At 42.9% G+C, this 51,405-nt stretch carries 51 protein-coding genes; 29 read left to right on the forward strand and 22 right to left on the reverse strand.

Translation table 11 applies throughout. From position 1 onward, the window contains the following. Positions 1-237 precede the first annotated feature (237 nt). On the forward strand, positions 238-1,209 hold the full coding sequence (locus tag FTV31_RS03410) for an aliphatic sulfonate ABC transporter substrate-binding protein (protein ID WP_180013013.1): 972 nt from the start codon (positions 238-240) through the stop codon (positions 1,207-1,209). Then, on the forward strand, positions 1,209-2,036 hold the full coding sequence (locus FTV31_RS03415; protein ID WP_180013015.1) for an ABC transporter permease: 828 nt from the start codon (positions 1,209-1,211) through the stop codon (positions 2,034-2,036). Before FTV31_RS03410 ends, FTV31_RS03415 begins: the two co-directional genes overlap by 1 nt. A 70-nt stretch (positions 2,037-2,106) precedes the next feature. Here the strand turns inward: FTV31_RS03415 and prmC are convergent, their stop codons facing one another. Together prmC and prfA are read right to left on the reverse strand one after the other, a co-directional pair. Beyond that, positions 2,107-2,925 carry a peptide chain release factor N(5)-glutamine methyltransferase gene (prmC, locus tag FTV31_RS03420; protein WP_159123180.1) on the reverse strand — a complete coding sequence of 273 codons (819 nt, stop codon included), beginning with the start codon at positions 2,923-2,925 and terminating at the stop codon, positions 2,107-2,109. Next, on the reverse strand, positions 2,925-4,013 hold the full coding sequence (gene prfA, locus FTV31_RS03425) for a peptide chain release factor 1 (protein WP_180002235.1): 1,089 nt from the start codon (positions 4,011-4,013) through the stop codon (positions 2,925-2,927). Before prfA ends, prmC begins: the two co-directional genes overlap by 1 nt. A gap of 354 nt (positions 4,014-4,367) precedes the next feature. Between prfA and FTV31_RS03430 the strand changes: the two genes are divergently transcribed. From FTV31_RS03430 to FTV31_RS03445, 4 genes are all read left to right on the forward strand, one after another. After that, the gene (locus FTV31_RS03430; protein WP_034171622.1) at positions 4,368-4,796 is read left to right on the forward strand and encodes a glycine zipper domain-containing protein; all 429 of its coding nucleotides are present in this window, start codon (positions 4,368-4,370) and stop codon (positions 4,794-4,796) included. Positions 4,797-5,045: 249 nt separating this feature from the next. Next, entirely contained in the window at positions 5,046-5,495 is a 450-nt protein-coding gene (locus FTV31_RS03435) for a hypothetical protein (protein WP_004783858.1), read from the forward strand. 156 nt (positions 5,496-5,651) lie between these two features. Beyond that, a complete protein-coding gene (locus tag FTV31_RS03440) occupies positions 5,652-6,656 on the forward strand; it encodes an LLM class flavin-dependent oxidoreductase (protein ID WP_180013017.1) in 1,005 nt (334 codons plus the stop codon). Positions 6,657-6,936: 280 nt separating this feature from the next. Further along, positions 6,937-7,500 (forward strand): flavoprotein, encoded by a 564-nt coding sequence (locus FTV31_RS03445; protein ID WP_180013019.1) that lies wholly within the window; start codon positions 6,937-6,939, stop codon positions 7,498-7,500. A gap of 243 nt (positions 7,501-7,743) precedes the next feature. On the opposite strand, the gene FTV31_RS03450 is transcribed toward FTV31_RS03445, so the two are convergent. Next, the gene (locus FTV31_RS03450; protein WP_004783863.1) at positions 7,744-8,580 is read right to left on the reverse strand and encodes a pyruvate, water dikinase regulatory protein; all 837 of its coding nucleotides are present in this window, start codon (positions 8,578-8,580) and stop codon (positions 7,744-7,746) included. A 154-nt stretch (positions 8,581-8,734) separates the two neighbouring features. Between FTV31_RS03450 and ppsA the strand changes: the two genes are divergently transcribed. The 12 genes from ppsA to alr all read left to right on the forward strand — a co-directional run bounded on the left by ppsA (position 8,735) and on the right by alr (position 21,871). After that, complete coding sequence (gene ppsA / locus FTV31_RS03455) at positions 8,735-11,113, forward strand: phosphoenolpyruvate synthase (RefSeq protein WP_004783865.1); 2,379 nt, start codon at positions 8,735-8,737, stop codon at positions 11,111-11,113. Positions 11,114-11,529: 416 nt separating this feature from the next. After that, positions 11,530-12,336: an RDD family protein gene (locus tag FTV31_RS03460; protein ID WP_004783867.1), complete on the forward strand. Its 807-nt coding sequence runs from the start codon at positions 11,530-11,532 to the stop codon at positions 12,334-12,336. A gap of 301 nt (positions 12,337-12,637) precedes the next feature. Next, a complete protein-coding gene (cyoA, locus tag FTV31_RS03465; protein WP_005236020.1) occupies positions 12,638-13,714 on the forward strand; it encodes a ubiquinol oxidase subunit II in 1,077 nt (358 codons plus the stop codon). Between the two features lie 3 nt (positions 13,715-13,717). Beyond that, entirely contained in the window at positions 13,718-15,706 is a 1,989-nt protein-coding gene (gene cyoB, locus FTV31_RS03470) for a cytochrome o ubiquinol oxidase subunit I (RefSeq protein ID WP_180013021.1), read from the forward strand. Between the two features lie 4 nt (positions 15,707-15,710). After that, entirely contained in the window at positions 15,711-16,331 is a 621-nt protein-coding gene (gene cyoC / locus FTV31_RS03475) for a cytochrome o ubiquinol oxidase subunit III (protein WP_004783873.1), read from the forward strand. Beyond that, on the forward strand, positions 16,328-16,657 hold the full coding sequence (locus tag FTV31_RS03480) for a cytochrome o ubiquinol oxidase subunit IV (RefSeq protein WP_171064814.1): 330 nt from the start codon (positions 16,328-16,330) through the stop codon (positions 16,655-16,657). The genes cyoC and FTV31_RS03480 overlap by 4 nt, the downstream gene beginning before the upstream one ends. 10 nt (positions 16,658-16,667) lie before the next feature. Next, positions 16,668-17,546 carry a heme o synthase gene (cyoE, locus tag FTV31_RS03485; protein ID WP_180013023.1) on the forward strand — a complete coding sequence of 293 codons (879 nt, stop codon included), beginning with the start codon at positions 16,668-16,670 and terminating at the stop codon, positions 17,544-17,546. A gap of 284 nt (positions 17,547-17,830) precedes the next feature. Beyond that, entirely contained in the window at positions 17,831-18,217 is a 387-nt protein-coding gene (gene rpsF, locus FTV31_RS03490) for a 30S ribosomal protein S6 (protein ID WP_004696436.1), read from the forward strand. A gap of 12 nt (positions 18,218-18,229) precedes the next feature. After that, positions 18,230-18,457, forward strand: a complete 228-nt coding sequence (gene rpsR, locus FTV31_RS03495; RefSeq protein ID WP_004278792.1) for a 30S ribosomal protein S18 — start codon at positions 18,230-18,232, stop codon at positions 18,455-18,457. A 9-nt stretch (positions 18,458-18,466) separates the two neighbouring features. Then, a complete protein-coding gene (gene rplI, locus FTV31_RS03500) occupies positions 18,467-18,913 on the forward strand; it encodes a 50S ribosomal protein L9 (protein WP_004783880.1) in 447 nt (148 codons plus the stop codon). 216 nt (positions 18,914-19,129) lie between these two features. Continuing rightward, entirely contained in the window at positions 19,130-20,569 is a 1,440-nt protein-coding gene (dnaB, locus tag FTV31_RS03505; RefSeq protein WP_004783882.1) for a replicative DNA helicase, read from the forward strand. Between the two features lie 231 nt (positions 20,570-20,800). After that, positions 20,801-21,871 carry an alanine racemase gene (gene alr, locus FTV31_RS03510; RefSeq protein ID WP_180013025.1) on the forward strand — a complete coding sequence of 357 codons (1,071 nt, stop codon included), beginning with the start codon at positions 20,801-20,803 and terminating at the stop codon, positions 21,869-21,871. Positions 21,872-21,933: 62 nt separating this feature from the next. Here the strand turns inward: alr and FTV31_RS03515 are convergent, their stop codons facing one another. The 5 genes from FTV31_RS03515 to FTV31_RS03535 form a co-directional block, all read right to left on the reverse strand. Continuing rightward, on the reverse strand, positions 21,934-22,365 hold the full coding sequence (locus FTV31_RS03515; RefSeq protein WP_180002231.1) for a BLUF domain-containing protein: 432 nt from the start codon (positions 22,363-22,365) through the stop codon (positions 21,934-21,936). A 114-nt stretch (positions 22,366-22,479) separates the two neighbouring features. Next, complete coding sequence (locus FTV31_RS03520; RefSeq protein WP_004783888.1) at positions 22,480-23,214, reverse strand: proteasome-type protease; 735 nt, start codon at positions 23,212-23,214, stop codon at positions 22,480-22,482. 20 nt (positions 23,215-23,234) lie between these two features. Next, the gene (locus FTV31_RS03525; RefSeq protein ID WP_180013027.1) at positions 23,235-24,014 is read right to left on the reverse strand and encodes a transglutaminase family protein; all 780 of its coding nucleotides are present in this window, start codon (positions 24,012-24,014) and stop codon (positions 23,235-23,237) included. Next, positions 24,011-24,613: an alpha-E domain-containing protein gene (locus FTV31_RS03530; protein WP_180013029.1), complete on the reverse strand. Its 603-nt coding sequence runs from the start codon at positions 24,611-24,613 to the stop codon at positions 24,011-24,013. The genes FTV31_RS03525 and FTV31_RS03530 overlap by 4 nt, the downstream gene beginning before the upstream one ends. 22 nt (positions 24,614-24,635) lie before the next feature. Further along, positions 24,636-26,195, reverse strand: coding sequence for a circularly permuted type 2 ATP-grasp protein (locus tag FTV31_RS03535; protein WP_180013031.1), 1,560 nt, complete (start codon positions 26,193-26,195; stop codon positions 24,636-24,638). A gap of 241 nt (positions 26,196-26,436) precedes the next feature. On the opposite strand from FTV31_RS03535, the gene FTV31_RS03540 reads away from it, so the two are divergent. Both FTV31_RS03540 and FTV31_RS03545 read left to right on the forward strand, forming a co-directional pair. Further along, on the forward strand, positions 26,437-27,459 hold the full coding sequence (locus FTV31_RS03540) for a YafY family protein (protein WP_180013033.1): 1,023 nt from the start codon (positions 26,437-26,439) through the stop codon (positions 27,457-27,459). A gap of 460 nt (positions 27,460-27,919) precedes the next feature. Beyond that, the gene (locus FTV31_RS03545) at positions 27,920-29,590 is read left to right on the forward strand and encodes an FMN-binding glutamate synthase family protein (RefSeq protein WP_180013035.1); all 1,671 of its coding nucleotides are present in this window, start codon (positions 27,920-27,922) and stop codon (positions 29,588-29,590) included. An 83-nt stretch (positions 29,591-29,673) separates the two neighbouring features. On the opposite strand, the gene FTV31_RS03550 is transcribed toward FTV31_RS03545, so the two are convergent. From FTV31_RS03550 to FTV31_RS03565, 4 genes are read right to left on the reverse strand one after another with little or no spacing between them, the layout of a single operon-like run. Further along, positions 29,674-30,717: an alpha/beta hydrolase gene (locus tag FTV31_RS03550; RefSeq protein WP_180013037.1), complete on the reverse strand. Its 1,044-nt coding sequence runs from the start codon at positions 30,715-30,717 to the stop codon at positions 29,674-29,676. After that, positions 30,717-31,856 (reverse strand): YdcF family protein, encoded by a 1,140-nt coding sequence (locus tag FTV31_RS03555; protein WP_180013039.1) that lies wholly within the window; start codon positions 31,854-31,856, stop codon positions 30,717-30,719. The genes FTV31_RS03550 and FTV31_RS03555 overlap by 1 nt, the downstream gene beginning before the upstream one ends. 5 nt (positions 31,857-31,861) lie before the next feature. Then, positions 31,862-32,899, reverse strand: coding sequence for a UDP-N-acetylmuramate dehydrogenase (murB, locus tag FTV31_RS03560; RefSeq protein WP_180013041.1), 1,038 nt, complete (start codon positions 32,897-32,899; stop codon positions 31,862-31,864). A gap of 3 nt (positions 32,900-32,902) precedes the next feature. Continuing rightward, complete coding sequence (locus FTV31_RS03565; RefSeq protein ID WP_004783908.1) at positions 32,903-33,412, reverse strand: low molecular weight protein-tyrosine-phosphatase; 510 nt, start codon at positions 33,410-33,412, stop codon at positions 32,903-32,905. 118 nt (positions 33,413-33,530) lie between these two features. On the opposite strand from FTV31_RS03565, the gene FTV31_RS03570 reads away from it, so the two are divergent. Both FTV31_RS03570 and FTV31_RS03575 read left to right on the forward strand, forming a co-directional pair. Further along, a complete protein-coding gene (locus tag FTV31_RS03570; RefSeq protein WP_180013043.1) occupies positions 33,531-34,688 on the forward strand; it encodes an iron-containing alcohol dehydrogenase in 1,158 nt (385 codons plus the stop codon). Positions 34,689-34,742: 54 nt separating this feature from the next. Beyond that, entirely contained in the window at positions 34,743-35,177 is a 435-nt protein-coding gene (locus FTV31_RS03575; RefSeq protein WP_180013044.1) for a thioesterase family protein, read from the forward strand. A gap of 7 nt (positions 35,178-35,184) precedes the next feature. Here FTV31_RS03575 and dnaX read toward each other — a convergent pair whose 3' ends face one another. The 5 genes from dnaX to FTV31_RS03600 all read right to left on the reverse strand — a co-directional run bounded on the left by dnaX (position 35,185) and on the right by FTV31_RS03600 (position 41,831). Next, entirely contained in the window at positions 35,185-37,275 is a 2,091-nt protein-coding gene (dnaX, locus tag FTV31_RS03580) for a DNA polymerase III subunit gamma/tau (RefSeq protein WP_180013046.1), read from the reverse strand. A 275-nt stretch (positions 37,276-37,550) separates the two neighbouring features. Continuing rightward, entirely contained in the window at positions 37,551-37,994 is a 444-nt protein-coding gene (locus tag FTV31_RS03585) for a copper resistance protein NlpE N-terminal domain-containing protein (RefSeq protein WP_004783916.1), read from the reverse strand. A gap of 83 nt (positions 37,995-38,077) precedes the next feature. After that, on the reverse strand, positions 38,078-39,340 hold the full coding sequence (locus tag FTV31_RS03590; protein WP_180013048.1) for a serine hydrolase: 1,263 nt from the start codon (positions 39,338-39,340) through the stop codon (positions 38,078-38,080). A 59-nt stretch (positions 39,341-39,399) separates the two neighbouring features. After that, positions 39,400-40,254: a MaoC/PaaZ C-terminal domain-containing protein gene (locus FTV31_RS03595; RefSeq protein ID WP_159123195.1), complete on the reverse strand. Its 855-nt coding sequence runs from the start codon at positions 40,252-40,254 to the stop codon at positions 39,400-39,402. Between the two features lie 185 nt (positions 40,255-40,439). Continuing rightward, positions 40,440-41,831 carry a 3-oxoacyl-ACP reductase gene (locus FTV31_RS03600; protein ID WP_180013050.1) on the reverse strand — a complete coding sequence of 464 codons (1,392 nt, stop codon included), beginning with the start codon at positions 41,829-41,831 and terminating at the stop codon, positions 40,440-40,442. 240 nt (positions 41,832-42,071) lie between these two features. Here FTV31_RS03600 and FTV31_RS03605 point away from each other — a divergent pair, with 240 nt between their 5' ends. Beyond that, complete coding sequence (locus tag FTV31_RS03605) at positions 42,072-43,589, forward strand: acetyl-CoA C-acetyltransferase (protein ID WP_180013052.1); 1,518 nt, start codon at positions 42,072-42,074, stop codon at positions 43,587-43,589. A gap of 95 nt (positions 43,590-43,684) precedes the next feature. Here the strand turns inward: FTV31_RS03605 and aceI are convergent, their stop codons facing one another. Continuing rightward, positions 43,685-44,116, reverse strand: coding sequence for a chlorhexidine efflux PACE transporter AceI (gene aceI / locus FTV31_RS03610; protein ID WP_004783926.1), 432 nt, complete (start codon positions 44,114-44,116; stop codon positions 43,685-43,687). 94 nt (positions 44,117-44,210) lie between these two features. Between aceI and FTV31_RS03615 the strand changes: the two genes are divergently transcribed. The 4 genes from FTV31_RS03615 to FTV31_RS03630 all read left to right on the forward strand — a co-directional run bounded on the left by FTV31_RS03615 (position 44,211) and on the right by FTV31_RS03630 (position 48,190). Beyond that, on the forward strand, positions 44,211-45,101 hold the full coding sequence (locus FTV31_RS03615) for a LysR family transcriptional regulator (RefSeq protein WP_180013054.1): 891 nt from the start codon (positions 44,211-44,213) through the stop codon (positions 45,099-45,101). Positions 45,102-45,190: 89 nt separating this feature from the next. Further along, positions 45,191-46,162, forward strand: a complete 972-nt coding sequence (gene tal, locus FTV31_RS03620) for a transaldolase (protein WP_180013056.1) — start codon at positions 45,191-45,193, stop codon at positions 46,160-46,162. Between the two features lie 82 nt (positions 46,163-46,244). Further along, complete coding sequence (leuE, locus tag FTV31_RS03625) at positions 46,245-46,904, forward strand: leucine efflux protein LeuE (protein ID WP_180013058.1); 660 nt, start codon at positions 46,245-46,247, stop codon at positions 46,902-46,904. 110 nt (positions 46,905-47,014) lie between these two features. Next, positions 47,015-48,190 carry a benzoate/H(+) symporter BenE family transporter gene (locus FTV31_RS03630; protein ID WP_180013074.1) on the forward strand — a complete coding sequence of 392 codons (1,176 nt, stop codon included), beginning with the start codon at positions 47,015-47,017 and terminating at the stop codon, positions 48,188-48,190. A 17-nt stretch (positions 48,191-48,207) separates the two neighbouring features. Here FTV31_RS03630 and FTV31_RS03635 read toward each other — a convergent pair whose 3' ends face one another. The 3 genes from FTV31_RS03635 to FTV31_RS17265 all read right to left on the reverse strand — a co-directional run bounded on the left by FTV31_RS03635 (position 48,208) and on the right by FTV31_RS17265 (position 49,827). Then, positions 48,208-48,552, reverse strand: coding sequence for an SMR family transporter (locus tag FTV31_RS03635; RefSeq protein ID WP_180013076.1), 345 nt, complete (start codon positions 48,550-48,552; stop codon positions 48,208-48,210). A 66-nt stretch (positions 48,553-48,618) separates the two neighbouring features. Beyond that, entirely contained in the window at positions 48,619-49,623 is a 1,005-nt protein-coding gene (locus tag FTV31_RS03640; protein WP_180013060.1) for an alpha/beta hydrolase, read from the reverse strand. A 78-nt stretch (positions 49,624-49,701) separates the two neighbouring features. After that, a complete protein-coding gene (locus FTV31_RS17265) occupies positions 49,702-49,827 on the reverse strand; it encodes a hypothetical protein (RefSeq protein WP_257227141.1) in 126 nt (41 codons plus the stop codon). A 71-nt stretch (positions 49,828-49,898) separates the two neighbouring features. Here FTV31_RS17265 and FTV31_RS03645 point away from each other — a divergent pair, with 71 nt between their 5' ends. After that, positions 49,899-50,342 carry a universal stress protein gene (locus FTV31_RS03645; protein ID WP_125279008.1) on the forward strand — a complete coding sequence of 148 codons (444 nt, stop codon included), beginning with the start codon at positions 49,899-49,901 and terminating at the stop codon, positions 50,340-50,342. A 125-nt stretch (positions 50,343-50,467) separates the two neighbouring features. After that, a complete protein-coding gene (locus FTV31_RS03650) occupies positions 50,468-50,914 on the forward strand; it encodes a universal stress protein (protein ID WP_104425970.1) in 447 nt (148 codons plus the stop codon). Positions 50,915-50,970: 56 nt separating this feature from the next. Here FTV31_RS03650 and FTV31_RS03655 read toward each other — a convergent pair. Then, positions 50,971-51,405, reverse strand: a 435-nt coding sequence (locus FTV31_RS03655; protein ID WP_180013062.1) for a transposase, incomplete at its 5' end; no start/stop codon positions are given.

Raw genomic sequence — 51,405 nt, forward strand, 5'->3', positions numbered from 1 at the left:
ACTGCAAAGACGAATGATTAAAAAAACAGCTTATCAATTTACGCCATACCATTTTTAAAATTTTATCTAAGCAAAACCTTTCTATTCTTTATTTAATAAATTCAAATAAAAACAAATACCTATATTTAAAGCTGTTAATTATTTCATTTTTTGATTTGATTATCTTTTTTTCTTTTTTGTGTGCTTATCAATTTACCGCTATGAATGTCAAAAATTTAATTCAAGATTGAGATATTCATGAAAAAAACATTAAGAACTTCGGGTCTGACTTTACTCGGCCTATCTATTTCTCTCTTTACCGGCTTGGCTAACGCAGCAATTCCATCTGAATTAAAATTGGACTATGCCTATTATGCACCAACCAGTCTGGTGGTCAAAGAACAGAAACTGCTAGAAAAAGCTTTACCAAAAACCAAGATTAAATGGGTATTTAGCCAAGGCAGTAACCGTTCACTCGAATATCTAAATAGCGGTAGCACAGATTTTGCTTCTACTGCAGGTTTAGCAGCAGTGCTTAGCCGCGCCAATGGTAGCCCGATTAAAACAGTTTATATCCAGAGCCAGCCTGAATGGACAGCACTGGTCGTCAATAAAGATTCGAATATCAAATCACTGAAAGATTTGAAAGGTAAAAAGATTGCTGCCACTAAAGGTACAGATCCTTTTTTATTTACCTTACAAGCCTTAGATACGATTGGTTTGGGCAAACGCGATGTAGAGCTCGTTCATTTACAGCATCCGGATGGTAAGACTGCGTTGGAGCGTAAACAGGTCGATGCCTGGGCAGGCCTTGATCCTTTAATGGCATCTGCGCAGGCGCAGTCAGGTGCCAAATTGCTATATCGCAATGTCAGCTTTAACTCTTATAGCGTACTGAGCGTAAAAGACCAGTTTGCCAAATCCAGTCCGGAAGCGATTGAAGCGGTGATTAAAGCTTATGAACAGGCACGTAAATGGGCGAAAGCCAATCCCGACAAATTGGCTGAATTGCTAGCACGTGAAGCCAAGCTCCCGATTGAAGTCGCTAAGCTTCAACTCAGCCGTACCAATCTGGATCAGAATATTCCAACCACCAAACATACCGGGGCATTACAAAAAGCCGGTCGTATCCTGACTGAAGAAGAACTGGTTCGTAAAGGAACCAATGTTAATCAGGTCGTGACTCAATTATTTGATGCCCGTTATGCAATAAAGGTTGTAACTAAGTAATGGCTATACCGAAAAGCATCTCGGAACAGTTAAGCGTGGAAGAACAGCCAAAATCCGCTGTGCTACCACGCAGCATTTCGCTGATCAAAGCCCTCACCCTGCCTGTTATTTTTATCGTACTGGTTGAAATACTGGTCCGTAATGGCGTGATCGAACCTTATCTGTTGCCTGCACCGAGTAGCCTGTTTCAGTCCTTTACTGAACTGGCTGAGGGCGATTTATGGCAACACATTTGGACCAGTAGCTGGCGGGTGTTTCTTGGCTTTGGAATTGGTAGTGGATTAGGACTGATCTTTGCAATCCTGGTTGGGTTAAACAGACATGCAGAAGATTTTCTGGAACCAACGTTTTCTGCAATTAAATCTATTCCAAGTCTAGCCTGGATTCCTCTACTCCTGCTTTGGTTAGGGATTGATGAATCTTCTAAAATCACCTTGATTGCGATTGGTGCCTTCTTCCCGACATATACCAATACTGTGGCTGCGATTCAGGGTGTAGATCGTAAACTGCTTGAAGTCGCGAAAGTCTATCGCCTGAAATACTGGCAACAGGTTCAGCAGATTGTATTGCCTGCTGCCTCACCGGGAATATTGACTGGCTTAAGGAATAGCCTGAGTCTATCCTGGATGTTTATGATTGCAGCTGAATTGATTGCTGCCACTCAAGGGATTGGTTATCTGCTCAGTGATGGTCGTGAAACTTCACGTCCGGATATTGTGATTATTGCGATTATCCTGTTAGCAGTCCTAGGCAAAATCACCGATAGCATTATGAAATTGTTTGAAACCCGCTTACTGCGCTGGCGAGATGTGATTAAAAAGTCATAATTTATTGAATAAAAGAATTAAAAAAAGCGACCTATCCAGGTCGCTTTTTTATTAAATCAAGCTTTAAAAATTAATGTGGCCACTGACCTAAAGTTACCCGGTCATTTCCGCCATAATCTTTCACTGTACGGACCTGTTTATAGCCAGCTTGAGTAAACAGATGGCGGACCGCATCGCCCTGATCATAGCCGTGCTCAAGCACAACCCAGCCATTTACGGTCAGATGTTTTTTGGCTTGCTGAATAATCATCTCAATATCAGCCAAGCCATTTTTGTCTGAAACCAGCGCACGTTCCGGCTCAGTCGCCAGATCAGGCATATGCTCATCGTCTGCATCAATATACGGTGGATTAGATACAATCGCATCAAAGAACTGCCGACCAAATGGTTTTAGCCAGGAACCAAGCACAAACTGCACCTGATCTAAATCATGCTGTTCCGCATTATATTTCGCAACTTCCAGTGTGGGTTCATAAATATCCGAAGCGGTAACAGACCAGTTAGGGCGCTCAGACGCCAGTGACAAGGCAATGGCACCGGTACCAGTTCCCAAGTCAACAATTCGTGCATCTTCCGGCAGGTCTAATTTCAGGACTGTTTCGACCAGCACTTCGGTATCCGGGCGTGGTACTAGCGTATCTTTAGTGACTTTTAGATCCAAAGTCCAGAACGGTTGTGAACCTGTGACATAGGCCAATGGCTCACCTGCAGCAATCCTCGCCAGGCTTTCGACATAGGCCTGTTCCTGTTCAGGCGTTAACTGCTGGTCTTTTTTCATTACCAGATCAAAAGCATCAATCTTGGTAATGTGTTCCAACAGCCAGGCATTTTCCTGACGTTCATAACTTTCAGGTTCACCACGTAAAGCCAGTGCTTCTTGAATGTTCATTAGCCACCATTCTGCTGTGCAAGCATGGCCAACTGATCGGCCTGATATTCACGATGCAGACTGTCTAATAGCTCAGTCAGATCACCTTCCATCACGGCATCCAGCTTATATAAAGTCAGGTTAATACGGTGATCGGTCATACGACCTTGTGGATAGTTATAGGTGCGAATACGTTCTGAACGGTCACCCGAACCGACCAGGTCACGGCGCATTTCAGAAGTCGCTGCATCTGCTGCGGCACGTTTGGCATTTTCCAGACGTGAAACCAATAAAGCCATCGCTTTGGCTTTGTTTTTATGCTGTGAACGTTCATCCTGACATTCCACCACAGTACCGGTTGGAATGTGCGTAATACGCACCGCAGAGTCAGTTTTGTTAATGTGCTGACCACCGGCACCTGATGCACGGTAAGTATCGATACGCAAGTCAGCCGGGTTAATGTCGACTGAAGTATCTACATCCACTTCTGGCAGAATGGCAACTGTACATGCAGAAGTATGCACACGACCTTGGGATTCGGTTGCCGGCACACGTTGTACACGGTGCGCACCACTTTCAAATTTCAGGCGACCATATACGCCTTCGCCATTAATCAGGCAGATGACCTCTTTATAGCCGCCATGTTCGCCTTCATTTTCAGACAGAATTTCCAGACGCCAACCTCGGCTTTCTGCATATTTACTATACATACGGAATAAATCGCCCGAGAAAATCGCAGCTTCGTCACCACCTGTTCCGGCACGAATTTCCAAATAAGCAGAGTTGGCATCATTCGGGTCTTTTGGAATCATCAGGATATTCAAATCAGCCTCAAGCTGTTCGATCAGGGCTTTATTTTCCTTAATCTCTTCCTGCGCCATTTCCTTAAAGTCAGGATCAGACAGCATGGCTTGCGCAGTTTCAATATCTTCTTCAGCCTGTTTGTACTTGGTCCAAACGTTGGTAATCTCGGTTAAATCATTATGCTCACGTGATAACTGGCGAAAACGCTTGTTGTCCGAAATCACTTCAACATCTGCCAATAACGCAGTCAGTTCTTCATGACGGTCAGAGAGTTGGTCTAATCGTAAACGTAACGATTCTTTCATTTTCTAAAAAATCTCAAACATAAGGCTGTGCCTAAACAGTGATTTAGCACAGCGAAATCAAAAAATTGCGCCTAGTTTAACGATTCTCTGGGTCAATGAACATAATTATTCAGTAAGTCAGTGTTTAGATGCAGCGATGTCACCGCCATTTGTTAACAAATATAAATAAAATCTTCAGTTTTGGATTTTTTCTGCTCAATTCGATCCTTATTTATTTCTCATTTTACAAATTGGCAAATAAACACATTAAATATGGAGGTAGATCTTCACATTCTTTTGGGCATGATTTGTTACATTTTCTGCGTCGAAACACACTAACATATGAAAGTCCTATCAGGGACACGGAGTTACAACATGAAACTCAATGCAATTTTACTGAGTGCTGCAATGGCTGCAGGCTCAATGATGACAGTGAGTGCGCATGCAGACAGTACTGCACGTGTGGCAGCAGCAAGTGCTTTAGGTAGCGTTGCTGGTACTGCACTGGGCAAAAACATGGGGGGCAACACTGGCGCAACAATTGGTGCTGCGTTAGGTGGTGCAGGTGGTGCTGCTGTTGCAAGTAACAAGAAAAACCGTACCTCATCTGCAATTGGTGGTGCTTTAGGTGGTGGTGCTGGTTATACCGTAGGTAAAAACATGGGCGGTTCTAATGGCGGCTATATCGGTTCAGCACTCGGTGCTGCGGGTGGTGCAGCATTAGGTAATAAAATTTCTAAAGATAAGGCAGCCGATCGTGCCAAAGCGAATCGTGCTAAACACTGGAAAAAACGTCACCGTTAATTTCTTGCCCTTAGGCTCTTTAAATTCGACGCTACATTTAACATTAAAAGCACCTGTTTGGGTGCTTTTTTTATTGTATGTTCAACCCATCCAAATTCATGTAATACATCAAATTATCAGAACTAGATCATGAATAAATTAAGGAGATAAAAATCACAATTCGCCAACACTGCCTCCATGCTATTTGACGGTTGCTAGATTAAATTTATCTCATCAACAAATACAGCTAGATATATAAAAGGTGTACTCATGAATTACAAATCTCTAATGATCGCTGTCGTAGCAACCTCAGCCATGGGTATGACAGCCGCCAATGCCGGAAATACAACGAATACGGCTTTAGCTTCTGCTTTGGGTGGTGTCGTTGGTGCCGCAGTGGGCAATAAAATGGGTGGTACAACTGGTGCAACAATCGGTTCTGCGATTGGCGGTGGTGCTGGTGCCGCAGTAGCAGCGAATAAACGTGACCGTAATGGTGCGATTATCGGCGGTGCTTTAGGTGGTGGTGCTGGTTATGCCGTAGGTAAAAACATGGCGGGTTCTAATGGCGGCTTAATTGGTGCTGCATTAGGTTCTGCTGGTGGTTCTGCCCTTGGTAAAAAAGTCAGCGAAGACCGTCGTTATGATGACCGTTATGACCGTCGCTATAGTTCAAAAAACTATCGTACTAGCAACTACCGTTATAACCACCGTCGCTAAGATTTCCTCTATTTACTTTTCCTCCTTGAATAAGCATCTTCGGATGCTTATTTTTTTTGTCTGTTATTTTGGTTTACATATATATCGATTTTTTTCGATATACAAATACAATGCAAAGTCGTATGCTCTTAGTCATGTTTATTCAAGAGTAATATTATGCGTACGCTTACCGATACCCAGTTCTCTATTCTCGAACTGGTTCCAGTTCGTGACGATAAGACCATTCAATTCTCCCTGCAACATGCGCTAGAATTAGCTCAGACCGCAGAACGTCTAGGTTATAGCCGGATGTGGCTGGCCGAGCATCATAATATGGATGGTATTGCCAGCTCAGCGACTGCCGTTCTCTTAGGCTATTTACTGGCAAATACCAATAGCATCAAACTTGGTTCTGGCGGCATTATGTTGCCAAACCACGCTCCACTTGTAGTAGCAGAGCAATTCGGTACGTTAGCGACTTTATATCCAGATCGTATTGAACTGGGACTGGGTCGTGCTCCGGGTACCGATCAAATGACCATGCGTGCTTTGCGTCGTGGCCGCCAGGAAACTGAAGATCAGTTCCCGCAGGATGTTTTAGAAATTCTGCAATACTTTAAAGATCCGATTCCAGGCCAACGCATTGTGGCGACTCCAGGCCAAAGCACACACGTACCTGTGTGGTTATTAGGTTCCAGCCTATTTAGTGCACAACTGGCAGCAAAACTCGGTCTACCCTATTCTTTTGCATCTCACTTTGCTCCGCGGATGCTTGGACAAGCGATTCAACTGTATCGGGATAATTTCGAACCGTCTGAATATCTGGATCGTCCTTATGTTTCTATGGGCGTACCAACTTGTGTCGCAGATACAGATGAAGAAGCTGAATATCTGGCAACAAGTGCTTACCAGCGTGTCCTTGCCCTGATTCGCGGTCAAAGCCTGAAATTGAAAGCGCCGATTGATTCTATGGAAGGACTCTGGTCACCACCTGAAAAGATGTCTGTCGATAATTTCTTTGCCATGGCACAAATGGGTTCTAAAGAAACTGTTAAAGCCGGTCTGGAAGCACTCCTAGCAAAATATGATGTAGATGAGTTTATCTTCACCTGTGATATCTATGACACAGAGAAACGTCTGCATAATTTTGAATTGCTGATGCAAATCAAAAACGGGCAATAATGCTGTCTTGCCTTGCCTAATTTATTCTTATCTATATACCCATTCTTAGAAATGGGTATATTTTTTTAAACTTTGTTGAAAAATTTCAAATTTCCAAATGGATAAATTCATTTCTAAGATGGAGCTCCTGTTCTTTAATACCTCTATCTCTCATTAAAAATACAATAGAAAAAAGAATGACTGTCTAAGTTAAATTTTGAACTTTACCGCTCTAGGGCTTTTGTTAATATCTATAACAAAGCAAATAAGATCAATTATTAAATAATTTCAAGGAAAAACAATGTCCACCAAGCAGGATGCACACGCGGGTATATTTGAGAATCGTCCCGAAAATTTTCAGCATTTTACTGGCATTAAAGTACCCTCTTCTCAGCTCACTGAACTTGACTGTGCCGGAAAAGATATTGCGATTATCGGTACGGATCAATTTACCGTAAGCCAGCTCAACAAGATTAGCCAGCAAGCTCGCTCAGTAAAAGTTTTCCAGATTAATCCGCAATTTGTATTGCCAGGTACTGAACGTGGTTTACAGCGGTTATTAAATCATCCATTGATCATTAAAAATCGACGCCTATTTAATAACCGGATTAAAAGTATTTTGTCATTACGTTATCTGGAAAATCAGGTACAGAATTTATGGCTCAGACGCCAGCTTATGCCAAATCTTGCGGCCGCATCCAAAGTTTATCTTAAATCAGACCACTATTATGCTGCTCTGCAACGTGAAAATTGCCAGCTGATTACCTGGCCTATTGCAAAAATTTCCGAAAATAGTATTCATTGTATTAATGGAGATGAACATCAGGTTGAGCTAATTGTGCATACTTTTCAATCAGCAAGTTAATCTGTTTTTAGCACATAAGATTAAAAATTCGGAGTGTATTTGGAAAAATTTAGCTCTGCAAAATTGAATTTTTGATTTCATTGAATAGCAAAAAAGTTTAAAAAACAATCACTACATTTTTTATTAAAATATTGAATATTTCAACAACTTATAATATTCATATTTTATTTCTATGAAAGCAGTATTTTTATTAATTTTTATCTATAAATCAGAGCCAAACCTCCGTCTGGCTCTGAATTCTTTTTAGCCAATTCGACGTTTTAGTCCTGTCATCTGTAAGACACGCGTTGAGATTTCTTCAATCGACATTTCCGAAACATTCAGGTACTTGATCCCTTCCGAAATATAGATGCCTTCAATTGCACGCAGTTCCATCTGACACTGGCTAAAGCTGGCATAACGGCTGTTGGCCTTACGTTCTGTACGAATTGCAACCAGACGTTCTGCATCAATCATCAAGCCAAAAAGCTTGTTTTTATGCGGTCTTAGCACTGCTGGCAGGCGGTTATCGTCCAGATCTTCTTCAGTTAGCGGATAGTTCGCTACACGAATTCCAAATTGCAGAGACAAATAAATTGAGGTTGGAGTCTTACCGGAACGCGATACGCCAATCAGGATCAGATCAGCCTTATCATAGTGACGCGTACGCGCACCATCATCATTGTCGAGCGCAAAATGTACGGCATCAATACGCGCCTTATAAGACTCGGAATCGGTCACCGCATGGGTCTGACCGACTAAAGTCGTAGGTTCGGTACCAAGCTCTTCTGACAACTTACTAATAAGCCCTTCAAAAACATCAAGATTTACTGCATTTGCGGTATTAATGATGTCTCGCACATAGGGATCCACCAACGTATCGAAAACCAAAGGTTTTTGGCCATCTTTTTGGGCACGTTCATTGATCTCTGTGACCACATTCATGGCCGCTTCTTCAGAGCTAATATAAGGGATAATATGAATGTCAAAATCCACATGCGGAAACTGCGCTAACAGCGAGTGGCCAAGGGTTTCAGCAGTAATGGCAGTACCATCGGAAATAAAAAACACACTCCGCTGAATTTGTTTACCTTCTGACATTAAAATTCTCCTCAAACATTTGTCTTAGTACTATATAATCTTTATAGTAAACCGATCTTACATGACTGTCGCTTAGTAAAATCAAAAACCTAGAAGATTTGCTATACTCTCATGCCAAGATAGTGATTAATACTGCAAAAGTGGAGTAACAACTTTGGAAGCGCGCGTAATTGGTCTAGAAAAATTAGGGAAGCACGATGTTGAGCTTGTAGGTGGGAAAAACTCATCTCTGGGCGAAATGATCAGCCACTTATCTAATGCTGGTGTATCAGTACCAGGTGGCTTCGCAACAACAGCTGCTGCTTATCGTGAATTTCTCGAGCAAAGTGGCCTAAACGCTAAAATCAATGCAGAGCTTGCTGCACTTAACGTTGATGACGTCAATGCACTTGCTGAAACTGGTGCAAAGATTCGTCAATGGATTGTGGAAACTCCACTTACTGCTGAACTGGAAAAGGAAATTCGTGCAGCTTTTGCAGAACTTTCAAACGGCAACCCTGACATCGCGGTTGCCGTTCGTTCATCTGCGACTGCAGAAGACTTACCTGATGCTTCTTTCGCAGGTCAGCAAGAAACCTTCCTGAACATTCGTGGTATCGATAACGTTCTGATCGCGATCAAAGAAGTGTTTGCATCTTTGTACAATGACCGCGCGATCTCTTACCGTGTACACCAAAACTTTGCGCATGACGTGGTTGCCCTTTCTGCAGGCGTACAACGTATGGTTCGCTCAGAAACTGGTGCTGCTGGTGTAATGTTCACTCTAGATACTGAATCAGGCTTCCGTGATGCAGTATTCATTACAGCTTCTTATGGCTTGGGTGAAATGGTAGTTCAGGGTGCAGTAAACCCGGATGAATTCTATATTTCAAAACCGCTTCTAAATGCAGGCAAACACGCTGTACTGCGCCGTAACTTAGGTTCTAAACACCAGAAAATGATTTATGGTGAAGAAGCCGCTGCGGGTAAATCAGTTGTTGTAGTTGATGTAGAAAAAGCAGATCGTCAACAATTTGCATTGAACGATCATGAACTGCAAGAATTGGCTAAGCAAGCACTGATCATTGAAAACCACTACGGTTCTCCAATGGACATCGAGTGGGCGAAAGACGGTGATGACGGCAAAATCTACATCGTTCAGGCGCGTCCTGAAACTGTGAAGAGCCGTGAAAATGTTGGCACGATGGAACGCTACCTGTTAAAACAACGTGGTACTGTAATCTGTGAAGGCCGTTCAATCGGTCAACGTATTGGTTCTGGTAAAGTCCGCATCGTAACTTCAATTAAAGAAATGGACAAAGTACAAGACGGTGATGTACTTGTATCTGATATGACTGACCCGGATTGGGAACCAGTAATGAAACGTGCTGCTGCGATTGTAACTAACCGTGGTGGTCGTACTTGTCACGCTGCAATCATTGCACGTGAGCTTGGTGTTCCAGCTATCGTAGGTTGTGGTAATGCAACCGAAGTCCTGGTTGACGGTCAGGAAGTAACTGTATCTTGTGCTGAAGGTGATACTGGTTTCATCTACGAAGGTGCATTGGATTTCGAAATCCAAACCAACTCTATCGAATCTATGCCAAAACTTCCGTTCAAAATCATGATGAACGTAGGTAACCCGGATCGTGCATTTGACTTCGCGCAAATTCCGAACGAAGGTATTGGTCTTGCTCGTCTAGAGTTCATCATCAACCGTATGATCGGTGTGCATCCTAAAGCCCTATTGAACATCGATAGTCTGCCACGTGAAACTCGTGCTGCTGTACTTGCCCGTACTGCAGGTTATGCATCTCCAATCGAATTCTATGTAGAAAAACTGGTTGAAGGTATCTCTACTCTTGCTGCTGCGTTCGCTGACAAACCAGTGATCGTACGTATGTCTGACTTCAAGTCAAACGAATACGCTAACCTGATCGGCGGTAAACTGTACGAACCTGAAGAAGAAAACCCAATGTTGGGCTTCCGTGGTGCAAGCCGTTATGTATCTGACAACTTCCGTGACTGCTTCGAACTTGAATGCCGTGCACTGAAAAAAGTTCGTGACGAAATGGGCCTGACTAATGTTCAAATCATGATCCCGTTCGTACGTACTGTTGCTGAAGCTAAACGTGTTATTGAGCTATTAGGTCAAAACGGTCTGAAACGTGGTGAAAATGGTCTTAAAGTGATCATGATGTGTGAATTGCCAACTAACGCTTTGTTAGCTGAACAGTTCCTTGAACACTTCGATGGTTTCTCTATCGGTTCAAACGACTTGACTCAATTAACACTTGGTCTGGATCGTGACTCTGGTATTGTTTCTCACTTGTTTGATGAACGTGATCCAGCAGTAAAAGCGCTTCTTTCTATGGCCATCCATGCTTGCCGTAAAGCAGGCAAATATGTAGGTATCTGTGGCCAAGGTCCTTCTGACCACCCAGATCTTGCACAATGGCTAATGGAACAAGGCATTGAGTCTGTATCTCTTAACCCAGACTCAGTATTGGATACCTGGTTCTTCCTGTCTGAAGAGAAAGCTCAAAAGGCTTAATTCGCTCTATAAAAAAAGACCCTTTCATAGGGTCTTTTTTTATGTTCTCAATATTACCTAGATACTGTCTTAATCACATTTATAGTTAAGTGATCAATCATATATTTTTGATTTAACTGAAATCAAATCATCTACATAAGCATAAGCTTATTAGTGTAATGACAAACAAATACCAACAAACAGCATGAGAAAAAATTGCATAATTAAATTTAAGTGAATTTTCACATCATGATAGCAAAATCATTAATCCTTGCTACACTGTCTCAATTATGGAGGAATTTGGTGATGAACATTCTTGAAAATCCTAAACTTATCCATATATTACACTTATATTCTTTTATTTGTTTTCAGCCTGAAAATACTTAAACTCCTAGTTCAATTTTTGTCTAAATTTATATTTTTGAGATTCATTTTATATGCAGATTTACTTGGCACGAAATAATCAACAAGCTGGCCCATATACGCTCGAGCAATTAAATCAGATGCTTGCCAACCAACAAGTACTTCTGACTGATTTGGCTTGGCATCAAGGTATGACCGAATGGAAAGCTTTAGGTGAACTCACCCAAGGGAAACTGATCTATCAGCCTGAAGGCTATGTAGCACCAGAAACGCCAGCGACACCAGTCTATCAGGCTCCACAGAACACAAATGAGTCAAGTACAGACCATCTTCGTGCCCGCAGTTCTCAAAATGTTGCAGCAAAAAAAGAACTGGCGAGTATTCCAAGCCGTATTTTAGCCAAGATTGTGGATCTGCTTTTATGGCTGCCTGCGACGTTTATTTTGACCGCATTTTTTACTCCTGAACAGGAAACCCAGTTTGCACAACTGAACCAGGAGTTTATGAATGTGATGTTAAGTAGTGACGCTGACCCTGCTCTGGCACAGCAACTACAAACTCAGATGTTTGACATGTTTTCACAACAGGCATGGATTGCGACTGCAATTTACCTGGTGATCATGCTCGCTATTCAGGCCTTTCTGATTGCCAAATCGGGTCAAAGTATCGGTAAAAAACTGACTAAAATTAAGATCGTAGATGCCGAGACTGGTGAAAAAACCAGCTTGATGCGCGCCTTCACTATTCGCAGTGTATTCTTTATTTTCCTGAATATTATCTTCATGCCACTCAGCACAATCATTGACTGGGCGTTCGGTTTAGGGCAAAAACGTCAAACCGTGCACGATAAACTGGCAAAAACCCAAGTCGTTAAACAATAATTAGTTCTGCCATAAAATGGGATGTTTTGGCATCCCATTTTCCTACATAACTTTGAAATTACAATAAAATTCCTATAAATATTCTTGAAACCCGACCGACAAAATCGGTTTTTATTACAGTCATTTAAAGCACCTTTATATATAGCTTAGTTTGGCAATATCAGGCATAATGCCCTACAACGTAGCGGTGTATTATGATTAGAAGGGTGTTTTGTAAAAAAACGGCCTTTTTTATCATGCGACACTTTAATCGCTATCCCATATTAAATTAGGGAATGGGACTCTTCACCGAGGTTGTAAAATGAGACAAACGATTTTAGCTGTATTGTCTTTATCAACGATGGCTGCACTTTTAACAGGGTGTGGTGGTGATCTAGTACTTCTGAACTCTAAGGGTCCAGTTGCTGAAGGCCAAAGTAGCCTGATGATGACTGCGATTTACTTAATGCTGTTGGTGGTAATTCCATCAATTATCATGGCATTATGGTTCGGTTGGAAATATCGCGCATCGAATAAAGACGCAGACTATAAACCTACATGGGCACACTCTACTGCGATTGAAATTGTAGTTTGGGGTATCCCTGTCATTATTATTGGTATTTTAGCTTGGTTAACTTGGTGGGGTTCCCACAAGTACGACCCATACCGCCCACTTGAGGCAGATAAAGCACCATTAACAGTTCAGGTCATTGCTGAACAGTTCAAATGGATCTTCATCTACCCAGAACAAAACATTGCGACTGTAAACGAAATTCGCTTCCCAGAGAAAACTCCGGTAAGTCTTCGTTTGACTTCTAACTTCACGATGAACTCATTCTTCATCCCTGCGTTAAGTGGTCAGATCTATGCAATGGCGGGTATGCAAACTCACCTGAACTTAATGGCAGACGAAACTAGCCCAGCTGAAGGCTACCGCGGTTTCTCTTCTAACTATTCAGGCTATGGCTTCTCACAAATGCGCTTCCGTGCACATGCTGTGACTGATGCTCAGTTTGCTGAATGGGTAGCTGCAGTTAAAGCAGGTAACGGTACTTCAGTAAATCCAGAAGCAGTTCAAAAAACTGTTTTAGACCAAGCTGAATTTGCAAGCTTGCGTGACGGTAACCGTGGTAAACACCAAATCGAAGCGATTATTGCAAAAGCTACGACTCCTGAAGAGAAGGCTGCTGCTGAAGCAATGAAGCCTTACCCAACTAAGCCACATCCAGTGACTTACTACTCTTCTGTTGAGCAAGGTTTGTTTGAATCTGTGATCAATAACTACATGAGTAACTATCACGGTGCTGATCACTCAGCGTCTTCTGTTGCTCACCAGGAAGCAGCTGCTTCTGAAGCACATGTAGATGTTGAACATGCGACTGCTTCTCAAGGAGAATAATTCATGAGCTTCTTAGGTAAGTTAGGTCCAGATGCAATTCCGTACGATCCAATCGTACTGGTAACTGTTGCAATGATGATCTTAGGTGGTATCGCAGTTGTTGCAGGTATTACCTACTTCAAAAAATGGGGCTACCTGTGGAACGAATGGTTCACATCTGTAGACCATAAAAAAATTGGTATCATGTATATCTTTGTATCAGTGATCATGCTGGTACGTGGTTTCGCCGATGCGATCATGATGCGTCTTCAGCAGTTCCTTGCAAAAGGTGGCGGCGAAGGTTACTTGCACCCAGAACACTATGACCAGATCTTCACCGCACACGGTGTGATCATGATCTTCTTCGTGGCAATGGGTCTTGTTGTTGGTTTAATGAACATCTCTGTACCGCTTCAAATCGGTGCACGTGACGTTGCATTCCCATTATTAAACTCTTTAAGCTTCTGGCTGTTTGCTGGTGCTGCAGGTTTGATGATGGTTTCACTTGCTCTAGGTGAATTCGCTGCGACTGGTTGGATGGCTTATCCTCCACTATCAGGCATTGAATACTCTCCTGGCGTCGGTGTGGATTACTACATCTGGGCACTGCAGATTTCAGGTCTGGGTACGCTATTAACGGGTGTTAACTTCTTCGTTACCATCATCAAAATGCGTGCGCCTGGCATGAAACTGATGGAAATGCCAATCTTTACCTGGACATCTTTATGTACAGCAGTATTGATTATCGCGGCATTCCCAGTATTGACTGCTACTATTGCAATGCTGTCTCTTGACCGTTACTTCGGCTTCCACTTCTTCACAAACGAGCTAGGCGGTAGCCCAATGCTTTATGTGAACTTGATTTGGACTTGGGGTCATCCAGAAGTATACATTCTGGTATTGCCAGCATTTGGTATTTACTCTGAAGTTGTATCGACTTTCGCTCGTAAAGCGTTGTTCGGTTACAAATCAATGGTATATGCAACAGTTGCAATTACAGTATTGTCATTCGTTGTATGGGTCCACCACTTCTTTACCATGGGTGCAGGTGCCAACGTTAACGCGTTCTTCGGTATCATGACCATGATTATTGCGATTCCTACTGGTGTAAAAATCTTCTCTTGGTTGTTCACCATGTACAAGGGTCGTATCGTTTACACTACCCCAATGCTATGGACACTTGGCTTCCTTGTGACTTTTGGTATCGGTGGTTTAACAGGTGTATTGATGGCGGTTCCACCAGCGGACTTCTTGGTACACAACTCTTTATTCCTGATCGCTCACTTCCATAACGTAATTATTGGTGGTGTAGTATTCGCGATGTTCGCGGGTATCATCTTCTACTGGCCGAAAATGTTCGGTTGGAGACTGAATGAGACTTGGGGTAAAGCAGCATTCTGGTTCTGGTTCTTCGGTTTCTACTTTGCATTCATGCCACTTTATATCCTTGGTTTCATGGGTATGACTCGTCGTCTGAATACATTTGATAACCCAGACTGGGATCCATATGTAAACATCGCAATGTTCGGTGCAGTTCTTGTTGCACTTGGTATTGTATGTTTCATTATGCAAATCGTTGTTGGTTTCCTACAACGCGATCAACGTCTAGATTTGACTGGCGATCCATGGGATGGTCGTACGCTTGAATGGTCTACATCTTCTCCTGCTCCGTTCTATAACTTTGCTCATCTTCCAAAGATCAATGGTATTGATACTTTCTGGATCGAGAAAGAAAACGGTGTTGCTTATGCAAAACCTACGAAGTACGAAGATATCCATATGCCGACTAACCGTGCTGCTGGTTTCATTATCGCAATGTTCATTACTGTTATGGGCTTCGCGTTAATCTGGCACATCTGGTGGTTAGTAGCGGTTACTTTCGTAGCAGCTATCATCAGCTTCATCGTGTCTTCTTTCACCAAGAAAGTGGATTACTATGTTCCTGCTGCTGAAGTTGAGCGTATTGAAGGTGAACGTTATGCGATCCTTGAAAAACACTTGAAGAAGGACTAAGACCATGGCTGAAGTACTTCATCACGATAACCACGGACACGATGAGCATCATCATCACGATGATACTGACATCACTGTCTTTGGTTTCTGGACTTACTTGATGAGTGACCTTATCCTTTTCGGTACACTCTTCATTGCATTCGCTGTTTTAAGTAGCCACGTTCCATTAGGCACTCCAAGCGCGCGTGATCTGTTTGGTGATTCATTAGGCTTCGTTTTAACTGAAACGTTTGCCCTCTTGATCTCTTCCGTAACTTTTGGTTTTGCCGTTCTAGCTGCCTACAAGAAAAACGTTGGTCAGGTTCTTACCTGGTTAGCGATCACTTGGTTATTCGGTGCTGCCTTCATCGGTATGGAACTTTATGAGTTCAATCATTTAGTTCATGCTGGTCATGGCCCTAGCACTTCTGCGTTCCTGTCTTCGTTCTTTACGTTGGTAGGTACGCACGGTATCCACGTGACTTCAGGTTTGGTATGGATGATCGTGTTAATGATTCAAATCAAGAAATATGGTTTGACTCTACCTAACACTCGTCGTCTTGCGTGCCTAAGCTTGTTCTGGCACTTCCTTGACATCGTATGGATCTGTGTATTCAGCGTAGTTTACTTGATGGGAGTTCTATAATGAGTCATGATCATAACGCTGCTGGCGAATCACACGGTAACATGAAGCAATATACTGTTGGCTTCATCCTGTCTGTTGTCCTTACTGTAATTCCATTCGGTATGGTCATGGCAGGTGGTTTTAGCCGCGGTATCTTGATTACTGCTATTGCAATTACTGCAGTCGCTCAGATTCTTGTGCAATTAATTTACTTCTTGCACATGAACTCTTCTTCAGAGCAACGCTGGAACGTAATTGCATTTGTGTATACCATCTTAACCATCGCTATTCTTTTAGTGGGTTCTGTATGGATCATGAACTACCTACACTACAACATGATGATCTAAACTGGTTGTCATGCTGAAAAAGTATTTATTCCTGACTAAGCCAGGAATTCTCTTCGGTAACTTTGTTACCACTTTGGGTGGCTACTTCGTAGCTACTCAAGGTTCTGTAGATTTCCTCCTCCTGCTTCTTACTCTTATTGGTACTACTCTCGTAGTGGCATCAGGATGCGTGGTCAATAACGTTATTGATCAGGACATCGACCAAAAAATGCAGCGCACGCAAAATCGCGCACTTGTCAAAAAAACCATTTCTGTACCTGTTGCTCTCACCTTTGCTTTTGTACTGGGTGTGATCGGTTTTGGCATTTTATGGTTCTGGGTAAATGCATACGCTTTCCTATTCGCAGTTATTGGTTTTGTCGTATACGTTGGTTTTTACAGCTTATGGACAAAACGAACAACTATTCACCAAACACTGGTAGGCAGTATTTCTGGTGCAGCACCGCCTGTGATCGGTTATACCGCAGTTGCAAGCCAGTTTGACCTGGGTGCCCTTTTAATTTTTCTAGGGTATGCACTCTGGCAAATGCCCCATTCATGGGGAATTGCAGTCTATCGTTTTGAAGATTACAAAAATGCAGGCATTCCAATTCTGCCTGTCGCCCGTTCAATTCGACGTACCAAGATCGAATCTTTGATCTACGTGATATTGTTCGGAATTACCATGAATGCTTTATTTGTTTATGGTTATGCAAACTGGATTTATCTGGTGGTATTAAATCTGATGACGCTTTACTGGATCTATCTCAGTATTCAAGGCTTTAAAGCTGCAGATGATCAGGCATGGGCAAAACAGTATTTCATGTTCTCGGTCAAACTGATTACCGTGATCAGTATTATTTTCAGTTTTACCTCTACTGCTCCGCAGAATCCAATCATATTCTTTTAAGAAGATAGAGTTTTACTCTATCTTTTTTATTTCTCCTGCTAAATACATAATTCCCCTTAAGCTAACTTAAAGTAACTTTATTTCCTTTAAAAACTTAGCTCTTGTAAATTTTTCATTTGTTTCCATACCTGCTTAAACATTCATCATCTGGCAAGATTTGCTTGTATTTCAGCCCCAAAACCACTAAACTTCACGCTTCGCATATTATGCGACACAACCAAGGTTGTGACTCCTTGCTTCAATTTCACTTAAATTGGGGCTGTTTAAACCGTAAGGAGCTGACAATGCGTCACTACGAAATCGTACTATTGGTACATCCAGACCAAAGCGATCAAGTTGTGGGTATGGTAGAACGTTACCTGACTCACATCAAAGAAGCTGAAGGTCAAATCCACCGTCTTGAAGACTGGGGCCGTCGTCAATTGGCTTACCCAATCAACAAGATCCACAAAGCTCACTATATTCTGATGAATGTTGAGTGTGGTCAAACTACTCTTGATGAGCTAGAAGAATTGTTCCGTTATAACGATGCAATCATTCGTAGCCTTATCATCCGTCGTGAAAACGCTATCACTGAAGAGTCACTATTGGCTAAGAGTGCTGAAGAAAAACGTGCGCGTAAAGCTCAACGTGAAGAAGCACAACAAGCTCAAGACTCTGCTGAAGCATAAGGAGAACCTAACATGGCACGTTTTTACCGTCGTCGCAAGTTCTGCCGCTTTACAGCTGAGAACGTTACGTACATCGACTACAAAGATATCGACACTTTAAAACAGTACATCACTGAAAACGGCAAGATTGTTCCTAGCCGTATTACAGGTACTAAAGCTCGTTACCAACGTCAGCTAGCACTTGCTATCAAACAAGCTCGCTACTTGTCTTTGATCCCTTACACTGACAATCATAAGTGAGGTTGAGCTGTGGATATTATCTTATTACAACGCATTAAAAACCTTGGTAAACTTGGTGATAAAGTTTCAGTTAAAGCTGGTTACGGCCGTAACTACTTGATCCCTCAAGGTAAAGCAGTTGCAGCTACTGAAGCTAACACTGCTGCTTTTGAAGCTCGTCGTGCTGAACTTGAGAAACAAGAAGCTGAAGTATTAGCTGCTGCTCAAGCACGTGCTGACCAATTGAACGAAGTAAACATCGTAATCACTGCGAAAGCTGGTGATGAAGGTAAACTGTTCGGTTCAATCGGTACTCGTGACATCGCTGACGCGTTGACAAATGCTGGTCTTACAGTTGACCGTGCTGAAGTTCGTCTTCCAAATGGCGCGCTTCGCAACACTGGTGAATTCAACATCGCAATCCAATTGCACCATGATGTTGCTGCAGAAGTTCTGGTTACTATCGTAGCTGAGTAATTTCTCACCGAAAAAAGGGCATGCTTTGGCATGCTCTTTTTTTATCTCTAAAAAATATAATCTGCTCAACAGTAGAAAATTCAATTTATTCTTCGCGTTCACAAAAAATTGCACTTCGCATTTTGGATCAGACCGCGTATCATTTCATCTCGTAGTGAATAAACCTTATTCATCTCCGACAATATTTAACCATTGTATTTAAAATCAGGGATTTATATGTCACAGGCGAATGCCAGCAAAAAGGCACCTACCGCTAAACCAGAAATTGTTGCTGATACCCAACTTAAGGAGTTCCGTACTCCCCCGCACAATTTAGCGATTGAACAGGCTGTACTTGCTGCCCTTATGACTGTGGCTGAATCTTTTGAACAAGTCGGCGATGTACTGACTGAAAATGATTTTTATGCGACCCGGCATAAATATATCTTCCGTGCCATTGAACAGCTTTCTAAAGAAAACTCGCCTTATGATGCAGTACTGGTTCATGACTGGCTGATCAAGCAGAACTTACTCGATGCGGTCGGTGGTGAAGAATATTTAATGCAGCTGATGGCTGACTCCCCTTCAAGTTTCTATAACCTGGAAACCTATGCCGGCAAAATTAAAGAGTTCTCTACTTTACGTAGCATGATCAAGGTCAGCTCTGAAATTTTACAGAATGCCTATGACACTAAAGGCCGTCCGGTGAGTGAAATTCTAGATCTGGCTGAAACTAATATTTTCTCGATTGCCGAACAACATAATAACAATGCCAAGGCTCAAGGCCCAAAAGCGATTAACACAGTTGTAGCTGATGTATTCGATAAGCTAAATGAACTATCTCAACTAGAAGGTTCAATTACCGGTTTGACTACGGGCTTCGTAGAACTGGACAATAAAACTTCCGGTATGCAGGCCGGCGATTTGATTATTGTCGCAGCCCGTCCTTCTATGGGTAAAACCACCTTTGCCATGAATCTGGTCGAAAGTGTGCTGTTTAACAACAACCTCCCTGCACTAGTCTATTCGATGGAAATGCCAGCGGATTCGATTGCGATGCGTTTGATTTCCTCTTTCGGCCGGGTGCATCAAGGTCACTTACGTGCTGGTAAAATGGACAGTGATGAATGGTCAAAAGTGACCAGTACCATTGTGCATTTACAGGAAAAGCATCTTTATATTGATGACTCCTCTGCACTACCACCGACTGAGGTTCGTGCGCGTGCGCGTCGTATTGCCAAAATGCATGGCGGTAAGCTCGGTTGTATCATGGTCGATTATCTTCAATTGATGAAAGTGCCGGGTATGGGTGATAACCGTGTAGGCGAGATCTCGGAAATTTCTCGAAGTTTAAAAGCCTTGGCCAAAGAGATGCAATGTCCAGTCATTGCCTTATCACAGTTGAACCGTTCTCTAGAGAACCGTCCAAACAAACGCCCGGTGATGTCTGACCTTCGTGAGTCTGGTGCGATCGAGCAGGATGCCGATTTGATCATGTTTATTTACCGTGACGAGGTTTATAACAAAGAATCGAAAGAAGCCGGCACTGCCGAGATTATTATCGGTAAACAGCGTAATGGTCCAATTGGTACAGTTCGTCTGGCATTTGAAGGTCAATATACCCGTTTCAGTAACCTCTCTCCTGAGTTCTATGCCCAGTATGATGATGAAGAGTAAGCATTCAAGATTAATCTGATTCCAAAAAAGAGGCCGAAATGGTCTCTTTTTTATTTAGAATGCTTGCTGTGCATGAAATTATATAAATGAGCATGTCCATTTATGGTAGATAGGTCTACAATATTCGCAATTCTGAAATGACCGCTTTTGTTTTTACAATCCCGTTATTTCTCTCCCTCTTTTGTGTGTTTCACACGATATTATTTTTGTCATCCCGCAGGAGTATCTAGGGTGCGCCAAGCTACAGTTTATATTGACAGTGAAGCACTGCAATATAATTTAAACCGTGTCAAACAACTTGCCCCAACCGCTAAAATCGTCAGCATGGTCAAAGCCAATGCTTACGGACATGGAGTTAAAGACTGCTTAGCAGCCTTAAAAGATAGTGATGCCTTTGGTGTCGCCTGTCTAGAAGAAGCCCTGGAAATTCGTGAACTCGGCTACCAGCAACCCATTACCCTGATCGAAGGCATTTTCTCTGCAGATGAAATGCAGGTGGTGATCGATCAGAATATTGAAGTCATTGTGCATCATCAGCCACAACTGGACTGGTTACTGGCAAATAAAGAAGCCTATATTGCGAAAGGCCTAAAAGTTTGGGTAAAACTGAATAGCGGTATGAACCGTCTCGGTTTTAAAATTGATATGATTAAAGATGTGATCAGTCAACTCAAAGCTGAAGGTTTTACCTGCGTGCTGGCGATGCACTTTGCCAATGCCGATGCGGAACATCCTCTCAATGAACAGCAAATCCAGCAGTTCCTTGAAGTGAAAAATGACTGCGCACCTTTAATGGGTTCTTGCTGTAACTCAGCTGCGATCTATAAATATCCAGAATTGCATTTTGACTTTGTCCGTCCGGGTATCATGCTCTACGGCGCGACTCCATTTGCAGACAAAACTGTACATGATCTAGATCTAAAACCAGTCATGACTTTTACTGCCGAAGTGATTGCATTGAATAATATCAAAGCGGGTGAACATGTCGGTTATGGTTCAACTTTTACTGCTGACAAAGACATGACCTTGGCCATTGTTTCTATCGGTTATGGTGACGGTTATCCACGTGCTTTCCCTAAACAGAACTATGTAGCGATTCATGGTCAGCAAACCCGTGTGATTGGCCGTGTCGCAATGGACATGATTGCTATTGATGCAACTGGTCTCAATCTGGAATTAGGTACTGAAGTCGAACTATGGGGCAAATCCCGTCTGGTCGATGATGTGGCTGAAGCCAATGGCACCATTGGTTATGAATTACTTTGCCGTATGTCTGCCCGCCCGGTACGCAAACTGGTTTAAAGAAAAACTAGCCAAAAATAAAAAAGCCCAATATAAATTGGGCTTTTTTATAAAATCAGTATTTAAGCTGATTTTTGTTCTTCATTTTCGATTAATGACAGTTCAAATAATAAAGCATCTACTTGTTCCTGGTTAAAATCATTAGGCGTAAAAACTTCAAATCCCATCTCTTGGCAGAATTGTTGAATGGAACTGCGTTTAGAAATGTATTTCATCGACCAGTCGCCAAAAGTACGCTGCTCAATCTCTTTAGTTTCAAATAGTTTAATATTTTTATGGCGTGAATCTTTAGATAGTCTCTCTGTCAGTAAAGCTTTTAAAACCAGACATTCACCCTCCAAGCACTGGAAAAAATGTCCATCAGCAAAATAAAGCACACCTGTTATTTGATTAGGATGATTAAAATCACGTGCTTCTTTAAGGATATCCGTTAAATCTTGAAGTAAGTCGGCTTTGGACGAGGTACTTTCACTGGCGTAACAAAATTGGTACATGCGGCTAACCTCTATTCTTATCTATACAATATCTTATAGAAGTTAGCACTGTACACTAAGCAGTCAATTTTTACTAATTCTTATAAGAAAAACTTATTTTTATTTCTATAAATATTATAAGAAATAATCATTCGATGGTGTAGGTAATTCCGCCAAGCCTTTCTTTAAAGTTTCAGACCATTGCCGGCTAATATCCGTAAAATACTCATCGTCTTCGGCAATACGTTTACCTTTCGGCATCATCAAGCTGTCTTTTTTATAGACAAGTACATCCAGTGGCATTCCGACCGATACATTTGAACGTAAGGTAGAAGCAAAAGAAATCAAAGAACAACGTAATGCCTCATCGAGTGGCATATCATAGGTCAAGGCACGATCCAGAATCGGTTTACCATATTTACTTTCACCAATCTGGAAATATGGCGTATCTCGTGTCGCGCAAATAAAATTGCCTTGCGGATAGATATGATAGAGCTGCATTTCCTGATTTTTAATCTGGCCGCCGACCAGAAAATTACAATAGTAAGTACTTTGTTCTAAACTATCATCCGTCACATTGGCAATTACTTTTTTGAGCGTATTACCCACCAGTTCCGCGACATCAAACATGGTCGGTAAACTCAGGATATTCGGTTCCTGCCTAAGTTCCAGCTGATTTCTGATATGTCCGATCACTGCCTGTGTTGTTGCCAGGTTTCCGGAGGCCTGGAGTACGATAACGCGTTCCCCATCTACCCCAAAGGTATATAATTTTCGAAAAACCGAAATATGATCCACACCAGCATTGGTGCGTGTATCACTGATAAATAGCATACCTTGCTCTAAACGAAGGGCACAACAATACGTCATTTTTTGTCCTTATTAATGAATTAACATCCTAGTACCTGGACGATGGAATACATGGATTCCTCACCGCCTTCTTCTCTTACACCACGTACCGGTGCAACATCCCAATAGTCGCGTCCCACCGCAACATAGACATGCGCACTAGGCGTAAATAACAGGTTACTCACATCAAAACAGTACCATGCCTGTTCAATAAATACCTCAGCCCAAGCGTGACTCGCTAGATGTGAAGCATTCTGTGCATAAAGATAACCTGATATATAACGTGATGGTAAACCTAAATGTTTACACATGGCGATAAAAATATGACTGTGATCCTGACAGACACCCTGACGTGCTTTAAAGGCATCAATCGCAGAACCCTGTACCGTAGTACTATTTGATATATAAGGAACGTGTTCGAGTATGGCTTGGGCCAAGCCGATTAAATGTTTACGAGTTAATGCTGGAACATGCCGCTCTGCAAAATCCTTCATCTCTGCATTACATTTTGTGGCTTCAGTCGGCTGTAAAAACAGATAGGGATTTAAGGAATCATTTAAGCCCTGCTCATGCGCGAGATTTAGCTCAACGATGCCTTGTGCCATGATCATCAGGCTATGATAGGATTCACGTTGTGTACTGGTCATCCAGAGATTTTTAAAGGCATCATGCCGAATCACTTCCTGACCCGGTACACTGACATCCCAATAATGCACTTTCTGGTGTTCATTGGTTGACGGCATCATTTTGATGTACTGAATACTGTTCCTCACCTCGGCTGTGTACGTATATTGCGTTTGGTGATTCACCATCAATTTCATACATCAGCCTCGAACAAGCGATGAATATGATCACTAAACTGATAAAACTGCTTCAGATCAGGTGCAGCACGTAACTGTGTCCAGTATTGCTTTACACTGCCCCAGCCAATCTCACAGAGCGTATCCACAATATAATCAATTTTACATAAGATACGGGTAGTATCCTCACCGAGACGTAACTGCTGATCAAGCTGTTCCAGACATTGGCCCAGACTGAAAAACAGAAATACATCTGATGATTCTGCTTCCAGAATTTCAGCACAATCTGTCACGACATCGCAGATATAACCGGCATTCTGATCTGCATTTTTAATCAGTTTCAGTAGTTCAGAATAGGCTTTGCCAGACAATACACCGCGTAATTCCTGAATATTGTCTTTTGCCACCTGAAACTGTTGGGTAAATGAAGTCGGCTGGGTACTATCCAGAACCAGCTCATTTAATGAACTGGCATCAAACGCAGGCAAACAGAAAGCATGTGCATAAGCTACAGCGGCTTCATCATCTAAAAATGGAAAATGCGAACATAAAAACTGGGTACGAGATAAATAACGGCCTAACCAAAAAATATGTTGCGCATTGGTATTTAACAAAACCATGACGTTATCCTTCTTTGGAATGTTATGAATGTAAGTTGTCGACTACCCAGGTATCTTTGATTCCTCCACCTTGCGATGAATTGACCACCAGTGAGCCTGCCTGCATGGCTACCCGGGTCAGACCACCTGGCACAATTTCAGTGCGGTAAGGTGAGCTCAAGACAAAAGGACGCAGATCAATATGTCGTTCAGCAATACCAAAATTGCTTAAAGTTGGACTGACCGACAAATCCAAAGTTGGCTGCGCAATATATAAATGCGGCGCAGCTAAAATTTTATTTCTGAAAATATCAATATGCTGTTGAGAAGCTTGTGGCCCAATCAGCATGCCGTAACCGCCAGAACCCTGTGCTTCCTTGACGACCAGCTGATCCAAATTTTCCAACACATAGTCCAGATCTTCCGGATTACGGCATTGGTAGGTTGGAACATTATTTAAAATCGGTTTTTCACCCAAATAAAAATGAATCATTTTATCGACATAAGGATAAATCGATTTATCATCTGCCACACCTGTACCCGGGGCATTTGCGATTACAACATTGTGCTGTAAATATGCGGACATTAAGCCCGGAACACCCAAAGTACTGTCTGGTTTAAAGCACAGTGGATCAAGATAGGCGTCGTTGACTCTTCTATAAATAACATCAACCTGTTGACGCCCACGTATTGTTTTTACATAAACCTTCGAGTTTTCAACAAAAAGATCACGCGATGTCACTAAAGGCACATCCATCTCCCTTGCAAGACAAGCGTGTTCATAGTAAGCACTATTGAAACGACCCGGAGTCAAAACCACAATGAATGGATTATCGGTATAGGCATTTTCCGCCAGAATTTCTTTTAAGAGTTTTGGATATTGTTCAATACCGGCAATATTGGATTGCTCAAACACTTTTGGCATTAACTTCTGGCTGATCTTGCGGCATTCCAGCATATAGGACACACCAGACGGCGTTCTCAGATTATCTTCCAGCACATAAAATTCGCCTTTGGAATCCCGGATAATATCAATCCCGCTAATCTGGCTATAAATACTGCCTTTCAAATGATGCTGGTACATATGCGGCTGATATGCTTCATGGGTCAGCACCTGAAGTTCAGGAACAATATTGGCTTTGAGAATATCCTGTTGATGATAAATATCATGCAGAAACAGGTTTAAGGCACGAACACGCTGTGCTGAACCCAGTGCCACCATATTCCACTGTTTACGGGCAATCACCCGGGGAATTACATCGAAAGGAATAGTCCGCTCAGTGCCCTGCTCATCGCCGTATACGGTAAATGTAATACCGTCATAGAGAAAATGTTCTTTTGCCACTTCATTTAGCTGATTCAGTTCATCTAATGTATGCTGTGACAGCCATTCTTCAATTCGTTGACCTGCCTGGCTGTTCATCACCTGATGATTACGCATTTCATTAAAAAATTTCGAAGAAATCTCTTGGTATAAAAAATGCGGACTGTGCTTAATTGAAATATTGAGTGCTGTAGTATCTGTAAAATTTTTGCTTAAATCTGCTGCAGTATGATTTTCTACTGTTGTAATAGTATTTGTATCCTGGCTTTCTTTTAGCATACAAACCTCGTCATTGTAATCTATTATAATAAAATCAGAGCAATATCCATGCCATGACATCCGTTTCGAAGTCTGTATTAACCCAGCAAAGTGCCTATTCACTCAATATCATTTTTCATCAAGATGTTTACGGATTGTAGGACAATTGTTGCGCAGAATAACTTGCGAAAAAAATCCAGATTTCTTATTGTGGTAAGCTCATATTTAATTTGTTTCCACTGATTGCCAGTAAAAATACATTATGTCAGCACAAGAAAAAGAAACCTCCAATAGCCTTTACCGCCAATGGCAAATCTTGTCGCGTCTTTCTACCGGTAAATGGATGGGAACCCGTGAACTCCAGGAAATCCTGAATCGTGAAGGGATCGAGATCAGTTTGCGTACCATTCAGCGTGATCTGAACCAGATTGCCCAGCGTTTCCCGATTGAGAGCAGTAAAACCACGCCCCAGGGCTGGCGCTGGCGTTCAGATGCCCCGATTCAAAGCTTGCCGCATATGACCAGTTCGCAAGCGGTGACCTTTATGATGGTGGAAGAACATCTGAAACATTTGCTGCCACCTAGTCTGATTGAAGAAATGAATCCTTGGTTTGATCTGGCTCGACGCAGCCTGTCTTCACAAAATAACGTACGACAATGGATTAACCGGGTCAGAATCGTGCCCGCTACCCAACCGCTTATTCCGCCTGTCGTTGATAAAACGGCCCAACAGGCGATTTACGAAGGCCTGTTACAGGACAAACAGCTGGAATGTGTTTATCAGGGTCGTGGTCATAATGGCGAAGAGAAAACCTATATTTTAAATCCGCTGGCATTAGTGCAAAAAGGTTCAATTATCTATCTGGTCTGTACCCGTCATGATAAATCGGATATTCAGACCTTTGCCCTGCACCGTTTTAAATCAGCGGTGGTGCTGAATTCTCGTGCCCTGCATCCAGTAAATTTTGATATTGATGAATATATTGAATCTGGCGCTTTAGGATTTCGGGTCGATTTTAACCAGCCAACAGAAAATGTATTGCTTCAACTGAGCATGCCTGAATCTGATGCACACTATTTTGAAGAAAGCCAGCTCAGCAAAGATCAAAAGATTGAAAAAATTGAAAATGGCATGGCTCTGATTAGTGCAACTGTGCCTTTTACCTCGCAACTTGTGTGGTGGTTGCGCAGTTTTGGCAATAAAATCAAGCATATCGAACCAAAAATAGTGGCAGATGCTGTTTATCAAGCGAATGACACTGATTCAGCCTCTTCCAAAGAATAAAAAAGTCCCCATTTGGGGGACCTGATCAATTTATCATTTTATTTTTTATTATTGTTCTGATTGTCTGTTACTGAGCCAGTCTGCTTTCCTCTTGCCCCAGAACACAGACCGGATGTGTCACATTAGAAATTAAAGAATCTGACAACATGAGCAGGCCAGCTCTGCCTTATTAAAACGAATCGATTTTTTTGTCATAATGTACACTCCTGCTGTGGGGGTAAAATCACTATAAAACGCTGAAGCCTGTTTTTGAAATAAAAAGAATGCATGCCTTTTGCACAATTTTTCCATAGAAGATTATTTGGAAAATTTATTATCTAGCTAGAATATAAGTATGGCGACCATTACAAGACTTTCAGCAAGTTTATAAAATTAAAAAACAATTTTATGCTTGTATAAGCTAGGCAGCTCTGCACATTATTAAATGCTATCGTAGTGGAAATAGGGATTTAATTTCATAATGGCTAACCCTGCGCAATTAGTACGACACAAATTACTTAATACTTTCTTTTCACGGCATTCGGTCTGGTTTGCCTGCATCATCATCGCCGTTATTTTTACGATTTTTCATATCGGTTATGAGCCGCGCTATATTTATTATTTTATGCCGGCAACTTTGGTGAATACGTTATGGATCGTCAGTATTCTACTGAGCCTGCTAGGCCTATATGATGTTTTGCAGAACAGACACTCGATCTTAAAAAATTACCCGATTATGGGTCATTTTCGCTTTATCTTTGAGGAATTCCGTCCTGAAATTCGTCAGTATTTTATTGAAGCTGATCGGGATGCATTGCCATTTTCACGTATGCAGCGCAGTCTGGTGTATCAACGGGCCAAAAATGAAAATTCAGATAAGCCCTTCGGCTCGATCATGAATGTCTATGAAGAAAACTATAAGTTTATTAGCCATTCCCTCACCCCTTGCCGACCTGCCGATCCAGAAACCTTTCGCATTCTGATCGGCAATGAACAATGTACCCAGCCTTATTCTGCTTCCATTTTGAATATCTCGGCTATGAGTTTCGGGAGTTTAAGTGCCAATGCGGTTCGGGCTTTAAATCTTGGTGCGCAAAAAGGCAAATTCTTTCACGATACAGGTGAAGGTAGTATCAGCCCTTATCATCTGGAACATGGCGGTGACATTGTCTGGGAAATTGGTAGCGGCTATTTTGGTTGCCGAACCTTAGAGGGTCAGTTTGATCCGGTGAAATTTGCAGAAAAAGCCAGGCTACCTCAAGTGAAGATGATTGAAATCAAACTTTCGCAAGGCGCAAAGCCTGGACATGGCGGGATTTTACCTAAAGCCAAGATTTCAGAAGAAATTGCTCAGATTCGCGGGATTAGCCGTGAACATGACTGTGTGTCTCCTTCTGGACATCCAGCGTTTAAAACCCCGATTGAAATGATGAATTTCATTCAACAACTACGTGAGCTTTCTGAAGGTAAGCCAGTCGGATTCAAGCTTTGTCTGGGTCAACCCTGGCAATTTATGAGTATGGTCAAAGCCATGCTGCATACCAAAATTTATCCTGATTTTATTGTGGTAGATGGATCTGAAGGCGGTACCGGTGCTGCACCAATTGAATTGATTGACTATATGGGTACTCCTTTAAGAGAAGGTCTTTTGTTTGTGCACAATACCTTGGTCGGTGCAGGATTGAGAGACAAGATTAAAATTGGTGCAAGCGGGAAAATTATCAGTGCTTTTGATATTGCCAGTACCATGGCACTTGGGGCTGACTGGGTCAATTCAGCGCGCGGATTCATGTTTGCAGTCGGATGTATCCAGGCTCAAAGTTGTCATACCAATCAATGCCCTGTGGGAGTCACTACTCAAGATAAAGAGCGTCAAAAAGCTCTGCATGTCCCGACTAAGGCCGAGCGAGTGTTTTATTTCCATAAAAATACAATGCATGCCCTGTCTGAGCTAATCGCTTCAGCAGGTTTAAAACATCCTTCTGCTATTAAACCGCATCATCTGGCACAGCGAATCAGCAATCATGAAATCAAGAACTTTGCCCAGATTCATTTCTGGCTTAAAGAAAGCGAATTATTACATTGCGAAAATAAAGATGAGGAAAACTTTTATTTCCGTATGTGGAATATGGCCAAACTGGAAAGTTTTTGAGCTTATAAGAAACAAAGCTTAATCAAATTAGACAAGAAAAAGGCGTTTACTTAAACGCCTTTTTTAATTGAAAGCGTGACAGTCTAATAATAGGTCTTACTGCCATGCGCATGTAAGAAAGCTGGAATTAAACCTGTGAGTGCTGCACGGATATCCGCACGTTCATTAATCAATTGATGTGAACCTTCTTCCAGCATTAACAAAGTTTGCAGGCGGAACTTGCGACGGATAAATTCAATATTATAACGCCAGTCCACTGTCTGATCTTGAGCGCCTTGAGCTAACCAGACAGGGATACGGCAGGCTGGACGTCCTTCCATTTCCAGCATCCAGCGTGACATTGCCAAAATCCAGTCCATGCCCATCATGCGGGGTTGCAAAGGATCTTTAAGGCGGATAAAACGCAGGAATTCAGGATTATGGTTATTACGGCGGAAATGACGCGGTACTTCACGCTTGATCCGGCTGATAATGCCGAGTCCGAGCGGATTATGCCACCAGGCAGTTTTAGCCGGACGAATCAACGGTGACAATAACAGCACGCGATCTACAAACGGATTTTCACGTCGTTCTGCAAATTCGAGCAAATGATGCATCCAGATCGCACCACCGGTACTCTGTCCAATACCGACCCATGGTTTAGGTAACTGCTCGGCATGTTTGACATAGCGATATACCGCATGCAAAACCTGCTGATAATGGTCAAAATTCTGGATACTGGCAGATGAACCATCACTCAGACCATGCCCCGGCAGATCATAGGTTAGAACGCTAAAACCCTGTTCCAGCAACTCACGTACGATCGGCTGATAAATTCCGCTATGTTCCAGATATCCATGTAATAGAAACGCAGTTCCCTGAATCTTGTCAAAACGGGTATTTTCCAGAGTGGGTGTAAATACCTGCACATGCAGTTTAAACAGCGGCATCTGTACATAGCCCTGCCAATGCTTGCAATCCAGTAAATCGAAACCATACAGCCTACGGTAAGACAGCAGATCAATAGTCGGCTGGTCATCCCTGTTCAGGTTTAAGGGCTGCAAAAGCTGTGGTGTTGTTTCCCTGCTTGGCACAGGTAAATCCAGCTGTTTCAGGATGGTCGGATTTAAAAACGGAATATCAGACATTAAGGCACCTCCCGACAGTCACTGGAGCCAAACCACATATCGCGGATAGTGGCTAGCATTTCATAATTGGCACGGCGACTATGATCATAATTTTGTCGGCTTGGACGCCAACGGGTCAAGGACTTCGGCATCGGTGCTTCCACTGGAATGGTTTGAATACCATTCAGTGCAAACAGACGACGGGTACGCGGCATATGATAACGGTCGGTAATCAGAATCACAGTCGGTGCCCCACCTTTTTTTTGCAATAATAACGAGCTGAAACGGGTATTTTCACAGGTATTCATGCTGCGGTCTTCAAGCAATTTGGCATCGACATTGTAATTTTGTAACCAGCGCTGCATATACGGCGCTTCCACACCACTCAATACGATCGGTAATTGATATTGTTTTTCAACTGCGAGTGTGGTTTCCAGACGCAAACGGGTATAGTCATTGACCACAATATCCTTACCATTTTCATGCAAGGTTAGACCACCACCCAAGACCACAATGGCATAAGGTTTAGACTGATTGACCGGTTTCTGTTGCTGCTGTTCTTGCAGTAAAGCCAGATCTTCCTTGATTTCTTCTTTCGCTGTGACCTGAACGGCGCTCGCTTCTTCATCTTCTAAAGGATGAGTCGTCAAGAATTCAATATATTGTTCAATCCGTTCTTTGTTTTCATTACTGTCCCATTCCAGCAGTTCGCGGACCTTCTGAGTTGGGTCAACGGCTTCCACAGGTTCTTGCTGGGACAATAAAGGTACTTGTGCAGGTTGGTTCTGTTCTGCTTTTTCTTCCTGCTGTTCACGCTGATGTTCTTCAATCATCTGTTGCAGTATCTTGTAGCGTGCCTGAATCTGCATCAGATTGGCAGAATGATTTTGCTGGATATCCTGCTCCATCACACGTAAATAAGCCTGACGGGCAATCCACTGATCAGAACCTGGTTCAAGCGTATCATCTTCACTCAGGGAAGCCATTTTCTGGCTTTGTGCTGCAACTTCGTTAATTTCAAAGGACACAAATCTGTTGAGTCCCTTAACCACGAGCTGAGAATAAAATGGCGAATAAATTAACATCACCAGACAGCCGAAAAATACAAACAGTCCTGCGACAATTTGTACTAAACGGACCATCCAATGGGTATTTTTCATATACGTTATTTATCCTGATGAGATCGAATTAAGCCTTTACAATCAAATAATACCGGTTCAGGTTCGAGCATAATCTTGAATTTGTCCCAGACAGCCTGCTGTACTGCGCTATAGGTTTGACGGACATCCGTCAGAGAAGCATGACCATAGTTCACCAGAACCAGTGCCTGTTTATGGAACATGCCAACTGGCCCAAGCTGTTTCCCCTTCCAGCCTGCCTGATCAATCAGCCAGCCTGCCGCCATTTTAACCTGATCATTGGCCTGCGGATAATGGGGCAAATTAGGAAAATGCACAGCAATTTGGTCAAAAACCTGTTGATTTACGATAGGATTTTTAAAGAAACTTCCCACGTTTGGAAATTCTTTAGGATCAGGAAGTTTGCTCTGACGAATCCGGATCACCTGCTGCTGCAAGTTTTCTGCTGTGAGATTATCACCCACCGCTGCTTTAAGATCACCATAATTCAGTTTCAGATTTGCCTGTTTTAGTAATTTAAAAGTAACGTGTGTAATCACATAACGTGTTGGATCATCTTTAAAAATACTATGACGATAGGAAAAATGACAGTCTGCGGCAGGAATGGAATCAAATTTTTTCAGCTTACGGTCATAGACCTCTACCGCATGAATAAATTCGCCGACCTCGACACCGTATGCCCCAATATTCTGCACTGGAGATGCGCCGACTAGCCCAGGAATCAGGGCCAGATTCTGCAAACCATAGAATTTCTGTTCTGTCGTCCAGAGTACGAAGTCATGCCAAACTTGGCCCCCACCTACCCGCAGAAATTGATGCTGCTCATTTCCTTCCAGCATTTCAATGCCCTGGATATCCATATGCAGGACGAGTGCATCAATCTGTTCCGGCAATAACATATTGCTACCGCCAGAAAGAATCAGCACATTCAGTTGTTGCTGCTCAGCAAACTCCAGTGCAGCAATCAGATCATCAGTTGATTGGATCCGGCTGTAGTAAGCGGCAATCGCTTCGAGATTTAGCGTATTAAAAGGTTTAAGTTGAACCTGAGTCTGAATCTGCATGACTTAAACCTTTTCTGTTTGATGTTGTTTAAAAATTTCTACCCAGGCCCGACTGCTGGACTCACATTGGTTCAGGACACGTTCAAAACCATCTGCCCCGCCATAATATGGATCTGGCAAAGCCTGTTTTGGATAGTGCTGATCATGTTCACTCATTAAAGCAACCTGGGCACGCAGGCGTCCGAATTCTGCCTCTGCCTGATGCTGGAGCGCCTGAATATCTGCCAGATTTTCCAGATCCATCGCTAGAATCAGATCATAATCAATAAAATCATGGGTTTTGAGTTGACGCGCACGCAGGCCAGAAAGATCATAACCCCGTTTTAAGGCATGTTGCTGGCTACGCAAATCAGGTGCTTTCCCCGGATGGTAATTACTGGTTCCTGCTGAGTCGACCACAATATCGAGTTTCTGTTCATCACAATAATGTCTGAGTACCACTTCTGCCGTGGGAGAACGACAAATATTTCCCAAACAAACACATAACACCTTATATGGCGTTCTGGATGACATAAACAACCTCAGAGTTAATCATTTTCAAGATACTTATGTTAAGTTATTTACCTGATGAATCCTATATCACCGCCCCATAATAATTTTGTATTTGCGATAAAAATTAAAGGATAAAGACATGAATCGATTTCAGTTTCAAACCGTTCCCAACATCATCGCCGGCCTCGGCACGATTCAGGAATTATCCTCTATTCTCAAACAGGGCCGTTATCAGCGTGTTTTACTGGTCACTGATCCAGGCATGCTACAGCATCAATTACACCTGCCTATTCTGGAAATTATTGAAGATGCGGGACTGGATTATGCAATTTATTCCGATGTACAGGCCGATCCACCTGAGCATGTAGTGCTTGAAGCAGCAGATTTTGCCAAACAGGAAAATGTCGATATCGTGATTGGCTTTGGTGGTGGCAGCTCTATGGATGTCGCCAAGCTGATTGCAATCTTGAGTCATCCGTCACAGCACCAATCTTTGTCTGATCTGTATGGCGTAAATCAGGCTACTGGCCCCCGTTTGCCCTTGATTTTGGTTCCTACCACTGCAGGTACGGGATCTGAAGTTACTCCGATTTCAATTGTCACTACAGGTGAAACTACCAAAACCGGAATTGTGGCACCGATCCTGTTTGCAGATACTGCTATTCTGGATGCAACCTTTACCCAGAATCTGCCGCCCTTAATTACTGCTGCGACTGGCATTGATGCCATGGTTCATGCTATTGAGGCTTATACCTCTAAAATCAAAAAAAATCCTTATTCCGATATGCTGGCCAAGCATGCTTTGAAACTGTTAAATGCCAATCTGCAACGTGTGCTGGACGATGGGCAGGATCTGGACGCACGTCAAAACATGCTGGTTGGTTCTATGCTGGCAGGTCAGGCCTTTGCCAATGCACCAGTGGGTGCGGTGCATGCTTTGGCTTATCCGCTAGGTGGACATTTCCATATCTCGCATGGACATAGTAATGCACTGGTATTAACTGAGGTAATGAAATTTAATACACCAGATGCCAAGGCGCTCTATGCCGAACTGATGTGCTGGTTAGATCCGCAAAGCAAAGGCTGTCACGATGGCCTGACTGACTTGTTTATTGATCATTTTAATAACCATCTGGTAAAAAGTGGCTTAACCCTAAAACTCAAACAGTTAGGAATTCCTGAACATATGCTGATGATCATGGCCGAAGATGCCATGAAACAGAGCCGCCTGTTACAGAACAATCCACGTGAACTTACTCTGGAAGATGCTTACAACATTTATCAGGCGATTTATTAAGTTTCAGATTATTTTCAACTTAGCAGATCTAGCTACTACAAGTTATTTAAAAATATGAAAGCAGCTCTTAAACAACGCGAACATTATTCATTTTTTCTGCCGATACAGACTCGTTGGGCGGACAATGACCTGTATGGCCATGTCAATAATGTCACTTATTACAGCTATTTTGATACGGCCGCGAATGCCCTTTTGATTCAGGAAGCCGCATTTGATCCCAAATATTCTCCAATGATTGGACTGGTGGTCAGCTCGCAATGCCAGTTCAATCAGGAACTGTCTTATCCGGAAATTATTGAGGTAGGTGTCGCCATAGAAAAAATGGGGAATAGTTCTCTCAGCTATGATCTGGCAATCTTCAAAATGAATTCTGATACGGCAGCCGCTCAAGGCAGTTTTGTACATGTGTTTGTCGATCGCTACACACGAAAAAGCACCCCGATTCCAACTGAAATGCGGGATGCTTTAGCACGTTTTGTCTCAGCCTAAAATTATTTTATTTCAGCTGAATATTGTGCAACTCACCATCAAACTGTTCCAGCAAGTCACGTACAGCCGGTTCAGCATGCAGCAGCTCTTCTGCGCGTTTAAAAGCGCGTACTTTACGTTCTTGCTGCATGGTATATGGCGTTAACTGCTCTACATCTTCAAACTTCACCTGGAAAATGGTCTGCGGCCATTGTTCCCGCAAAGCTGCTTCCAGATGATGTTGTAGCTGCGACAAAAGCGGCTGATAACGCTCTGGAATATGGAAGACCGATGCTGCATTAATCTGGCCGGTCATGATGCCATACTGAGCCAGTTCCTGAACTGCCGGAGATAACTGGCTATTACGGAACCAGAATTCCCATTTTTCTACCGTCCATTCACCCTGCATATCCTGTACCGGAATTTGCAGAATATCCTGCGGCATCAGATTACGGTCTGTAGAAATATTTGTATTTGCAATCTGAGTTGATGCAGCCTCTGTCTGAGTAGAAATTTCCGGCTGGCTTTCATCTGCTTTATGAGTCACTTGTTCTGATTCAGGAGTCGAGGCATCCAGATTAAACTCCGGTTCTTGTTCTACTGGTGCAGCAGTATCATTTTCAGGAATGAATTCTTCTAAGAGGAAATCATCACTGCTGGCTTCAGGGCTGGATGGAACAGGTTCTGCATGAACATCGTCAAAACCAAACAGACCATCTTCCAGATTTGGATCAAATACAATTTGATCAGACTCAGATTGTTCTACCCTAGTTGATTCAGCTTGTATAACTTGAGGCTCAGAATTGGTTTCTGGCTCGTCTTCATCCAGAAAATCATCCGAAGATGGTTCAGACTGTGCAGTGACTGGATGATTATCCTGCTCGTCTTCATAGCCAGCATCTAATGAAAAATCTTCTCCAGTAGCTTGAGCAACCGGCGCACTTTCCTGCTGCGTTATCTGATTTTGTTGTGGAGCTGAAGCAGCAGCTACAGCTTGTTGTATCTGAGCTGTATTAGTTGGAATTTCATTTGGCTGTAGCGGACGGAAGGCTAGCAAACGCAGCACCGTCATCTCAAAGCCTTGCTCCTGCGTAACCGCAAGCTGTAGGTCAGCCCGGCCTTTACAGGCAATCTGATAATACAGTTGCAAATCTTGTGCTGAAATCAAAGCCGATAACTGCATGATCTTTTGATTGATCTCGGCACTGTATTTCAGGCTTAAATCTGGCAGGTATTGTAATAAAGCCAGTTCATGCAAGGTAGAAATCAACTGATCTAATACCAGTGATACATCCAGCGCCTGCTGACGGAATTGCAATAATAATTCGCTAACACGTGCTTTCTGGTTCTGATGAATCGCCAGAATCAGATCATAGATGATGGTTCGGTCGATCAAGCCCAGCATGTCTTTGACATCCTGATGCTGGATAGCCCCCTGACCATAGGCAATCGCCTGATCTGTTAAGGATAAGGCATCACGAAGCGAGCCCTGTGCTGATTCTGCAATCTGCCAGATCGCATCCTGATCAGCCTGAATGCTTTCTTTCGTCAGGATATTGCCCAGATGTTCGGTAATTTCATCGACAGCCAATGGACGCAAAGTGAATTGCAGACAGCGAGAAATAACTGTAATCGGCAACTTTTGTGGATCTGTGGTTGCGAACAGGAATTTGACATGCTCCGGTGGTTCTTCCAGTGTCTTTAATAGAGCATTGAAGGAATGCGTGGACAGCATATGTACTTCATCGATCAGATAAACCTTGAAACGACCCTGAGTTGGCGCATAAGGGACATTGTCCAGCAGCTCACGGGTATCTTCGACTTTGGTACGTGATGCCGCATCGATCTCAATCAGGTCAATAAAACGGCCTTCATTGACGGCGGTACAGGTCGGACATACCTCACAAGGAGTCGAAGTAATACCGGTTTCACAGTTCAAGCACTTCGCCAAAATACGTGCAATCGTGGTTTTACCAACACCACGCGTTCCCGTAAACAAATAGGCATGGTGCAAACGGCCACGCTCCAGTGCGCTGGTTAAGGCACGTGAAACATGGTTTTGACCGACCAATTCGTTGAAATTGCGGGGACGGTATTTTCGCGCAAGTACTTGATACATGTATGCTCCTTTTTACAGGTCTAAGCATACTGTTTTTTTATAAAATAGTGAATGAATTAATCAGTTATGATCTGGAGAGATAGACCTATCAATCTGATTTAAATCAACTATCTCGAAGCTGTTTGCTCCATTTTTATGCCTGACTGAAATATCAGGATATTTTTAGTATATTTGGAAAATAAAATATCTATTGATTTTCGCTCTATTTGAGCGGATTAATACAATCTTAGAAATAAAAATTTCTGATCAAAGATAAAGGATTGGGTTGAATCTGTTTAAGCGAATCGCCCTAAAATAAAATCACTCTGCATCTGGTAGCGTTTACCGCTTTTGTCTTCACGGATTTCCAACACATGCTCTTCCAAATCAACATACAGTAAATTACGAGTCGCTACATTCACCAGCTCAATTTTCTGATGAGAATCATCTTGGAAACGAATCGGGCCACTAAAGGTTTCCACCTCATTATGACCACTCAGGCTTTCACGTTCTAAAGTATAAGTTTGATCTTCGTGCAGAGTTAGCATGACAGCCATGCCCGGACAATCATCACAACGGGACAAGCAGCCCATGCAAGGAGTTGTACCCTGATACTCTCCCGCCCATGCTGGAATCTGTGCCTTGGCTTCAACAATAGTATTTTTAGCTGATTGGGTTTGATCCTGACAACCGAATAAAGCACCGGTTGCCACTAAGGGAATCAGTATTACTTTTTTCATGGTTTCATTTCGCAGCACTGGAATTTGCCACAAAATAGCATATTTTAAATGACTGACTAAACTCCCAAATCAAGGATATTCAGTTAGCGCCAGCCTTTTCTTCCCGTCAATACCGCATCAGCACAGCGCAAAGTTTCCTGCGTCAGCCCCCAAAGACGGTAATCTCCAGTTAATGAACCTGTTGGGAAGTTATGGGTATAGGCAAAACTTAAACCGCGTTCCGGATCACACCAGGCACCAGAACCGTTAAAGCCCATATGACCAAAACCTGTAGAGGCTTTACCCAATGTCAAAATACGGTGATAACCCAGACGCCAGTGCATTGGCACAGGCATCACCCGATCACGACGGGTATATTGCACCTGGCTTAGTCGCTGGAATACTGGAGGTGAAATCAACTGCTGGCCTTGCCAAGCACCGTGATTGGCCAACATCGCATAGATTTTTGCCAGACTGTCTGCAGTAAAGACGCCATTAGCTGAAGGAATAATCGCCTGTAATCCCTCATCACTAAAGAAGCTAAAATTCTTCATGCCTTTAGGAATCATGCCATCCTGAAAATCTTGGGGGCTCTGGCCACTCCAGACCAGAGCACGCTCCATTAAACCGGGTTTGCGTGTAACTACTCTTTTGCCTTTAGAAGATTGAGATGCAGATTTTGCTTTAAAGATCGGTCGCGCAACTCGAGGCAGTTCATCCAGCGGCACACTAAAATAGGCACCATTTAATTGCAGAGGCTGAACTAAATATTCCTGCATTAATTGGCCTAATGATTTACCGGTTGCCTTTTCCAGTACTCCACCCACCTGCCAGCCAAAAGTCAAAGGTTGATAAGCGGCATCAGTCGTGGTCTGAAAACGTGGTTCAGCTGCCGCGATCCGCTCCAGCATGTGTGACCAGTCAGCCATTTCAGTGGCATCATCAATGATATTACGGATATCAAACAAACCACTTTGATGGCTCAGCATATGTGCCAAAGTAATAGAGCGTTTACCTTTCTGGGCAAATTCAGGCCAGTATTCTGCAACTGATCTGTCATAGTCCAGATAACCTTTACTGACCAGAATATGCGCTAGGGTTGCTAGTACACCTTTGCCAGTGGAATAGCATAGTGACATGGTATCGGGCTGCCAGTTTTCTGTGGCAGACTTCTTTCCGGTATAAATATCGACAACTTTTTGTCCCTGAAAATATACGACAAGTGCTGCACCACCCTGATCAGTACGTGCATCCTGTAAGCGGCTAAACTGACGAGCAAGGTCGCGAAAACGTGTATCAACATCGCCCTGATAATTATGCTGATCAGCAAACAGATAATCTTTGATTGGCTGCATCATTCTATCCATAGAATTTTGATCCCTTAAAATGAAAAAGCCTAAATCGAGTTTAGGCTTTTGATTTAGATTTAAATCGCTTTTACATGGCCGGTCACATGCGGCTTCTGGTTTTTGCTATTCCGGATCAGGAAATCTGTATCATTCGCTGCTTGAGCCGTTAGAAACTCAACTTTAGAAGGCAAGTACATCGGTAGCTTGAACCAGACATCGGCTTCATACGCATCCGGCAATGACAGATTAGCCAGCGCTTTGGCTTTACTCCACATACCATGTGCAATCGCCTGCTTAAAACCAAAAGCCTTCGCTGTAACAGCATGAATATGAATCAGATTAAAATCACCTGAAGTCATGGCATAACGGCGGCCGGTATTTTCTGAAATTTTCCATTCAGTATTCAGCTTATAGTCTGGCGCTTTACTTTCTGCTGATTTTGCAGCAGCTTTAGCATCAGTCTTTTGACGTGAAAGATAAGTCGTTAATGCCTCAACGACGACTTCATTGCCTACTTTGACTGTGGTAATAAAATCAAACTGAACACCTTTGTCATGAGGCTGTAACTCACCAAATTTGCATGACAGGGTTAAAGTCTCATTTACACCGACTTTACGGTACTGCTTGACCTGATTACGGATATGTACCAGTCCTAAAATCGGGAACGGAAATGCTTCCGAGGTCATCATGTGCATTTGCAGACTTTGAGATAGCACGGTCAAATAAATAGCTGGAATATAACCATTATTTTTAAAGCCACATACTTCATTATAGGCTTTTAAATGTTTCTGATCGACCTTGAATGAATCCACCACATATTCAACTTGCGGTAGAACTTTTTCAGCTTTCGGCTTTTTAAAAATCAAGCCTTGAATCACTTTTGGATAGGCTAAATAAGGTTTTGGAAGTTGACTAAAATGGCGCGTATTCATACTGAACCTTTGGAAATATTATCTTTATAAAGTGACCTCTCCTGAGCATACTTCAATCATTGTATGAAAGTGAAGCACTGGAGAGGTTTTGAGAATTCTTGGAATTTTCTCTTTAGAATTTTAATCCCCCTTTATAAAAGGGGGACTTCTCCTCTCTTTTATAAAGAGAGATCGGGAGGGATCTATTAAGCCCCTAACAGGCTTTGACCACAGACACGAACCACGTTGCCATTTAAACCTGTTGAAGCCGTAGAAGCAAACATGGCAATTGTTTCTGCAACATCTACAGGTAGACCACCTTGGCTCATTGAGTTCATACGGCGGCCTGCTTCACGGATTGCAAATGGAATCGCAGCCGTCATTTGTGTTTCGATAAAGCCCGGTGCAACAGCATTAATGGTTATACCATTTTTTAAGGTTGGTGCTGTAAATTTCACCACACCAATCACACCCGCTTTAGACGCTGCATAGTTGGTTTGACCCAGGTTACCTGCAATACCTGAAATTGAGGATACACAGATAATGCGACCATTGGCATTTAGACCATCGTTGGAGATTAAATAGTCATTTACACGTTCAATGGCAGACAGGTTGATGTTAATCACCAGATCCCATAGCTCAGGTTTCATATTGGCCAAAGTCTTGTCGCGGGTAATACCGGCATTGTGCACAATAATATCCAGACCGCCCTGCTCAGCTGCTGCCGCTTTGATTTTTTCACCTGCATCTGTAGCGGTAATATCAATGGCTAAAGTTGAACCGCCAATTTCACCGGCTACACGGTCGAGGTCCGCTTGCTGCTGCGGAACATCCAGACAGATGACATGTGCGCCATCACGTGCCAATACATGCGCAATCGCTTCACCAATACCACGGCTCGCACCGGTCACTACAGCAGTTTTTCCTGCTAATGGTTTAGTCCAGTCCACATCCACTTTTTCAGCAGGTGTAACACGGATCACCTGACCAGAAACATAGGCAGAACGTGGAGAAACTGCAAAACGTAAAGCAGACTCAAGGTTTGCTTCAGCACCGGCATCTACATAGATCAGGTTCGCTGCAATACCCTTTTTAAACTCTTTACCCACAGATTTTACAAAACCTTCCAGTGCGCGTTGAGCAATTGACTGACTGACTGATTTAGCAGTTTCAGGCGTAGTCCCCACAATCACGACACGGCCAGAACTTTGGATTTGACGCGCAATCGGGTTGAAGAAATCATAAAGTGATTTTAACTGTTCTGAATTTTCGATTCCTGAAGCATCAAAAATGACAACTTTGAATTTTGATTCTTTATCGCCCGGATTAAACGCACCCAGATTCAGTCCAGCTGATGCAGCAGCCTGTTGCAGTTCAGCATTGTTACCCGCATAGCTATTGGCATGAATATTTGCCAGAACCTGAGCAATAGCACCAGTCAAGGTACTTGCTGGTGCCGCTCCAAACAATACCGCGCCTTTGACTACAGGTGTAGCAGACTCAAAACGCTCTAAAGAAGTTGGGGATGGCAGACCCAAATTTTTAATGACAAATTTACCAATAGGAGATTTTGCAAAAGTTTGGTACTGATCAGTCATGTTTATTATCTCTCATACAAATTAATTTTTGGTTGATCTAAAGTTATCCTTAAACTTCAGTATGATGCCAGACACTTATATTTCAATAGATCTACCAGATTCCGCCCAATCATACTTGAGATAATAGGCAGATGACTTGACCTAAGCGCAGTCTGTAATGTCATTGTAGTCAATACAGCCTATCTTCTTCTATGCTAATGTAACCGCCAAGAAGACGATCTATTTGCCTGGTAAAGCCTTATGAGCAAAACAACTCAAGATAATCCAGCAGTCGAGAACTCTGCGACAGAAACTGTGTCAAAACCATCAACGCGTAGCAAGCGTAGCACTAAAAATCCTGATACAGCCAATGCCGCAGAAAAAAGTCCGGCTAAAACCACACGTACACGCAGTACATCTGCACGTACCAAAAAAACGACTTCAAGCCAACAAGATTCAACATCTATAACACAGACTTCTGTTCAACAGGAACCAAACATGAGCCAAAATACAGTTCGCCGCGTTGCTATTATCGGTGGTAACCGCATTCCATTTGCACGTTCTAACGGTGCTTACTTTACGGCATCCAATACTGATATGTTCACAGCAGCCCTGAATGGTCTGGTTGAACGTTTTAACCTTCAAGGTCAACGCTTAGGTGAAGTGGTTGCAGGTGCTGTACTGAAACACAGCCGCGACTTCAACATGACGCGTGAATGTGTACTGGATACTGCTCTTGCACCGGAAACCCCTGCTTATGACATCCAGCAAGCATGTGGTACTGGCCTTCAAGCGGCCTTCCTGATCGCGAACAAGATTGCTCTAGGTCAAATCGAAGTGGGGATCGCAGGCGGTGTAGATACGACTTCTGATGCACCAATCGCTTTCGGTGATGGCTTACGTAAAGCATTACTTGAGCTGAACATTGCGAAAACGGCGAAAGACCGTTTAAAAGCCCTGACTAAAATCAATGTGAAAGACCTGATGGACGCACCAAAAAATGGTGAGCCACGTACTGGTCTGTCTATGGGCGACCATCAGGCGATTACTACACTGGAATGGGGTATTTCCCGTGAAGCGCAAGACGAGTTAGCTGCTTCTTCACATCAAAAAATGGCAGCAGCTTATGAAGAAGGTTTCTTTGATGACCTGGTAACTCCATTCCTGGGTCTTGAACGCGACAACAACTTGCGTCCAGATTCTTCAGTTGAAAAACTGGCGAAACTAAAACCTGCATTCGGTAAAGGCGATGCACGTACCATGACTGCGGGTAACTCTACTCCACTGACCGATGGTGCGTCTTGTGTGCTATTGGCTTCTGAAGAATGGGCTAAAGCAAATGGCCATGAAGTACTGGCTTACCTGACTTTCCAGGAAACTGCTGCCGTTGATTTCGTAGAGAAGAAAGAAGGCTTGTTGATGGCACCTGCTTATGCAGTTCCTCGTATGCTGGAACGTGCTGGTCTAAAACTTCAAGATTTTGACTACTATGAAATTCACGAAGCATTTGCATCGCAAGTACTTTCAACGCTGAAAGCTTGGGAAGATCCAAAATTCTGTAAAGAACGTTTAAGTCTGGATGCTCCTCTAGGTTCAATTGATCGTGCCAAGCTGAACGTAAAAGGTTCTTCTCTTGCTGCAGGTCACCCATTTGCAGCAACTGGCGGTCGTATTATCGCAACTGCAGCAAAACTGATTAACCAGAAAGGTTCAGGTCGTGTGCTTGTATCGATCTGTGCAGCTGGTGGTCAAGGCGTAACAGCAATTATTGAAAAATAATCCAAGCCTCATATAAAAAAACCGCTCTCTATGAGCGGTTTTTTATTGCAATATTATTAGCGAAGCATTTGAGATTACTCTAGTAAAGACTTAAGTTAAGCTTTTCGGTAGTCTGGTTCTAGACCCATTTTGGCCTCAAGGTGGTCATAGCACCACTGGAAAATAAAGGTATACACCAGAATACATAATGTCATCGCCAAATCCAGAAGAAAAGCCTGCGCCAGACTGATCTGTAATGCATAAGCTACCATCGGAATCGTGGCCAGCATCAAACCACCCTCAAATCCAATCGCATGAGCAATCCGCACTTTGATTGTTCTTTTCAGACAATGTTTGGCTTCAAACTTTTCAAAATAATGATTAAACAGCATATTCCAGAACATTGAAGTCACAGCCATCGCAATTCCGAGAGCGCCTGTGACCTCAAGCGGCATATGCATGAGCGTACTCAATAATATGGCAATCACCACCAATAAAATGCCTTCATATAAGGTGGCATGAATCAGTCTTCTTTTCGAAATTAACATTTCAGTTCATCAAGTCAGGAGATAAGGGAATTTTATTTCTTTTAATTTGATTATTCGAGTTAGAATCTATCAATAAAAATGAAAGATGGAATGCATGAATATTAATCAAGAACAGCTGCTGATGTTTAAACTGGTCATGGAAACTGGCTCCTTCTCTGCTGCTGCACGTAAACTTGGTAAGGTTCCTTCTGCAGTGAGCATGTCCATTGCCAATCTGGAAATTGATCTTAATCTGGTGCTATTTGAACGCATTGGCCGTGAACCGAAACCCACCGCACAGGCGAAAGTACTATATGAAAAAACCGACCAGCTTCTGGTTGAAATTAACCAATGGAAGCAACATGCGCTTGCGCTCAGTTCAGGTCTTGAATCTGAATTAAATATTGTGGTGGTGTCTGAATTACTCCATACCCGCTGGACCGATTATATCGTTTTGCTGGAACGGGAATTTCCAGCCCTGCAAGTTAATGTCTTTAGCGCACCTCAAGAAGATGCTCATCGCATGCTGTTTGAAGGTTCAGCGCAGTTAGCGCTGATGTTTGAACGAGAACAGCTGGAAACCCGGGAACAGTTTATAGAATTAAAACGTGAGATACTGGTCGCTGTGGCGGCCAAACAACATCCATTAAGTCAATTTCACCAGGTCAGCTATGAACAGATTTTACAAAACCGACAGATTGTTGTTGCCAGTCGTGATCGTAGCATTAAGCCAGAACTGCTCTTTTCCCGGAATTACTGGCGCACTGATAATCATCATTCAGCCTGCAGCATGATCCAGCAAGGTTTGGGCTGGGGCGTGCTTCCCTTAGAAATGATTAATGAACAGCCACATTTGCAGGAGCAGCTACAGATCTTGCATCTGCTCGATTTCACCCCAAAATTTGAATATTTTGTCGATCTGGTCTGGAGCCGGGAGACTCGACTGGGTACAGCTGCTCATTTTTTGATTAATCACTTGCGTCAGCAGCGAAAAACCGACCATTAATCACAGAAATTCAACGACAGTCTACTTGGTAAGAGGATGATTTATGATATATAAGAATGCATAAGCAATAACCATAGAACTAGATCGTAATGACATTAACTGCATTAAACCAATTAAAAAACTTGACGACTATTGTGGCAGATAGCAGTGATTTAAGCGCAATTGAGAAATTTCGCCCTCTGGATGCCACCACAAATCCATCTCTGATTACTGCAGCAGCGAAACAACCTGAAAATCAGGCCTTGATTGAAGCAGCTTTTCAACAAGCCCAGCAAGAAAGCTATGTGAATAATGCCCTGATTGAACGCACGATTGATATTTTGACCGTCAAATTCGGTGTTGAAATTTTAAAACTGATTGAAGGTCGTGTTTCGACTGAAGTGGATGCTTCCCTGTCTTTTGATACTGAAGCGACCATCGCCAAGGCTAAAGAATTACTCGCGCTGTATGATCAATATGGAATTAATTCTGACCGCATCCTGATTAAGATCGCATCAACCTGGGAAGGCATTCAGGCAGCGAAAGCACTGGAAGAAGAAGGTATCCATACCAACCTGACCTTATTATTTGGTCAGCATCAGGCTCATGCCTGCGCTGATGCCAAAGTGACTTTAATCTCACCTTTTGTCGGCCGCATTCTAGACTGGTACAAGAAAGCGGAAGGTGTTGAGTCGTATCCGATCGAAAAAGATCCGGGCGTACTCTCAGTGAAGCGCATTTATGAATTCTATAAAGCGCATGGGATTAAAACTGAAATCATGGGTGCAAGCTTCCGTAGTATTGAGCAGGTTTTGGGCCTCAGCGGTTGTGATCTACTGACTGTTGCACCAAACTTGCTGGAACAACTTGAAAATGATCAGCGTGAAGTTCAGGCTCAGCTTTCAGCCAAAGATATTCAATCTCAAGGTGAACTGAGTCCAATCAGTCATGCCGATTTTGATGCACAACTGAAACAGGACCAGATGGCCAGTGAATTACTGCAAGGTGGTATCGATGGCTTTATCAAGGCACGTGAACAACTGGCGGCTTTATTAAAGGAAAGTTTTTTGAGCACCACCTAATTTCACAGCGAATTTATAGAATTTCTCCAGGCCGATGTTGCTATAATGCCGCATCGGCTTTTTTCATTTTTGCGAGTTCTTCGTGTTTGGTATCACAGATCTAACGACCTTTATCATTGGGACAACGTTAATTGTGTTACTGCCGGGGCCGAATTCCCTCTATGTCATGTCGATTGCCTCCCGCTTTGGCATCAAGACCGGTTACATGGGCGCCTTAGGGGTTTATACCGGTGACCTGATTCTGATCCTGTGTACGGCGTTAGGCGCAGCCTCCTTACTCCATACGTTCCCCGTGCTGTTTATTGCCCTGAAAATTATCGGTGCTGTCTATCTCAGTTATCTTGGGATCAAACTGATCATTGCCGCCTATCAGACTTTCTTTCCGAAACAGTCGTCACAACGTGTCCAGATTAAAAAGGCTACTTCTGAAACTGTCGAGTCGATTCAGCCTTTCCGTACAGCATTAACAATCAGTGTTTTAAATCCTAAAGCGATTCTGTTCTACCTGTCTTTTTTTGTGCAGTTTGTTGATCCTGTTTACCCTTATCCGGCACTGACTTTTGCACTCTTGGCTTTAATCCTGCAACTGATCAGCATGACCTACCTTTCAATCCTGATCTTTTCCGGGGTCAAACTCGCGAGCTATTTCAACCAGAATTATAAATTGACGGCTGGCGGGGTTGCTTCAGTAGGAATTCTCTTCTGCGGGTTCGGAATTAAACTGGCGACTTCAACCTTCTAAAAATTAGCAGCTTTCTGGCAAGAGCAGCTCTTTCTAAAATTGTTAAAAACATTGTGTTGATATATGAAAAGCGTATGATTTAAACGCATTTAAAAATAGTGTCATGGATGATGCCTAAACTTTTACAAGATCTCTCCTTTCCTGCCATCATGGCGGGTTTTATTACCTGCATGATTGGGATCAGCGTATCCGCGGTACTGGTCATTGAAGCAGCCCAAAGCCTGGGTGCAAATGCAGCGCAAATCAGTTCCTGGTTATGGGCACTCGGTATAGGTATTGGGGTTTCCGGCTTGCTGCTTTCCTGGAAATATCGCTATCCGATTTCCACCGCATGGTCGACAGCCGGTCTGGCGTTAATTATTGCCTCCGCAGGCCATTACAGTCTGGCCGAAGCGATTGGCGCTTTTCTGATTTGCGGTATCCTGATTGCCTGTCTGGGATTTTTCGGAATATTTGACCGGATTTTTCAGTTTATTCCACAAAGTCTGACCAGTGCCATGCTGGCTGGTGTCTTACTGAAATTTGGTATTTCAGTATTTGGCAGCCTGCAACAATCCTGGGGCTTTGTGCTCACTGTACTGGCCATTTATCTCATTTCTAAAAAGCTCAGTACCCGTTATAGCATTGTCATTACCGTACTGCTTGCAATTGTACTCTGTCCGTTCTTTATCGATTTTACACTTCCCCATTTGAACTGGAGTATCGCTCAGCCTGTATGGACCACGCCAGAATTTAGCCTGCAAGCTATTTTAGGACTAGCTCTTCCGCTAATGGTGATTAATCTGGCATCGCAATATTTACCAGGCCTGGCTGTAATTAAAAGTTATGGCTATCCACCCAAGGTAAATTCGATTTTAGGTTGGACGGGCCTCACTCAAGCACTACTCGCTCCCTTTGGCTGTTTCAGTGTTAATCTTGCCGCGATTAGCGCAGCAGTCAGTCTGGATGCACAAGCCCATCCTGATCCGGCTAAACGTTATATCGCGGGTATGAGCTGTGGTCTGTTTTATATCCTGATGGGTTTCTTCGCTGCAACCCTGACCAGCTTATTGATGGCTTTTCCAGGTATTCTGATTACGGTTCTGGCTGGCATTGCCCTGTTTGGCACCATTGGCCATAACATCGCACTGGCTTTTCAGGACAGTCATGACCGGGAAGCCGCACTGATGACCTTTCTGTTCAGTGCATCCAATATCCAGTTTTTTGGAATAGGTTCAGCTTTCTGGGGCCTACTGCTTGGTTTGATAGTTTATTTACTATTTAGGCTTAAACCTCAGCTGGCTTAGACTTATATCTATCTCTTTTAATGTCCTGCCGTTTGAGAAAACAGATTAATGACCACTACACCGGAAATAATCAGGGCAATACCAATAAAAGCAGGAAGATCCAGCGCCTGCTTAAATACAATATAACCGACAATGGCTGTGAGAATGATCCCTACACCGGCCCAAATCGCATAAGCAATGCCTAAAGGAATTACCTTAATCACCTGAGACAGCAAATAAAACGCGATACAGAATAAAACGACCACCGCTAAAGAAGGCCACAAATGGGTAAAGCCTTCAGATTTCACTAGAAATGTAGATCCAGTGACTTCAGCAATTATAGCCAAACCCAATAAGAGATATGCCCAAGTCGCAGGGTTCATTTTTTTCATTCTCCAAATCTGTCTTTCCTAAACCAAAGCTTAGTTATGTCTTAAGAAATAAATTATTTATAACTGTATGTTGAGGGGTGAAAGCTGATGCAGAAAATCCAGCGTCTTGATAAAAGTCTGCTGACTTTCTTTCTTGCCCATAAAGAACTGATATTCATGAATCAGCCAGGCTTTAGATTCGGGATAAAAAACTTCTGTCACTGGAACCTGCTGCGCTTTTAAAGCTTTGATAAAAGGCAAGGATTGGGTATCAGTCAGAAAGTCCTTGTTGCCCCCGCTAATGAATACTGGCGGATAAGACGGCGTAATATACTGGATTGGAGAAATACGTTTGAGAAATTCGGCATCATTTTTACGGTCACCTGTATAAGCCTGAATCAGGCTATATACTCCCCACTCTACGATCTTCATTTCATCAGGTGCGGTACTGGCGAATGACTCCAAGTCATAAATACCACAGTGCAGAATCAGACCTTTAAGCTGGGAAGGTTGCAGATAAGGTTGAAAATCCGATTGTTTGGCAAAGGCGGGATTTGTTAAAAGTGCAGCATAGTGACTGGCCAGATTCGCCCCGGCAGAATCTCCGGCCAGATATAAATTTTCGGCATCAATCTGGTATTCAGCTGCATGTTGAGTAATAAACTCCAAGGCCTGATCAATCTGATGTAACTGGCTTGGATAAATGGCTTGAGGTGCAAACTGATATTGGACCGATACCACATTATAACCTTGCGCAGCCAGAAGTTTAAAATAACCCCGGGCATGTTCTTTGGAACCAGAAATCCAGCCACCACCATGAATCCACACAATGGTTGGTTGCGGGCCGATATTTTCGATATTTTGTGGTTGATACAGATCCAGAGAGAGCTTTTTCTGCGGTTCATAGACCATATTCTGATGCACGATGACCGAACCTGGTGCATAGCGATCCATCACCTTTTGCTGCATCCCTGTGGTCAAATTAAAAGCACTGGCAATGACCCGGCTGTTCTGTACAGTATTTTGACAGCCTGCCAGAATAATTGAACAGAACAACAATAAATGAATAGCAAAAAACCTCAAAACCTTCCCCCTCGATCAGCCCAAAAATAAGCCCAGGCAGTTTAAACCATCCCCAGAAAAACAGCGTCATTTATCCTGTTATTTTTGATCAATAAAACCTGAATCCCTAGTTTTTTGCTCTGTTTTTTCTTTCATCAAATCTCTGCATTTATGTGAAAATACCTGTAATTTAAAGATTTTTTGCCATTTTTCAGCTTTTTGCAATTGCACCCATGGGTACATTGTGCTATCAATAAATCAGAGCGTAAAAAACACACAACATGCGGAGAAAAATCATGGCTTACCAACATATTTTAGTCCCAGTAGACGGTTCAGATATTTCCTTTTCTGCAGTTCGACATGCAGCCAAAATTGCCAAGGCATTTGGCAGTAAACTTTCCCTGATTAGCCTGATTGCAGAAGACCCTTTTACTGAAGCTGACTTCTACTACAGTTCAACGATTATGAAAGAGTATTTTGCTCAGGCTCATGCCAATGCAAAAAATGCCCTAAAAGAAGCCACTGCAATTGCAGGCAGTGAAGGTATAGAAGCAGATTCCCGCATTGTGACTGGCCTGGTGAATGCCGAACATATTGCTGAGACTGCAGAGGAAACCCAGGCTGATCTAATCGTCATGGGTTCACACGGCCGTAAAGGCTTCCAGAAAATGATTCTGGGCAGCTTTGCACAGGATGTTCTTGGCGCCAGTCAAATTCCGGTGTTAATCGTTAAAAAATAATCTGATTTGCGCATCTTCAAGGTGCGCAATTTTTTCAGGCAGTGTTTCTGTCTGAACCCTTCTACAGTAAACCTCCATTTTCTAAATGATCATTTCACTGCATATTCTAAAAATGAGGAAGCACCATGCAAAACTATGAACATATTCTTGTCGCACTCGATGAATCCTCGATGTCCTATGCTGCAGCTGAACATGCCCGTGAGCTGGCCAAAGCTTTTAATAGTAAGGTGACATTGGTTAGTATTATTGCTGTAGACCCATTTAAAGGCGTGGACTTTTATAAGGTTGCTCCCGCAGTCACTGACTATTTCATGCAGGCAGAACAACATGCACTGGATCTTTTAAATGAGATTAAGGCAAATTTTGTGCATGATGGTACACAAGTCACGACCAAGATCATTCATGGTATGGCACCTTCTGAAGGAATTCTTCAGGCAGCGCAGGAAGTTCCGACCGATCTGATTATCATGGGATCACATGGCCGTAAAGGTCTGCAAAAACTGATGCTGGGCAGCGTGGCACAGAATGTCCTTTCCCAGTCCGAGATTCCGGTATTGATTGTGAGACCTTAACGTAACCCAGACAACAAAAAAGCCTGCGATGCAGGCCATTGCTGTCCCACAATTTTTCACAAGAGGAAGCTCAAATGAGCTTCCTCTTGTTTTATGGGTATTTTATCGGGTGAAAATAAAGCTTTTAAAGTTCTTCTTTCAAACAAATTCACTTGAATTATTCTGAGTAAACGTTGAACTGTCCAACCTGTTTTTCCTAAATGTTGAGCGAAACTCACCAATAAATAGGCGATCATCGCAATCCAGATTTGTGTCTGAATTGCGTTCCTGCTGCGGCCTAGAAACGCTTTTAATTTGAGATTCTGCTTAATCGCCTTAAAGAACAGCTCAACTTTCCAACGATCTTTATAAATCGCCGCAATGGTGGAGGCGGCTAAATGAAAGTTATTGCTGAGAAAGCTAAAGTGCTTGCCACTTTGCTGATCTCTATATTCAATTCTTCTTAACACTGGGGCTTTTCTTTTTAGGGCATGTGCGCTATTCAGCTGAAT

The sequence above is a fragment of the Acinetobacter sp. YH16031 genome, assembly GCF_013417335.1.
GTDB lineage: Bacteria > Pseudomonadota > Gammaproteobacteria > Pseudomonadales > Moraxellaceae > Acinetobacter.

Bases quoted from the DNA above. Each gene is read 5' to 3' on its own strand.
- FTV31_RS03590 (WP_180013048.1), bottom strand. From the start codon at position 39,340: ATGGATAGAATGATGCAGCCAATCAAAGATTATCTGTTTGCTGATCAG.
- cyoE (WP_180013023.1), top strand. From the start codon at position 16,668: ATGCTGAAAAAGTATTTATTCCTGACTAAGCCAGGAATTCTCTTCGGT.
- FTV31_RS03525 (WP_180013027.1), bottom strand. From the start codon at position 24,014: ATGAAATTGATGGTGAATCACCAAACGCAATATACGTACACAGCCGAG.
- FTV31_RS03540 (WP_180013033.1), top strand. From the start codon at position 26,437: ATGTCAGCACAAGAAAAAGAAACCTCCAATAGCCTTTACCGCCAATGG.
- FTV31_RS03650 (WP_104425970.1), top strand. From the start codon at position 50,468: ATGCAAAACTATGAACATATTCTTGTCGCACTCGATGAATCCTCGATG.
- dnaX (WP_180013046.1), bottom strand. From the start codon at position 37,275: ATGTATCAAGTACTTGCGCGAAAATACCGTCCCCGCAATTTCAACGAA.
- aceI (WP_004783926.1), bottom strand. From the start codon at position 44,116: ATGTTAATTTCGAAAAGAAGACTGATTCATGCCACCTTATATGAAGGC.
- rpsR (WP_004278792.1), top strand. From the start codon at position 18,230: ATGGCACGTTTTTACCGTCGTCGCAAGTTCTGCCGCTTTACAGCTGAG.
- FTV31_RS03565 (WP_004783908.1), bottom strand. From the start codon at position 33,412: ATGTCATCCAGAACGCCATATAAGGTGTTATGTGTTTGTTTGGGAAAT.
- dnaB (WP_004783882.1), top strand. From the start codon at position 19,130: ATGTCACAGGCGAATGCCAGCAAAAAGGCACCTACCGCTAAACCAGAA.
- FTV31_RS03595 (WP_159123195.1), bottom strand. From the start codon at position 40,254: ATGAATACGCGCCATTTTAGTCAACTTCCAAAACCTTATTTAGCCTAT.
- FTV31_RS03555 (WP_180013039.1), bottom strand. From the start codon at position 31,856: ATGAAAAATACCCATTGGATGGTCCGTTTAGTACAAATTGTCGCAGGA.
- FTV31_RS03430 (WP_034171622.1), top strand. From the start codon at position 4,368: ATGAAACTCAATGCAATTTTACTGAGTGCTGCAATGGCTGCAGGCTCA.
- FTV31_RS03630 (WP_180013074.1), top strand. From the start codon at position 47,015: ATGCCTAAACTTTTACAAGATCTCTCCTTTCCTGCCATCATGGCGGGT.
- FTV31_RS03550 (WP_180013037.1), bottom strand. From the start codon at position 30,717: ATGTCTGATATTCCGTTTTTAAATCCGACCATCCTGAAACAGCTGGAT.
- cyoC (WP_004783873.1), top strand. From the start codon at position 15,711: ATGGCTGAAGTACTTCATCACGATAACCACGGACACGATGAGCATCAT.
- FTV31_RS03645 (WP_125279008.1), top strand. From the start codon at position 49,899: ATGGCTTACCAACATATTTTAGTCCCAGTAGACGGTTCAGATATTTCC.
- murB (WP_180013041.1), bottom strand. From the start codon at position 32,899: ATGCAGATTCAGACTCAGGTTCAACTTAAACCTTTTAATACGCTAAAT.
- FTV31_RS03570 (WP_180013043.1), top strand. From the start codon at position 33,531: ATGAATCGATTTCAGTTTCAAACCGTTCCCAACATCATCGCCGGCCTC.
- FTV31_RS03535 (WP_180013031.1), bottom strand. From the start codon at position 26,195: ATGCTAAAAGAAAGCCAGGATACAAATACTATTACAACAGTAGAAAAT.
- FTV31_RS03435 (WP_004783858.1), top strand. From the start codon at position 5,046: ATGAATTACAAATCTCTAATGATCGCTGTCGTAGCAACCTCAGCCATG.
- tal (WP_180013056.1), top strand. From the start codon at position 45,191: ATGACATTAACTGCATTAAACCAATTAAAAAACTTGACGACTATTGTG.
- FTV31_RS03460 (WP_004783867.1), top strand. From the start codon at position 11,530: ATGCAGATTTACTTGGCACGAAATAATCAACAAGCTGGCCCATATACG.
- cyoA (WP_005236020.1), top strand. From the start codon at position 12,638: ATGAGACAAACGATTTTAGCTGTATTGTCTTTATCAACGATGGCTGCA.
- FTV31_RS03530 (WP_180013029.1), bottom strand. From the start codon at position 24,613: ATGGTTTTGTTAAATACCAATGCGCAACATATTTTTTGGTTAGGCCGT.
- cyoB (WP_180013021.1), top strand. From the start codon at position 13,718: ATGAGCTTCTTAGGTAAGTTAGGTCCAGATGCAATTCCGTACGATCCA.
- FTV31_RS03600 (WP_180013050.1), bottom strand. From the start codon at position 41,831: ATGACTGATCAGTACCAAACTTTTGCAAAATCTCCTATTGGTAAATTT.
- FTV31_RS03605 (WP_180013052.1), top strand. From the start codon at position 42,072: ATGAGCAAAACAACTCAAGATAATCCAGCAGTCGAGAACTCTGCGACA.
- prmC (WP_159123180.1), bottom strand. From the start codon at position 2,925: ATGAACATTCAAGAAGCACTGGCTTTACGTGGTGAACCTGAAAGTTAT.
- FTV31_RS03415 (WP_180013015.1), top strand. From the start codon at position 1,209: ATGGCTATACCGAAAAGCATCTCGGAACAGTTAAGCGTGGAAGAACAG.
- FTV31_RS03520 (WP_004783888.1), bottom strand. From the start codon at position 23,214: ATGACGTATTGTTGTGCCCTTCGTTTAGAGCAAGGTATGCTATTTATC.
- FTV31_RS03440 (WP_180013017.1), top strand. From the start codon at position 5,652: ATGCGTACGCTTACCGATACCCAGTTCTCTATTCTCGAACTGGTTCCA.
- FTV31_RS03515 (WP_180002231.1), bottom strand. From the start codon at position 22,365: ATGTACCAATTTTGTTACGCCAGTGAAAGTACCTCGTCCAAAGCCGAC.
- FTV31_RS03545 (WP_180013035.1), top strand. From the start codon at position 27,920: ATGGCTAACCCTGCGCAATTAGTACGACACAAATTACTTAATACTTTC.
- rpsF (WP_004696436.1), top strand. From the start codon at position 17,831: ATGCGTCACTACGAAATCGTACTATTGGTACATCCAGACCAAAGCGAT.
- FTV31_RS03450 (WP_004783863.1), bottom strand. From the start codon at position 8,580: ATGTCAGAAGGTAAACAAATTCAGCGGAGTGTGTTTTTTATTTCCGAT.
- prfA (WP_180002235.1), bottom strand. From the start codon at position 4,013: ATGAAAGAATCGTTACGTTTACGATTAGACCAACTCTCTGACCGTCAT.
- FTV31_RS03635 (WP_180013076.1), bottom strand. From the start codon at position 48,552: ATGAACCCTGCGACTTGGGCATATCTCTTATTGGGTTTGGCTATAATT.
- FTV31_RS03445 (WP_180013019.1), top strand. From the start codon at position 6,937: ATGTCCACCAAGCAGGATGCACACGCGGGTATATTTGAGAATCGTCCC.
- FTV31_RS03575 (WP_180013044.1), top strand. From the start codon at position 34,743: ATGAAAGCAGCTCTTAAACAACGCGAACATTATTCATTTTTTCTGCCG.
- FTV31_RS03615 (WP_180013054.1), top strand. From the start codon at position 44,211: ATGAATATTAATCAAGAACAGCTGCTGATGTTTAAACTGGTCATGGAA.
- FTV31_RS03410 (WP_180013013.1), top strand. From the start codon at position 238: ATGAAAAAAACATTAAGAACTTCGGGTCTGACTTTACTCGGCCTATCT.
- FTV31_RS03585 (WP_004783916.1), bottom strand. From the start codon at position 37,994: ATGAAAAAAGTAATACTGATTCCCTTAGTGGCAACCGGTGCTTTATTC.